Origin of the sequence: Cupriavidus pauculus (assembly GCF_003854935.1) — a bacterium.
GTDB lineage: Bacteria > Pseudomonadota > Gammaproteobacteria > Burkholderiales > Burkholderiaceae > Cupriavidus > Cupriavidus pauculus_C.
Genome location: NZ_CP033969.1, coordinates 3,079,196 through 3,136,866, shown reverse-complemented (window position 1 = coordinate 3,136,866; position 57,671 = coordinate 3,079,196). Strand labels below are relative to the sequence as shown.

Annotated in this window: 46 protein-coding genes, 3 tRNA genes and 1 pseudogene (2 of these 50 running past the window's edge); 27 read left to right on the top strand and 23 right to left on the bottom strand. The window is 66.3% G+C overall.

What is annotated here, in order from left to right:
• The 9 genes from thrS to EHF44_RS15765 all read left to right on the top strand — a co-directional run.
• A protein-coding gene (gene thrS, locus EHF44_RS15805) for a threonine--tRNA ligase (protein ID WP_124685136.1) crosses the window boundary here: on the top strand, positions 1-726 show its 3' end. Its footprint begins 1,182 nt before the window's first position; 726 of the gene's 1,908 nt are visible here — the last part of the coding sequence; the start codon falls outside the window, past its left edge; the stop codon is at positions 724-726.
• 47 nt (positions 727-773) lie between these two features.
• A complete protein-coding gene (gene infC / locus EHF44_RS15800; protein WP_124684525.1) occupies positions 774-1,295 on the top strand; it encodes a translation initiation factor IF-3 in 522 nt (173 codons plus the stop codon).
• Between the two features lie 170 nt (positions 1,296-1,465).
• Positions 1,466-1,663: a 50S ribosomal protein L35 gene (gene rpmI, locus EHF44_RS15795; protein ID WP_006575466.1), complete on the top strand. Its 198-nt coding sequence runs from the start codon at positions 1,466-1,468 to the stop codon at positions 1,661-1,663.
• 28 nt (positions 1,664-1,691) lie between these two features.
• On the top strand, positions 1,692-2,048 hold the full coding sequence (gene rplT, locus EHF44_RS15790) for a 50S ribosomal protein L20 (protein WP_008650487.1): 357 nt from the start codon (positions 1,692-1,694) through the stop codon (positions 2,046-2,048).
• 185 nt (positions 2,049-2,233) lie between these two features.
• Entirely contained in the window at positions 2,234-3,259 is a 1,026-nt protein-coding gene (gene pheS / locus EHF44_RS15785; protein WP_172966122.1) for a phenylalanine--tRNA ligase subunit alpha, read from the top strand.
• A gap of 72 nt (positions 3,260-3,331) precedes the next feature.
• Complete coding sequence (pheT, locus tag EHF44_RS15780; protein WP_124684523.1) at positions 3,332-5,779, top strand: phenylalanine--tRNA ligase subunit beta; 2,448 nt, start codon at positions 3,332-3,334, stop codon at positions 5,777-5,779.
• A 74-nt stretch (positions 5,780-5,853) separates the two neighbouring features.
• On the top strand, positions 5,854-6,270 hold the full coding sequence (locus EHF44_RS15775; RefSeq protein WP_124684522.1) for an integration host factor subunit alpha: 417 nt from the start codon (positions 5,854-5,856) through the stop codon (positions 6,268-6,270).
• 215 nt (positions 6,271-6,485) lie between these two features.
• Positions 6,486-6,920, top strand: a complete 435-nt coding sequence (locus EHF44_RS15770) for a MerR family transcriptional regulator (protein WP_124684521.1) — start codon at positions 6,486-6,488, stop codon at positions 6,918-6,920.
• 56 nt (positions 6,921-6,976) lie between these two features.
• Positions 6,977-7,053 (top strand) — tRNA-Pro (locus EHF44_RS15765).
• Between the two features lie 72 nt (positions 7,054-7,125).
• Here the strand turns inward: EHF44_RS15765 and EHF44_RS15760 are convergent.
• Positions 7,126-7,311, bottom strand: coding sequence for a hypothetical protein (locus tag EHF44_RS15760; protein WP_124684520.1), 186 nt, complete (start codon positions 7,309-7,311; stop codon positions 7,126-7,128).
• A gap of 513 nt (positions 7,312-7,824) precedes the next feature.
• On the opposite strand from EHF44_RS15760, the gene EHF44_RS15755 reads away from it, so the two are divergent.
• Both EHF44_RS15755 and EHF44_RS15750 read left to right on the top strand, forming a co-directional pair.
• Positions 7,825-8,598 carry a hypothetical protein gene (locus EHF44_RS15755; protein WP_124684519.1) on the top strand — a complete coding sequence of 258 codons (774 nt, stop codon included), beginning with the start codon at positions 7,825-7,827 and terminating at the stop codon, positions 8,596-8,598.
• A gap of 39 nt (positions 8,599-8,637) precedes the next feature.
• Positions 8,638-8,898, top strand: coding sequence for a PAAR domain-containing protein (locus EHF44_RS15750; RefSeq protein ID WP_124684518.1), 261 nt, complete (start codon positions 8,638-8,640; stop codon positions 8,896-8,898).
• A 208-nt stretch (positions 8,899-9,106) separates the two neighbouring features.
• On the opposite strand, the gene tssE is transcribed toward EHF44_RS15750, so the two are convergent.
• The 8 genes from tssE to tssB all read right to left on the bottom strand — a co-directional run bounded on the left by tssE (position 9,107) and on the right by tssB (position 18,777).
• The gene (tssE, locus tag EHF44_RS15745) at positions 9,107-9,535 is read right to left on the bottom strand and encodes a type VI secretion system baseplate subunit TssE (RefSeq protein ID WP_172966063.1); all 429 of its coding nucleotides are present in this window, start codon (positions 9,533-9,535) and stop codon (positions 9,107-9,109) included.
• Positions 9,535-12,264 (bottom strand): type VI secretion system ATPase TssH, encoded by a 2,730-nt coding sequence (gene tssH / locus EHF44_RS15740; protein ID WP_124684517.1) that lies wholly within the window; start codon positions 12,262-12,264, stop codon positions 9,535-9,537. The genes tssE and tssH overlap by 1 nt, the downstream gene beginning before the upstream one ends.
• A gap of 102 nt (positions 12,265-12,366) precedes the next feature.
• Positions 12,367-12,852: an Hcp family type VI secretion system effector gene (locus EHF44_RS15735; protein WP_124684516.1), complete on the bottom strand. Its 486-nt coding sequence runs from the start codon at positions 12,850-12,852 to the stop codon at positions 12,367-12,369.
• A 13-nt stretch (positions 12,853-12,865) separates the two neighbouring features.
• Positions 12,866-14,581: an OmpA family protein gene (locus tag EHF44_RS15730; protein ID WP_124684515.1), complete on the bottom strand. Its 1,716-nt coding sequence runs from the start codon at positions 14,579-14,581 to the stop codon at positions 12,866-12,868.
• A gap of 7 nt (positions 14,582-14,588) precedes the next feature.
• The gene (locus EHF44_RS15725) at positions 14,589-15,239 is read right to left on the bottom strand and encodes a DotU/TssL family secretion system protein (protein WP_124684514.1); all 651 of its coding nucleotides are present in this window, start codon (positions 15,237-15,239) and stop codon (positions 14,589-14,591) included.
• Positions 15,236-16,582: a type VI secretion system baseplate subunit TssK gene (tssK, locus tag EHF44_RS15720; protein WP_124685134.1), complete on the bottom strand. Its 1,347-nt coding sequence runs from the start codon at positions 16,580-16,582 to the stop codon at positions 15,236-15,238. The genes EHF44_RS15725 and tssK overlap by 4 nt, the downstream gene beginning before the upstream one ends.
• 104 nt (positions 16,583-16,686) lie before the next feature.
• The gene (gene tssC / locus EHF44_RS15715; RefSeq protein WP_124684513.1) at positions 16,687-18,246 is read right to left on the bottom strand and encodes a type VI secretion system contractile sheath large subunit; all 1,560 of its coding nucleotides are present in this window, start codon (positions 18,244-18,246) and stop codon (positions 16,687-16,689) included.
• Positions 18,247-18,270: 24 nt separating this feature from the next.
• Complete coding sequence (gene tssB / locus EHF44_RS15710) at positions 18,271-18,777, bottom strand: type VI secretion system contractile sheath small subunit (RefSeq protein WP_124684512.1); 507 nt, start codon at positions 18,775-18,777, stop codon at positions 18,271-18,273.
• A 284-nt stretch (positions 18,778-19,061) separates the two neighbouring features.
• Here tssB and EHF44_RS15705 point away from each other — a divergent pair, with 284 nt between their 5' ends.
• From EHF44_RS15705 to tssJ, 9 genes and pseudogenes are all read left to right on the top strand, one after another.
• Positions 19,062-21,410 carry a type VI secretion system Vgr family protein gene (locus EHF44_RS15705; RefSeq protein WP_124684511.1) on the top strand — a complete coding sequence of 783 codons (2,349 nt, stop codon included), beginning with the start codon at positions 19,062-19,064 and terminating at the stop codon, positions 21,408-21,410.
• Between the two features lie 6 nt (positions 21,411-21,416).
• A complete protein-coding gene (locus EHF44_RS15700; protein ID WP_124684510.1) occupies positions 21,417-23,936 on the top strand; it encodes a glycoside hydrolase family 19 protein in 2,520 nt (839 codons plus the stop codon).
• A gap of 68 nt (positions 23,937-24,004) precedes the next feature.
• Positions 24,005-24,763: a hypothetical protein gene (locus EHF44_RS15695; RefSeq protein WP_124684509.1), complete on the top strand. Its 759-nt coding sequence runs from the start codon at positions 24,005-24,007 to the stop codon at positions 24,761-24,763.
• Between the two features lie 327 nt (positions 24,764-25,090).
• Positions 25,091-26,062 carry a hypothetical protein gene (locus EHF44_RS15690; RefSeq protein WP_124684508.1) on the top strand — a complete coding sequence of 324 codons (972 nt, stop codon included), beginning with the start codon at positions 25,091-25,093 and terminating at the stop codon, positions 26,060-26,062.
• Positions 26,059-29,568: an ImcF-related family protein gene (locus EHF44_RS15685; protein WP_253699882.1), complete on the top strand. Its 3,510-nt coding sequence runs from the start codon at positions 26,059-26,061 to the stop codon at positions 29,566-29,568. Before EHF44_RS15690 ends, EHF44_RS15685 begins: the two co-directional genes overlap by 4 nt.
• A gap of 5 nt (positions 29,569-29,573) precedes the next feature.
• Positions 29,574-31,143 (top strand): annotated as a pseudogene (tssA, locus tag EHF44_RS15680) (type VI secretion system protein TssA).
• 21 nt (positions 31,144-31,164) lie between these two features.
• A complete protein-coding gene (tssF, locus tag EHF44_RS15675) occupies positions 31,165-32,985 on the top strand; it encodes a type VI secretion system baseplate subunit TssF (protein ID WP_124684506.1) in 1,821 nt (606 codons plus the stop codon).
• A 68-nt stretch (positions 32,986-33,053) separates the two neighbouring features.
• Positions 33,054-34,049 (top strand): type VI secretion system baseplate subunit TssG, encoded by a 996-nt coding sequence (gene tssG, locus EHF44_RS15670; RefSeq protein WP_124685133.1) that lies wholly within the window; start codon positions 33,054-33,056, stop codon positions 34,047-34,049.
• Positions 34,046-34,615 carry a type VI secretion system lipoprotein TssJ gene (gene tssJ / locus EHF44_RS15665; protein ID WP_124684505.1) on the top strand — a complete coding sequence of 190 codons (570 nt, stop codon included), beginning with the start codon at positions 34,046-34,048 and terminating at the stop codon, positions 34,613-34,615. Before tssG ends, tssJ begins: the two co-directional genes overlap by 4 nt.
• Before the next feature lie 243 nt (positions 34,616-34,858).
• Here tssJ and msrA read toward each other — a convergent pair whose 3' ends face one another.
• The 3 genes from msrA to msrB are packed head-to-tail and all read right to left on the bottom strand — an operon-like array spanning position 34,859 to position 38,043.
• Positions 34,859-35,611, bottom strand: coding sequence for a peptide-methionine (S)-S-oxide reductase MsrA (msrA, locus tag EHF44_RS15660; RefSeq protein WP_124684504.1), 753 nt, complete (start codon positions 35,609-35,611; stop codon positions 34,859-34,861).
• A gap of 44 nt (positions 35,612-35,655) precedes the next feature.
• Complete coding sequence (locus EHF44_RS15655; RefSeq protein WP_124684503.1) at positions 35,656-37,494, bottom strand: cytochrome c biogenesis protein DipZ; 1,839 nt, start codon at positions 37,492-37,494, stop codon at positions 35,656-35,658.
• A gap of 27 nt (positions 37,495-37,521) precedes the next feature.
• Complete coding sequence (msrB, locus tag EHF44_RS15650) at positions 37,522-38,043, bottom strand: peptide-methionine (R)-S-oxide reductase MsrB (protein WP_124684502.1); 522 nt, start codon at positions 38,041-38,043, stop codon at positions 37,522-37,524.
• A gap of 167 nt (positions 38,044-38,210) precedes the next feature.
• On the opposite strand from msrB, the gene EHF44_RS15645 reads away from it, so the two are divergent.
• Together EHF44_RS15645 and EHF44_RS15640 are read left to right on the top strand one after the other, a co-directional pair.
• Positions 38,211-38,951 (top strand): response regulator transcription factor, encoded by a 741-nt coding sequence (locus tag EHF44_RS15645; RefSeq protein ID WP_124684501.1) that lies wholly within the window; start codon positions 38,211-38,213, stop codon positions 38,949-38,951.
• Positions 38,948-40,435, top strand: a complete 1,488-nt coding sequence (locus tag EHF44_RS15640) for a sensor histidine kinase (protein ID WP_124684500.1) — start codon at positions 38,948-38,950, stop codon at positions 40,433-40,435. The genes EHF44_RS15645 and EHF44_RS15640 overlap by 4 nt, the downstream gene beginning before the upstream one ends.
• A gap of 25 nt (positions 40,436-40,460) precedes the next feature.
• On the opposite strand, the gene EHF44_RS15635 is transcribed toward EHF44_RS15640, so the two are convergent.
• Positions 40,461-40,721 carry a hypothetical protein gene (locus EHF44_RS15635; protein WP_124684499.1) on the bottom strand — a complete coding sequence of 87 codons (261 nt, stop codon included), beginning with the start codon at positions 40,719-40,721 and terminating at the stop codon, positions 40,461-40,463.
• Positions 40,722-40,986: 265 nt separating this feature from the next.
• Between EHF44_RS15635 and EHF44_RS15630 the strand changes: the two genes are divergently transcribed.
• On the top strand, positions 40,987-41,397 hold the full coding sequence (locus EHF44_RS15630; RefSeq protein ID WP_124684498.1) for a hypothetical protein: 411 nt from the start codon (positions 40,987-40,989) through the stop codon (positions 41,395-41,397).
• A gap of 456 nt (positions 41,398-41,853) precedes the next feature.
• Entirely contained in the window at positions 41,854-42,243 is a 390-nt protein-coding gene (locus EHF44_RS15620; RefSeq protein ID WP_124684497.1) for a hypothetical protein, read from the top strand.
• A gap of 107 nt (positions 42,244-42,350) precedes the next feature.
• On the opposite strand, the gene EHF44_RS15615 is transcribed toward EHF44_RS15620, so the two are convergent.
• The 5 genes from EHF44_RS15615 to EHF44_RS15595 form a co-directional block, all read right to left on the bottom strand.
• A complete protein-coding gene (locus EHF44_RS15615) occupies positions 42,351-47,222 on the bottom strand; it encodes an NAD-glutamate dehydrogenase (RefSeq protein WP_124684496.1) in 4,872 nt (1,623 codons plus the stop codon).
• 141 nt (positions 47,223-47,363) lie between these two features.
• On the bottom strand, positions 47,364-47,885 hold the full coding sequence (locus tag EHF44_RS15610; protein ID WP_124684495.1) for a MarR family transcriptional regulator: 522 nt from the start codon (positions 47,883-47,885) through the stop codon (positions 47,364-47,366).
• A gap of 297 nt (positions 47,886-48,182) precedes the next feature.
• Entirely contained in the window at positions 48,183-48,554 is a 372-nt protein-coding gene (locus tag EHF44_RS15605) for a hypothetical protein (protein ID WP_124685131.1), read from the bottom strand.
• Positions 48,555-48,720: 166 nt separating this feature from the next.
• Positions 48,721-49,698, bottom strand: coding sequence for a tripartite tricarboxylate transporter substrate binding protein BugE (locus tag EHF44_RS15600; RefSeq protein WP_124684494.1), 978 nt, complete (start codon positions 49,696-49,698; stop codon positions 48,721-48,723).
• A 261-nt stretch (positions 49,699-49,959) separates the two neighbouring features.
• Positions 49,960-50,035, bottom strand: a tRNA-Lys gene (locus tag EHF44_RS15595).
• A 126-nt stretch (positions 50,036-50,161) separates the two neighbouring features.
• Between EHF44_RS15595 and EHF44_RS15590 the strand changes: the two genes are divergently transcribed.
• Together EHF44_RS15590 and EHF44_RS15585 are read left to right on the top strand one after the other, a co-directional pair.
• The gene (locus EHF44_RS15590) at positions 50,162-51,061 is read left to right on the top strand and encodes a LysR family transcriptional regulator (protein WP_124684493.1); all 900 of its coding nucleotides are present in this window, start codon (positions 50,162-50,164) and stop codon (positions 51,059-51,061) included.
• Positions 51,062-51,169: 108 nt separating this feature from the next.
• Positions 51,170-52,555 (top strand): 8-oxoguanine deaminase, encoded by a 1,386-nt coding sequence (locus EHF44_RS15585; RefSeq protein WP_124684492.1) that lies wholly within the window; start codon positions 51,170-51,172, stop codon positions 52,553-52,555.
• Positions 52,556-52,632: 77 nt separating this feature from the next.
• On the opposite strand, the gene EHF44_RS15580 is transcribed toward EHF44_RS15585, so the two are convergent.
• Positions 52,633-52,708 (bottom strand) — tRNA-Lys (locus tag EHF44_RS15580).
• 332 nt (positions 52,709-53,040) lie between these two features.
• On the opposite strand from EHF44_RS15580, the gene EHF44_RS15575 reads away from it, so the two are divergent.
• Positions 53,041-53,304 carry a DUF1488 domain-containing protein gene (locus tag EHF44_RS15575; RefSeq protein ID WP_066738920.1) on the top strand — a complete coding sequence of 88 codons (264 nt, stop codon included), beginning with the start codon at positions 53,041-53,043 and terminating at the stop codon, positions 53,302-53,304.
• Positions 53,305-53,487: 183 nt separating this feature from the next.
• Here EHF44_RS15575 and EHF44_RS15570 read toward each other — a convergent pair whose 3' ends face one another.
• The 4 genes in view from EHF44_RS15570 to EHF44_RS15555 are tightly spaced (at most 27 nt apart) and all read right to left on the bottom strand, a layout consistent with a single transcriptional unit that may run on beyond the window.
• Positions 53,488-55,335, bottom strand: coding sequence for a SulP family inorganic anion transporter (locus EHF44_RS15570; protein WP_216643958.1), 1,848 nt, complete (start codon positions 55,333-55,335; stop codon positions 53,488-53,490).
• A 4-nt stretch (positions 55,336-55,339) separates the two neighbouring features.
• On the bottom strand, positions 55,340-56,137 hold the full coding sequence (xth, locus tag EHF44_RS15565; protein WP_124684491.1) for an exodeoxyribonuclease III: 798 nt from the start codon (positions 56,135-56,137) through the stop codon (positions 55,340-55,342).
• Positions 56,138-56,143: 6 nt separating this feature from the next.
• Positions 56,144-56,569, bottom strand: coding sequence for a hypothetical protein (locus EHF44_RS15560; RefSeq protein WP_124684490.1), 426 nt, complete (start codon positions 56,567-56,569; stop codon positions 56,144-56,146).
• A 27-nt stretch (positions 56,570-56,596) separates the two neighbouring features.
• Positions 56,597-57,671, bottom strand: partial view of a M3 family metallopeptidase gene (locus EHF44_RS15555; RefSeq protein ID WP_124684489.1) — the 3' portion only. 1,031 nt of this gene lie beyond the right edge of the window; the window shows 1,075 of its 2,106 coding nt (coding positions 1,032-2,106); its start codon lies off the right edge, out of view; its stop codon occupies positions 56,597-56,599.

The window sequence follows — 57,671 nt, the reverse complement described above, 5'->3', positions numbered from 1 at the left end:
GAAGCGAAGGCGTTCAACGAACTGGCGTTCTCGGTCTACGACGACTTCGGCTTCAAGGACGTGAAGGTCAAGCTGTCGCTGCGTCCCGAAAAGCGCGCCGGCTCCGATGCCATCTGGGATCATGCCGAGGACGGCCTGCGGCTGGCGCTGCGTGCCTGCGGGGTGGAGTGGGAAGAGCTGCCAGGCGAGGGCGCTTTCTACGGCCCGAAGGTTGAGTACCACATCAAGGATGCGATCGGCCGGTCGTGGCAATGCGGCACGCTGCAGCTTGACCTGGTGCTGCCGGAGCGGCTGGGTGCCGAGTACGTGGCGGACGACAACGGCCGCAAGCGTCCGGTGATGCTGCATCGGGCCATCCTGGGCTCGTTCGAGCGTTTCCTGGGCATCCTGCTGGAAAACCACGCGGGTGCGCTACCCGCCTGGCTGGCGCCGGAGCAGGTCGTGGTCATGAACATTGCCGAATCGCAGTCGGAATATGCCGAAAGCGTCGTGCAACTCTTGCAAAAACAAGGGTTTAGGGCCAAGGCGGATTTGCGTAACGAGAAAATTACGTATAAAATCCGCGAGCACTCGCTCCAGAAGATCCCTTACCTGCTAGTGGTAGGCGACAAGGAGCGGGACGCCAATCAAGTGGCCGTGCGTGCCCGTGGCAATGTGGATCTGGGTGTCATGCCCGTTTCCGCGTTTGTGGAACGTCTTCAGAACGACGTCTCCAGCAAAGCCTGAGGGTGTGAAGCACGGCTTGTTTTTTTGTCTTCTTGAGGTAACGGAACATCGCTACAGACAAAGGTCACCGTATCAACCGGGAGATCAGCGCGCCCGAACTGCGCCTGGTAGGGGTTGATAACGAGCAGCTCGGCATCGTCAAGTTCATGGACGCACTGCGCATGGCCGAGGACAAGGACTTGGATCTCGTGGAGATCGCGCCCAACGCGACTCCGCCCGTGGCCCGCATCATGGACTACGGCAAGTTCAAGTACGAGGAAGCCAAGCGCGCCCACGAGGCCAAGCTCAAGCAAAAGATCATCCAGGTCAAGGAAGTCAAATTCCGTCCTGGCACGGATGATGGCGACTACAACGTCAAGCTGCGCAACCTGAGGCGCTTTCTGGAAGATGGGGACAAGACCAAGATCACGCTGCGGTTCCGCGGCCGTGAGATGGCCCACCAGGAAATCGGCGCGCGCATGCTGGAGCGTCTGAAGTCGGATCTGGAGGAGTTGGGCCAGGTCGAGCAGATGCCCAAGATGGAAGGCCGCCAGATGGTGATGGTCCTGGCCCCCAAGAAGAAGAAGTAATTCCTGTGCGGGCGACGGCCGGGATGCCATGCGTATCCCGGCGCCGTCCTGCGCGGAAGCCGTGCGGGGCGCTCTTCGGGGCGCCGCGTACAAAAACAAGTGGATGCGGGTCTTGCAAGCGATGGCGTGAGCCATCCACCTGCATGCATGTCATAGAGCTGGAGTTTTTCATGCCTAAGATGAAGACCAAGAAAAGCGCCTCGAAGCGCTTTACGGCGCGCCCGAACGGTTCGTTCAAGCGCGGCCAGGCCTTCAAGCGTCACATCCTGACCAAGAAGACCACCAAGAACAAGCGTCAACTGCGCGGCACCCAGGACGTCCATGAGACGAACCTGAAGTCGGTTCGCGCGATGATGCCCTACGCATAACCCCAAACGATAACGAAAGGAGTTTTACATGCCTCGAGTCAAGCGTGGGGTCACTGCACGGGCCCGTCACAAGAAGGTTATCGACGCTGCCAAGGGTTACCGCGGCCGTCGCAATAATGTCTACCGTATCGCCAAGCAGGCGGTCATGCGTGCTGGCCAGTACGCGTACCGCGATCGTCGCAACAAGAAGCGCGTGTTCCGCGCCCTCTGGATTGCACGTATCAATGCCGCGACGCGTGAGCATGGCATGACCTACAGCGTGTTCATGAACGGCCTGAAGAAGGCTTCGATCGAACTGGACCGCAAGGTGCTGTCGGACATGGCCATCCATGACAAGCCTGCCTTTGCCGCCATCGTCAACCAGGTGAAAGCCACCGTTGCCTGATGCCGGCTGCGGGAGCGCGTGAGCGCTTCCGGGCAAGCACCGACCGCAAGGTCTGCTGAAACGGGGCTCCTCACCGAGCCCCGTTTTCATTTCGAATGCCGTGTCGACGCGCCACGTCCGAAACGGCATCCGAAATGTCCGCACCTGGTGCGACTTCCTTCCACGTACCATCCACCGTCATGTCCCTGGATCTGGATCAAATCGTCGCCGACGCACAGGCCGCCTTCGCTGCCGCCAACGACAACGCCACGCTGGAAAACGAAAAGGCCCGCTTCCTGGGCAAGACCGGCGCGTTGACCGAGCTGCTCAAGGGGCTCGGCAAGCTGGACCCCGAGGCGCGCAAGTCCGAAGGTGCCCGCATCAACCAGGTGAAGCAGCAGGTGGAAGCCGCGCTGCAGGCGCGCCGCCAGGCGCTGGCCGATGCGCTGATGAACGCCCGGCTGGCCGCGGAGGCCATCGACGTGACGCTGCCGGGCCGAGCCGTGTCGCGCGGCAGCATGCATCCGGTGATGCGCACGTGGGAGCGCGTGGAGCAGATCTTCGGCTCGATCGGCTTCGACGTGGCCGACGGCCCCGAGATCGAGACCGACTGGATGAACTTCACCGCGCTGAACAACCCGGACAACCATCCGGCACGTTCGATGCAGGACACGTTCTACATCGACGGGCGCGACAGCGACGACAAGCTCCTGCTGCTGCGCACGCATACCAGCCCGATGCAGGTGCGCTACGCACGCATGCACGTGCAGAAGTACGCCGGCAAGGCCATGCCCCCGATCAAGGTGATCTGCCCGGGCCGCACGTACCGCGTGGACAGCGACGCCACCCATTCGCCGATGTTCAACCAGGTGGAAGGGCTGTGGATTGGCGAGGACGTGAGCTTTGCCGACCTGAAGGGCGTCTACACCGACTTCCTGCGCAAGTTCTTCGAGCGCGACGACATTCAGGTGCGCTTCCGCCCGTCGTACTTCCCGTTCACCGAGCCGTCGGCCGAGATCGACATGGCGTTCGGCACCGGCAAGTGGCTGGAGATCTCCGGCTCGGGCCAGGTACACCCCAACGTGCTGCGCAACATGGGCCTGGACCCCGAGCGCTATATCGGCTTCGCGTTCGGCTCCGGCCTGGAGCGCCTGACGATGCTGCGCTACGGCATCAATGACCTGCGGCTGTTCTTCGAAGGCGACGTGCGCTTCCTGCGCCAGTTCGCCTGATCGCCCGGCACGCCCGCATACCGCACCGCATCGTCACAGACAACACCGCATACCTACCGGATCAGAAGCGCCATGCAATTCTCGGAATCCTGGCTTCGTACTTTCGCCAATCCTGAAAAGTTTTCCACCGATGCGCTGTCGCACGCGCTGACCATGGCCGGCCTTGAAGTGGAAGAGGTGGGCCCGGTCGCCCCGCCGTTCGACAAGATCGTGGTGGCCAGCGTGCTGGCCACCGAGCGCCATCCCAACGCCGACCGCCTGAATGTCTGCCAGGTGGACGCCGGCACTGGCGAGACCCTGCAGATCGTCTGCGGCGCGCCGAACGTGAAGCCCGGCATCAAGGTACCGTGCGCGCTGGTGGACGCCGTGCTGCCGCCGGGCGAAGACGGCGGCAAGCCGTTCGAGATCAAGGTGGGCAAGCTGCGTGGCGTGGATAGCTTCGGCATGCTGTGCTCGGCGCGCGAACTGAAGCTGTCGGAAGATCACGGCGGCCTGCTGGTACTGCCCGACGACGCGCCGGTGGGTCAGGACATCCGCCAGTACCTGGACCTGGACGACCAGGTCTTCACGATCAAGCTGACGCCGAACAAGGCCGACTGCCTGTCGATCCACGGCGTGGCCCGCGAGGTGTCGGCGCTGACCGGCGCCGCGCTGACGCTGCCCGACATGGCGCCCGTCGCGGTCACCATCGACGACAAGCTCCCGGTCAAAATCTCGGCGCCCGACCTGTGCGGCCGGTTCTCGGGCCGCGTCATCCGCGGCGTGAACGCCCGCGCCGCCACGCCGGCGTGGATGGTGCAACGCCTGGAGCGCTCGGGCCAGCGCAGCATTTCGGCACTGGTCGACATCTCGAATTTCGTGATGCTGGAGCTGGGCCGCCCGTCGCACGTGTTTGACCTCGACAAGATCCATGGCGGCCTGGACGTGCGCTGGGGCCGCAAGGGCGAGCAACTGAAGCTGCTGAACGGCAACACCGTCGATGTGGACGAGCAGGTCGGCGTGATCGCCGACGACAAGGAAATCGAAAGCCTGGCCGGCATCATGGGCGGCGACAGCACGGCCGTGACGCTGGACACGACGAACATCTATCTGGAGGCCGCGTTCTGGTGGCCGAACGCCATCCAGGGCCGCGCGCGCCGTTACAACTTCTCGACCGATGCCGCGCATCGCTTCGAGCGTGGCGTGGACTACGCGACGACCGTCGAGCATATCGAACGCATTACCTCGCTGATTCTCCAGATTTGCGGCGGCCAGGCCGGCCCGGTTGACGACCAGATCGTCAACCTGCCGCAGCGCGCGCCGGTAAAGCTGCGCGTCGCGCGTGCCGAGCGCGTGCTGGGTATCGAACTGTCGTCGACCGAAATTGCCGATGTGTTCCAGCGCCTGAACCTGCCTTTCACGCGGTCGGCCGGCGCCGACGGCGAGGTGTTCGAGGTGACGCCGCCGAGCTATCGCTTCGATATCGAGATCGAGGAAGACCTGATCGAGGAAGTGGCGCGCATTTATGGCTTCGAGCGCATCGTGGCACGCCCGCCGATCGCCGAGAGCGAGATGCGCCCGACCAACGAGGGCCGCCGCTCGCAGCACGTGGTGCGCCACGCGCTGGCCGCGCGCGACTTCAACGAAGTGATCAATTTCGCGTTCGTCGAGGCGCAGTGGGAGCGCGACTTTGCCGCCAATGACAACCCGATCCGCCTGCTGAATCCGATCGCCAGCCAGCTTGCCGTGATGCGGTCGACGCTGATCGGCGGCCTGGTCGACAAGGTGCGCTACAACCTCAACCGCAAGGCCGCGCGCGTGCGCCTGTTCGAGGTGGGCCGCGTGTTCCACCGTGACCCCGGCGTGACCGACGGCGGGTTGACCGTGGCGGGTTACCGGCAGCCGATGATGGCGGCCGGCATCGCCTACGGCCCGGCGTTCGAGGAGCAATGGGGCGTGGCGACGCGCCAGGTCGACTTCTTCGACATCAAGGGCGACGTCGAGGCGCTGTTCCATCCGCGTACGCCGCGCTTCGAGCCGGTGTCGCACCCGGCGCTGCACCCGGGCCGCGCCGCGCGGGTGATCGTCGATGGCAAGCCGGTTGGCGTGGTGGGCGAGATCCATCCGCGCTGGCTGCAGGAATACGAGCTGACCAACGCGCCGGTGGTGTTCGAGCTGGAACTGGATGCGCTGCGTGACGTGGGCCTGCCGGTGTACACCGAGATCTCGAAGTTCCCGGCGGCCGTGCGGGACCTGGCCGTCGTGGTCAAGCAGCAGGTGCGCGTGCAGGACATGATCGATGCCATGCGCGCGGCGCTGGACCAGGCCGGCTCGGGCCACTTCGTGCAGAGCCTGGTGCTGTTCGACGAGTTCCGCCCGAAGGCGGCATCGGCGTCCATCGGGGCGGATGAGAAAAGTCTTGCCTTCCGGATTACGTTGCAAGATACTGGGTCGACCCTCCAGGACGAGACAGTCGACAGTGCGGTACGTTGCATGATCGACGCGCTGACGGCGGGCTTCGCGGCCCGCCTGCGCGGTTGAGCAACCCCGCGGTAGGAGCGCCCGGGCACAGCTCCCGGGCCGATCGCCAGACGGATTGAAGAGAGCGATCAAGGATGAACGATCGAGACGCGATTTCCATGAATGCTGCAGACCTGGGCGAGGCAAGCGACCGGCATGCTGCCTCCTTCGACGATGCATCGCCGGAAGCCCGCGCCACGGAGGTGCCCACCCTGACAAAGGCAGAACTGGCAGAAATGCTGTTCGACCAGGTCGGGCTGAACAAGCGTGAATCGAAGGATATGGTCGAGGCCTTCTTCGACGTGATTCGCGAAGCCCTGGAGAAGGGCGATAGCGTGAAGCTCTCGGGCTTCGGCAACTTCCAGCTTCGCGACAAGGCGCAGCGCCCCGGTCGCAATCCCAAGACCGGTGAGATCATTCCCATTACCGCCCGCCGCGTGGTGACCTTCCACGCCAGCCAGAAACTCAAGAGCCTGGTCGAGGAACGGGCCGACCTCGCCGTCCCGACCTGACGCCGGATTCGTGGGGGCTGCGCCGGTCCGCCGACCGCCAGCCCGGGTGATTGGGCGCTGACCGCCCACCATCGTCGCAGCCAGTACACACCTGCAACGGTTTGCGCCATCCGTCGGATTGCCCGACGCGATGGCAATCTGTATCCTGCAATGCCGCGCGTGCGTCGCGCCAACCGCGTCTTGCCCTGCCGGGCTGACAACTGCTCCTCCTCTGCATGACGGAAAAATCCAGCGAGCGCGTCGCGCTGCCGCCGATTCCCGCGAAACGCTACTTCACAATTGGTGAGGTCAGCGAGCTTTGCGCCGTCAAGCCGCACGTGCTGCGCTACTGGGAGCAGGAATTCACCCAGCTCAAGCCCGTCAAGCGCCGCGGCAACCGCCGCTACTACCAGCACCACGAAGTCCTGCTGATCCGCCGCATCCGCGAACTGCTCTACGAGCAGGGCTTCACGATCAACGGCGCCCGCAACCGCCTCGACGAGGGCCGCCACCACGGCGCCAACCCGGCTGCGGAAACCGCCGACACAGCGTCCACGCTCAGCACGCCCCCGACCCCCGTGCTGTCCGTCGACCTCAACGCGCTCCGCACGGAACTGGTCGAAGTCCAGCACCTGCTGGCCCAGCTCAAGCAAGTGGCGGAACGCGAATAAATTCCGCTCAAACCACTAGCCATTGCCGATGGCTCTGATATAATTTCGTTCTTCTTCGGGGCGTAGCGCAGCCTGGTAGCGTACCTGCATGGGGTGCAGGTGGTCGGAGGTTCAAATCCTCTCGCCCCGACCAGAATAAAGCCCGCTAGATCAACGTCTAGCGGGCTTTTCATTTGTGCCGCACGGTAGCGCGCATCCTGTCTTATCAGACGATCCCTAATATCAAGCGGCCGGCAACTTTGGATGCATCGCCGCAACCGGCACTTCGCGCCTGCTTGACGTGCTCCACGGTGGTACAGCGATCGGCATGCGCTCTGGCTACCTGGACGGCCTCGATGTCGTGACCCGCGCGCTTCGCATCCGTCAGCGCCTTCTCCCGAACGTCTTTCACCACGTAGTCCTTGTCGCCCAGCTATGCGCGCTCCAGTGCGTCGCGCCAAGCCTCTCGGCAGGCGGCCGCCGTCTTCGGCTGGCCTTGGCGGTTCACCACCACATAGTCGTCGGCCGTCAGGGTGTGCACCTTGGACCCACTAGACCGCCAGGGCGTCACGGACAGCCACGAAGTGCGCGTGCGGGATGTAGACGTCCCCGCCCTCGGAAAGCTTTCCGACAAATTCCGATGACTTTTTCTATCAGAATCAAACGCCACTTATATCGAAATTTCCTGTCCATTTGAAACAGCAGGCACGAAGATCCTCGCGGATTTTTATCAGTGAAAAATCGCCGCGTATATAGGATTTATCCGATTCTTAGTTTTGTTTTATTTGCGTTGTTTGCGCGACGCTTGGACTGTTCTCAGTCGAACGAAAACAGCGTATCGTGCGGCGCGCAGGGATGTGGCCTCGTGTCGTAAGCGATGGCCTATGCGGAGATTTCGGTCACGCTGACAACGGAGCGACGAGCAATGGCTGGTGTGGTAGATGAACTGAAGGCATTGGGAGGCGGTTTGCTTAAGGCCGTAACTGGGCGTCAGGCCTATCGCCTTATAATTCTGCTGCAGATCTCTAATGCATTTGCGGGCGGGAAAATGCAGGAGGTTGGAAATCAGCCTGGGCAATCACAATTTGTAGATGGTCCGGGCGCCGTAATTTTTAATGTAGGGGGCTGTCGATTCTCAATGACGTTAGCCCGCGATGATCACGTGCGGTTCAATGATCCTGAGGCAATCTTCTACCATTCTAAAACTCGATGGAGCAAAAGCCGTCTCCCATACCTGGACCAGGCAAGAATGTCGGCTGGATATGATTGGTCGTTCAAAAAGAACTCAAATTTACGCGATCAATGGTTTGGCGTGATGTGCGACAGCATCGCAAATTTCGCGTGGAACGGCCCTAAGTCAAGTGACGAAGGAGATATTTCTCCTGAACTTTCTCAGATATTCGAGGCAAATTCAAGGAAGTGCCCTGCGAATCTTGTTGACGGAAGGTGGACGCTAACGGCCGATGAGGAGGACATCTTATTCAAAGAGATCAGTGGTCGCGATTGGAATGGCTTTGTTGCTGGATACATCAATATGAAGGATCAGCGGTCTCTGGAGTCGGTTAAATTTTGCGTGATTCACGACGAAAATGTCATTGTCGGGGCATCAGAAGATAGTTCTCCGCTGAATATTGATGCGAAATTTTTCGACAGAATTGTTGACTTGTTGTATACGGTTGATTTTATTGCGAATGATTAAAATCGACTGTTAGTTGTAAGATGGATTGTGACGAAGTCAATGAAATCCCCAATCCGAGTAGGCGATGACCTCGAAAACGGCGGTCGCGTCACGGGCGGCTCCTCAACCATGAACTTCATGGGCCACGCGCTTGCCCGCAAGGGTGATCCTGCGCTGTGCGTTAGACATGGCCCGACCGCGATTGCTGAAGGTGAGGATCGCTTCCCTGATCAGGGCGGGCAGCCAGTAGCGATGCACCATCATCGCTGCGAATGTGGCTGCCGCCTGATCTCGTCGCTACAGAATGTCCACATTGGTTAGCGCATGCCGGTGGATCTGACGCCGGTCGGCTTAGTCCGCCCTCCCAGTAGGCCACGCTTGGTGCCGTGGCTGGGTGTCTGGATCGCCTGAAACGTATTCGATGCCGCCGCAGCGCTGCTGCTGTGCCCGAGAGCGTGCCCGACCAGAATAAAGCCCGCTAGATCAACGTCTAGCGGGCTTTTCATTTTGGGCGACGTCCGTCGCCCGCCTACGGTTCCTGACCCGCCCGTAACAGCGTCAGCCTTGTCTTGCCATCCGGGGTGAAATGCGTGCCGAATCGTACGAGGCCGGCGCGGTGGAGGTGGCAGCTCATCGTGAAGCTGAGCAGCATGCCGGGCTCGGTGTCATCGATGGCGATGTCGATCGCTTTCAGGCGCGGTTCGTAGCGCAGCAGCGTGGTTTCGATCTCGCGTTGCAGCGTGTGCGCCGACGCGGGCAGGTGGCGGTAGATGCGCGACAGGTCGCCGAGTCCGTAGTCTGGCAGGTGGGCGAGGCTGCCGCGGCGGCTGTTGAGGATGCGCTGGATGTTGTCCTGCACGGACAGGAACGTCTGCGTGGCGGGGTCGAACGCGTCGACTGGCACGCCGTTCGCGAAGAAGCCCGTGACGGCTTCGAAGAGACCGGGTCCGCCGCGCATCAGTCTGCCTCCCGGGCGTCGTCGCAGTGGTCTTCGAACTGCACGCCGATGCCGTCTGCTTCCGCATACGACAGCGAGATCGAAGCCGGAAGCTGGCCGCTGCCCACGCGCGACAGCAGCTCGCGCGACAGCACCGGCAGCAGGCGTTGGTCCAGCAGGCTGTCGATATTGCGCGCGCCGGAGTCTGGTTGCAGGCAAGCCTGCACGAGCGCGTCGATCAGTGGGTCGTCGAACTTGAGCGGCACGCCGAAGCGCTGCTGGATTCGTGTCGCGAGCTTTCCAAGCTTCATGCGCATGATGGTTGCCATCGCCGCTGCCGAAAGCGGGCGGTAGACGATAGTCTGGAACCGTGCCAGCAACGCCGGCTGGAAGTGGGCGGCCAGTTTCGGGCGGATGGTGTCCAGCAGCAAGGTGAGGGCGGTTTCGTCGCAGGCGTCCGCGAGGGCATCGCTGGCGGCCATGATGGCGTCGCTGGCCAGATTCGACGTCATGAAGATGACCGTGTTGCGGAAATCGATGACCCGGCCTTCGCCATCGCGCATGAAGCCGCGGTCGAACACCTGGTAGAACAGGTTGAGCACGTCGCGGTGGGCCTTCTCGACCTCGTCGAGCAGGACGACGCTGTACGGCCGCTGCCGCACCGCTTCCGTCAGAATCCCGCCCTGTCCGTATCCGACGTAGCCCGGCGGGGACCCCTTGAGCTGCGATACCGTATGCGCCTCCTGGTACTCGGACAGGTTGATCGTGATCAGGGACCGTTCTCCGCCGAACATCAGGTCGGCCACCGCGCGCGCCGTCTCGGTCTTGCCCACGCCCGACGGTCCGACCAGCAGGAACACGCCCAGCGGCGCCTCGGCTGGCTTCAGTCCCGCCTTGGCGGCGCGCAAGCTGTGGCCCAGCGTCGCCAGCGCGCCATCCTGGCCGACCACGACATCGGCAAGGCGCGCTTCCAGTTCCAGCAACGTTGCGATCTCGTTCGACAGCAGGCTGTCCACCGGCACGCCGGTCCAGTCGGCGATGACCTGCGCGATCGCCATTTCGTCGACCTCGGCATGGATCAGTCCCGGTTGACCGGGCACCGACAACGTGGCGCGCGTGGCGGCGATGGCGGGTTCCAGGTCGCGCCGGATGGAATCGTCGTTGGCCGCCTGCCAGCGTTTGCGCAGGGTCAATAGGGTTTCGGTGGCATCCTTCTGGTCGGCGTAAGCCTGTTCGAGTCGCTGGTGTTCGGCGGCAAGGGCGGCAAGCCGATCCTCGATGCTGGCGAGCCGTTCCTTGTCATGGACGCCAATGGCTCCCTGGTCCTGCTGCAGGGCATGGCGTTCGACTTCCAGCGCCGCCCGTTCTGCCTCGCACATCTCGAAGGCGATGGGCCTGGCCTCCTGGCTCATGCGTACACGGGCTGCCGCCGTGTCGAGCAGGTCGACAGCCTTGTCGGGCAACTGACGGCCGGTCAGGTATCGCCGAGACAACCGGACCGCCGCCGCGACCCCGGCATCGGTAATGTGGACGTTGTGATGCTGGGCGTAGCGATCCTTGATCCCGCGCAGCATCAGGCAGGCGTTCGCGTCGTCGGGCTCGTCGACCTTTACCATCTGGAAGCGCCGTTCCAGCGCCGCGTCGCGCTCGAAGTACTGCTTGTACTCGGACCATGTCGTGGCCGCGATCGTGCGCAGTTCGCCGCGCGCGAGGGCCGGCTTGAGCAGGTTGGCGGCATCGGCACCGCCGGCCTGGTTGCCCGCGCCGATCAGCGTGTGGGCCTCGTCGATGAACAGCAGGATGGGCTTGGACGATTGCTGGACCGCCTCGATCACATGCTTCAGACGCTGCTCGAACTCGCCCTTGACGCCGGCGCCGGCCTGCAGCAGCCCGAGGTCCAGCGTCAGCACGCTGACGTCGCGGATCACGGCCGGGACGTCACCGTTGGCGATCTTCAGCGCCAGGCCCTCGACCAGCGCGGTCTTGCCCACGCCCGGTTCGCCGACCAGGATCGGATTGTTCTTGCGGCGGCGCGCCAGAATATCGATCATCTGCCGGATCTCGACATCGCGGCCGAGAACCGGGTCGATCTGGCCGTCGCGAGCCTTTTGGGTGATGTCGGTCGTAAACCTTTCGAGGGCGGCATTGTCGCCAGCGACCGGAGCCTCTGGCGAAGCTGACGCACGGGCGATGGCGTTCATGGCGTCGCTGGCGGCAGCGCCGGCGGCGTTCCGCCGACTCCGGGATGCGCGCCGGGTCGCGACCGGCGAGTCGTTTGTTTCGGATGAAATCTTGTCCAGCTCCGGCAGCAGCCGCTCGATTTGCGCCGCCGAGATACTGAGCAGTGGCCAGGCGTCGGGCGCGCGGAGCAGGGCGGGTGTATCGGCCAGCGCCGCCAGCAGATGGGCGGACCGGATCACGTCGCCGCCATCGCTCAACGACGCCTTGACCCACGCGGCCTCCAGCCATTGGCCAAGCCGGGCCGACAGCCCGGGCTTGCCCCGCAGCGCGTGCGGCAGCCGGTCGATGCTGCCCAGCAGCGCGTTCCAGATGCCATCGACGTCAAGCTCATAGCGTCGCAGGATGGCCAGGATGTCGCCGTCCCCGAGTTCCAGCAGCTTGATCAGCCAGTGTTCGACTTCGATATCCCGGTGCGCGCGTGTCTCGCATAGCCCGGCCGCGTCAGTCAGCGCGCGGGCGCAATGGTTGTTCAGGCGTCGCAGGTACGGCGAATAGTCTCGGGCGGTCATGGCGATTTGAGTTGGAGCAACCAGGCGTATCAGAAGCGCGCGGCCGGGGTGTCCCGGCCGCGGCGAGTGGGGGGCCGGCGCAGGGCGGCGGCCAGGCAAGGGTTACGAGCGCTCGTTCCAGCTATCGGCGTGGATGATGTTGCCGTCCTTGTACGACCACGTGATCTTCTCGTAGCGCAGCTCGACTTCTTCCAGGTGGTTGTGCTTCTCGTACGCCGGATTCTTGATGTCCAGCATCTTCGGCGTGACGCCGACCACCTTCACGTTGTCCAGCTTGGTGTTGAAGTACTCCTTCTCCTTGCCGGCGTCGTCGATCTTGTACCACTTGATCTCGATCGATTTCAGCGTCTGGCCGCTGGTGACCGCCTTGTACAGATAGGGCGTCGAGGCATCGGTCTCCTTGGTAAAGGTGATCGGCTTGTGCACCCGGGTGCCGGTCAGCTTGCCGGTGTTCGAGTCTGTCGGAATATTGACGGCATGGTCGAACGCCACGACCTCGACGCTGCCTTCGCGGCCCGAAACGGTGACCGAACCCTTGATGTCGGCACCGCCATCGTCCTTGATCCACATGTATGCGGGAATTGCCATGGACTAACTCCTTTCACTGGAATGAACAGGCCGGATGGCCCGAGGTTGCCTGAGCACCGCGACCTGTGTCGCGGCAATCTGGGACAAGCGTGATCTCGACGCGGCGATTGACGGCGCGCCCGGCGTCGGTAGTGTTCGAAGCTTTCGGGCGGGTGTCGCCATAGCCCTGGATCGCGAAGTGCGTGACGGGCAGTCCGGCCGCATCGGCCAGCCAGTCGCGTACCGACGTGGCGCGCGCCTCGGAAAGCTTCAGGTTGGTGGCGGCGTGTCCCGTCGAGTCGGTGTGTCCGGCTACCAGCACGCGCTTGTCCGGGTGGGCCTTGATCATGTCGAGAGCGGCGATCAGCACGCGGTTGGACCCTGGTTCAAGCACCGCACTGCCACTGCGGAACAGCGACAGGCTGTCCAGTTCGACCGTGGGTGGTGGCGGCGCGGGCGGCTGGTAGGAGGCGATCAGGCCATCCACCGGCTCGCGCAGCGCTTTGCCCCGGTAGAAGCCCAGCCCGAGCCGGGGCGGCACGCCGTTGCGTTGATAGCGCTCCAGCTCGTCCCGGTCGCGCTTGAGTGCCAGCAGGGCATCGCGGCGCGCCGCATCGTTGGCGGGGTCCAGAGCTTGAAAACGCGCCATGTCGCCGGTCACACGCGCCACCAAGTCCTGGTTGTGCCACGCGGAAGCTGCGGCGGCGGCGCAGAACGCCAGGGTCAGCCAGACGAAACCGTGGGCCAGCGCGTGGGGCAACACGCGCTGCACCGGTTGCAGGGCGAGACCCCGGAGCAGCGGGTCGGGCAGGGGATAGGGCGGGCGCCGGCCTTCACGGGTAGCCGGTGTCAGGCCGGTGATGCTGGCGATGTACCGCGCATAGTCCGCGTCCGGCGCCGGGGCGCCCGCGATTGCCGTCACCCCGAACGCCGCAAGCGGCAGCGGTCGGCTGGCGTTCGCTCGGTGCGGATCGTCATGCCGCAACGTCGGCGTCAGGACCGTATCGGCCCAACGCACCAGTGCATCGAGTCGCGCCGCGCGGTGCATGCGTCGCGGCCGATCGGCGGGCACGCTGATGCCAGCGTACTGGGATAGCCGGATCGCCAGCGTCTCGGCGATACCGCCGTCGACAGGTACATCGCCCGAGAAGCCGAACCAGGGGGAATCGTCCGGCGGGCCGTTAGCTTCCTCGGCGTAGACGGCTACGCACACCGGCAGGGAGTACCCGAGCGCGCGGCTGGCGGCGCCGACCGACGCCCGCCAGTTACGCAGCGACACCGTCAGCGTGGAGGCATCGCGCGCCGCGTCGGCTGCGACCAGGCAGGCCATGGCATCGGGCCCCTGCCCATTGCGCCAGCGTTTCAAGGCATCGGCGATGTGCGGCAGCCGACTCGGATCGTCCACGCGCACCCAGATCGCGGCGTCGGTGATCTTCACGAGTGCGTTGCCGAAGACAGACGACTGAACATCGCGCGTCATGCCGGCGGTGAGCACAAGCGGCGTGTTGCGGCGGATATCGCCAGGCAGCGTCTCCAGCGAGGCGTCGATCGCGCTCAGCACGGCCTGCGCGGCACGACGGCGCGCGCGCTGGCGCCGAGTGGCGAGGGCGATGGCTGCGATGGCGAGCGTCACCGTCACGCCAGCGATCATCAAGTTCCAGGCGGTGCTCCATGGCGAACTCAGCGCCAGCCAGGCCAGCGCGAGCGTCGCTATCCAGCCAAACTGCGTGCGGTAGGGGTAGCCGGTCACGAATGCCTCAGCCGGCCAGTTGCGCGATCGAAGCTGTCAGCCATCGATCCAGCAGAAAATAGACGGCCCCCGCGCCGGCCACGGCCAAGCCCACCCAAGCGATGGGGGGCATGTGGCGAACGCCGCGCGTCTTGCCGGCGGTGACGATAATGGGCCCTTCGTCCCAGCGAACGCCCGCCCGCACCAGACGTTCGTCGATGGCGCGCATCAGCGCCTCGCGGGCGCCGGCGCCTTCGAGCGCGAACTTGCCCTGGAAGCCAAGTCCCAGGACGGTGTGGAAGACCATCAGCAGCGGCACGACCGATTCAGGCTCGGTGAGCCGTCGCTCCATGCGCGCGATCAACTCCTCGCCGGCGTTATGGCTCTGGAACTCCTTGACCTGCAGCGGCTCGCGTTCCCACGCGCTACGGTGGGGCTCGTCCAGATTGCGCAGCGCCACTTCGTCGAACAACGCGCATTGTGCATAGATTGCGTCCTGGACGACTGGCGGTGGGTGGCCGGCTGCGGTCAACTCCTCGCGCAGCCGGTTGACGTGCGTCAGGCAGGTCGCGCGAAACGATTCGAAGGTGTCAGCCGGTCTGGCGGCATCGTTCAATTCGGTGACGGTCAGCGCGGTATCGCGTAGCGCCAGCGGGCAGGTCGGGGCAAGGGTGGTCATGCGGGCAACACGGCGAAGAGTTCGAGCGAGACGTCCGGGATCGATGCCGGCACATAGAACTGGCAGGCCCGCGCGTCGAGCATCCGTCGGAAGGCAGGATGGGAGCCGTCCAGCGCGAAGTACTGGTTCTCCAGGCGAACCGGGATGGCGGCGGGCAAGCGGGACAAGGTGCGCAGCGGGATGCCCGGCAGCGCCGAATTGACAATCTGTTCCACCTCGTCAGGTGCACCGGCCTTGCACAGCCGTGGCAATTGCTCCAGCAACGCGTGCGCGGGCAAGCCGGACTGGACGGAGAGGTAATACTCGGCGCCTTCGACAAGCCGTTCGTCCTGGATCGTGCCGACCCAGATGGTCGGCCGCGCCTGCTCCAGCGCAACAGGCACCACGCGGGACGGGATCACCGTGTCGAGCAGTGTCCGGACCAGCGACTCAAGTTCGGCAAAGACGGGTTCCGGAGTGTGGTGAGCGTAGGCCGGGATGGCTTGCAGCGTTTCTGTCGTAGAAAATGTAAGCAGCGCACCGGCCAGGCGGGCCAGCACGTGATAAAGGCGCTCCGGAGGCTGCTGGGGCGCTGCGCACAGCCGCGCCAGTTCGGGCCAGTGGCTGTTGACGCTGTGCAGGAGCCAGAACAGGGCGACGTCGGCCACGGCGAAGTCTGCGATCTGATCCGAGCGTTCGCGCCGGCGTACCGCCAGGCCGCGGCTTTTCGCGGATAGGATTTCGGCCAGGCGCTGCATGCGCTCGGTAAGGCGATCGCTGGCTGACAGGAAGAGACAGGGCGGCACGAACGTCGCGTCGAGCTCAAAGCGATGCTGCGGTGTGCGGACCAGTCGAAGAATCGGGCAGGTAACATAATCGCTGTGTGCCTCGAAATCAAAAAGCAGCGACAGCGCGTGGCGCTCGACGCTGATTTCCTCGTTGCCCTCGCCATGCAGATCGGCCACGGCAAGGTACTCGCGTACGAATCGGCGGGGCCGCGCGGGGCGTTCGCCGGCCTCGATGCAGTTGCCGCCCTGCGCGTCCATCAGCGGCAGCCCGATCAGCACCGTCACGCTGTCCAGGTGGGCCGGCACATCGCCAAGATCGCGCGCCGCCGGCGTCCAGTCGGCCGTTTCCGTATCGACCAGGGTGCCGTCGGGCAGCCGCGCCGTCACCGCGGCAAGGACGAGACGATGGATCGACAGCGCCTGCGTATCGGGCACCACACGCACCACGCCCCAGGGATCGGGGCAAGCAATGCGGGCGCCAAGCTCGTCGGCGTGGCGTTCCCAAAGGGCCTGTTGCTGGAAGTGCTGCGGGGTCATGAAAATGCCCTGTGCCCACAGCGGTCTCGATATCTTCATGGTGATCCAAAGCCGCGCCGAAACGCGCGAAGTCATGGCGAACGCAAGGAGGGGGCACCGCGCGGGGCATTCTCACCCGCGCGGTGCCGATGAACCGGCGCCGCCTAGTTCTTGGCCTTGGGCATCTGGGATACCAGCGACAGGTTGATGTCCATCCCTTCGATCTGGAAGTGCGGCACGATGAAGAGCTTGACGCGGAAGAAGCCCGGGTTGTCGTCGATGTCCTCGACGATCACCTTCGCCTCGCGCAGTGGGTGCGAAGCCTGGAGTTCGTCGCCGGGATCGGTCATCTCGGTCACCAGCGTCTTGATCCAGGTGTTCAGCTCCAGCTCCAGCACGCGGCGGTCCTTCGTCGTACCGATGTTCTCGCGCTGGATCAACTTCAGGTAATGCGCGATGCGCGACAGCAGGAAGATGTACGGCAGACGCGCATTCACGCGGCTGTTGGCCGTGGCTTCGCTGGTGTCGTACAGCGCCGGCTTCTGGGCCGAGTGAGCCGAGAAGAAGCACGCAAAATCGTGATTCTTGTAGTACGACAGCGGGATGAAGCCGAGATTGGCGAACTCGAACTCGCGCGTTTCCGGTATCAGCACCTCGGTCGGAATCTTGGCCTGGTTACCCGTCCCCAGGTCGTAGAGGTGAATCGGCAGGTCCTCGACCAGGCCGCCGGCTTGCGGGCCGCGAATTTGGACGCACCAGCCGTTCTTGATGAAACTACGCACCATGTTCGCGGCAAAGGCGAACGATGCGTTGGCCCACAGATAGCGCGTGTGGTCCGGCCCCTTCACCGCCTCGGTGTAGTTGAACGCTCGCACCGGCACGGTCTCGGGGCCATACGGCAGCCGCGCCAGGAAGCGGGGCAGCGTCAGTCCGATATAGCGGGCATCGTCCGAGTCACGGAAGCTCTTCCACTTCAGGTATTCGGCCCGGTCGAAGTAGTTGCCGATATCCCGGATGCTGGCCACTTCCTCCATCGAATCCTTGCCGAAGAACTTCGGCGATACGGAGCCGACGAACGGCATGTGGGCGGCGGCCGAGACCTTCGAGATATTGCGCAGCAGGGCGATGTCCTGCGGGCTGCGGTCGAACGCGTAGTTCGAGATGATGGAGCCGATCGGCTCCCCGCCGGGGGTGTCGTACTCCTGGATATAGGTGTGGAGGTACAGCCCGCTCTGAATGACCTCGGGCGTGTCGTCGAAGTCCTGGCGCAGGGCTTCCTTCGAAACATCGAGCACCTCGATCTTCACGTTCTTGCGGAAGTCCGTGCGGTCCACCAGGAACTTCAGGCCGCGCCACGCCGACTCGATTTCCTGGAACGTCTCATGGTGCATGATCGCATCGAGCTGGCGGCTGATCTGGTCGTCCAGGTGCGCGATGTGGAAGTCCAGCAGGCTCTTGTCGAGGCGGTCCACCTGTTGCGACGAATCCTGGATCATTTTCAGGAACACGCTCATCGCCTGGGTTACGCGCTCGTCGAGCGACGATTCCGCCAGGGCATCGGCACTCTGGAAGGACTCGACCGGCCGGGTGCTGGTGACCGGCGTCAGGTTGATCTTGGCGCAGAGCGACTCATAGACGCTCTGGGCCGGTGCATCCAGCACCACGGCGTCGGCTTGACCCTGGGCGGCACTCTGGGAGGACGAAGACATTTCGCGATTGGCCATTGCAGTTCACTCTTCCTGGACGAATTACTGGACGGACGGGGCGGATTCGCCAATCTGTTGCAGATCGGCGCGCAGGCGCTCGGACAGCGCCGGATCCTTGAGGATCTTTTCCAGCTCCCGGCGGAACATGGCGTTATCAAGAAGATTCGATTTGAGGTCGCGCAGCAGATTGCGCGCGGCCATCAGCGCGCGGAGTTCTGGCACGCGGCTGGCCACCATTTCGGGCTTGAAGTCGTTCATTGACTTGATGTCGAGGTCGACGGCGAGTTCCGTGCCATCGCCGGCCAGGGTGTTCTCGACGGCGATGCGCGCCTTCGGGTTGTAGTCGGAAAGCACAGCATTGAAGTTGTTCTTGTTCACGGAAACCTTCTCGCGTTCAGCCAGCGCCCGCGTGTCCTGCCCGTTGCTGTAGTCGCCCATGACCAGAAGCTTGAGCGGCAGCTCCACCTTCTTCTGCGCGCCGCCCGTATGCAGATCCAGCTTGATGTTGACGCGCGCCTTGGGCACTTCGTTCTGAAAGCTTTCCGACATATGCCTATTCCCATTTAAATAGTAATTCGACGATATTCACGTCGGATCTTGTCTCTGCAAGACGTCGACGCGGCGAAGCGTTTGGCTATTTATCAGCTTCTGTCGGCGGCCGTACATAGCCCTCGTCAGAATCTTTGCGTTCTTTTGATTTAAGTCGTTTATCCGAAATCTCAAAGTTTCCAGATGGGCGAAATCCGCGTAACGTGCGGCGCGCAGGCAATTGAGCGCAACACGTGCGATGGGTGTCGCGGTGGCTGTGGCCCACTGGAAACGGAGCAAGGACGATGGCTGGTGTGGTCGATGGACTGAAGGCGTTGGGCGAAGGGCTGCGGCGGGCGACTGCCCATCAGTCATACTTTCTTGAAGTGCTCGGCGCACCGAGCGCCGTGGCGCTGTCGGTGGTCTCCTTCGACGCCGTCGAGCGACTGGGCGAGCCCTACACGGTGACCGTCCGCGTCACCCACCCCCTGCCGCTGGACCGCCACGAGTACCTGCGCAAGGACGCCACCTTCTCGATCGATCCCGGCGATGGCTCGCCGCCGCGCCAGTTTTCCGGCTGCATCTTCCGCTTCTCCAGAACCCGCCAGACCCGCGACTTCCACGCCTACGAGCTGGAAGTCCGCCCGAAGGTGGCGCTGCTGACGCTGACCAAGGCGAGCCGCGTCTACCAGCACCAGACCGCGCCGCAAATCATCGAGTCGATCCTGCGCCGGCACGGGCTCGAAGGCAGCCAGTTCGCGTTCCGCACCCGGCGCGCCTATCCGGAGCACAAATTCCGACTCCAGTATCAGATGTCCGACTGGGACTACATCCGGCTGCTGATGGAGCAGGAGGGGCTGTACAGCTACTTCGTGCCCGGCAAGTTCGGATCCCACTTCGGCGACGTGTTCCAGGTCTGCGACGACATCGACCACTACCTCTACCAGCCCGCCCTGCGGGTGCCGTACCGGGAGACGGCCGGCCTTGAGGCCGGGGTCGAGACCGTCTTTGACATCCAGACGCATGTGCGGACCGTACCCGAATCGATCCGGGTGGCCGACTACAACCCGGAAAGCGCCTACGAACGCCTTGCTGCCGAGGCCAATGTCGCCCGCAAGGAGAAGGCCAACTACGGCCAGTCCTACCTCTACGGCACCCACCACCTGGATGCGGCCAGCGCCACCTGGGAGGCGCAGCTTCGGCACGAGGCGGCGCTGGCCGGGCAGATCGTCTACACGGGGCAGAGCAACGTCATCGGACTGTGTCCGGCACGGATCCTGCGGCTGGACACGGCGCTCGACGACGCGCCGAACGGGCAGGTCATCACCGAGGTCGTCCATTCCGGGGCGCGCGACGAGGCCTATCGCAATACCTTCAAGGCGATCCCGTCGGACCGCCGCTTCCGCCTGCCGATCGACGAAGGCCAATGGCCGCGAATCGCCGGCACGCTGAGCGGACGGGTGACGTCGCCCGGCGACTACCAGTACGCCTACCTGACGCAGCAGGGCCTGTACGTGGTGCGCCTGGACCTGGACTTCGACGACTGGCCCAAGGGCAGCGAAAGCGTGCCGCTGCGGCTGGCCAAGCCGTTCGCGGGCGCGCGGCAGACCGGCTTCCACTTCCCGCTGATTGACGGCACCGAGGTCGCGGTGGCGTTCCGGGACGGCGATCCGAACAAGCCCTACATCGCGCACGCCCACCACCACAGCGAGCACGAGGACCTGATCACGAACCAGGACCGCTGGCTGTCGCGCAACGTCATCCGGACGCAAAGCAACAACAAGCTGCGATTCGAGGACTGGGAGGGCGAGGAAGGCGTCAAGCTGTCGACCGATTACGGCGGCAAGAGCCAGTTGAATTTGGGCTATCTGGTCGACGGACAGAGGAAGAAGCGCGGGGAAGGGTTCGAGCTGCGGACGTCGGGGTGGGGGGCGATTCGGGGTGGGAGGGGGGTGTTTATTTCTGCGGAGGACCGGCAGAGTGCGCGCGGCCAGCAGCTCGACATGCAGGAAGCCGAAGACAGCTTCAGGCAGGCGATGGACTTGCTCCGCTCGCTGAACGACTCGGCTGACGCGGCGAAGGCCTGGCTAGCAGAGGTCGACCAGCAACGCACGCTCATCGAACAGCGCTTGTTGGGATTGAAGAAGCCGGTACTGGTCGCCAGCGCACCGGAAGGCATTGGAATCGCCAGCGGAAAGGACGTGCAGATTGCCGCCCGCCAGCAGATCTTTGCGACGGCCGGCGGAGGGCTCGATGTCGGCGTGGCCAAGCGCATCACGGCGGCGGCGGGAGAGGCCATATCACTGTTTGCTGCCAAGCTTGGCATTCGCATCTTCGCTGCAAAGGGCAAGGTACAGGTACAGGCCCAGAGCGATGATCTCGAGCTGATGGCATACAACAACGTCGTGATCAGTTCATCGGCCGGGCAGGTCACGATCACCGCGGCCGATGGCATCACGCTCGGCGATGGGTCGGGCGCCTATCTGAGGATCGCGAAGGGGTCGGTCGAGTTGGCCAGTCCTAACGGGAGGATCCAGGCCAAGGGGCATTTCAATGTAGAAGGCCCGGCTGGTGGAAGTTTCGCCTTTCCGAGCTGGACCAATGTGGCGGTCAAAGAGGGGCGCGGCGCGATGGGTTTCAGCTTCTCCGAATAGCGCATCATGACCCAGACTCCACCGAACCCAGACGCGACCCGCGTCCGGCAACTCGCCTTTGCTTTCCCTTTCTGCCGCAAAGGCGATGGGCAGGCCGCGGGCCGGAACTTCACCAGCGAGCACGACTTCCACACCCTGCTCAAAAAGGAGCCGTCGGGCTGCTTTGCCGTCGGCCCGAAAGGCATGTGGCATGGCGGCATCCACGTGTCCGAGTCGGGTGCAGGGGCGTCACTGGATCTCCTCCACGGGGTGCGCTGCATGGCCGATGGCGAGGTGGTGGCCTTCCGGATCAATCGCGCCTATCTCGTCAGTCAGGTGGCAGCGCAGGACGGCAAGCCCGAGCGCGAGGCGCGCTACAGCACAGGCTTCGTCCTTGTGCGCCATGCCATGGAGTTTCCGAAGGGCAATCGGCTGACGTTCTTCAGCCTGTACATGCATCTGCAGGACCTGGCGGGGTACGACAGCGATCCGAAGCTGCCCAGGCCGGGCTACTGGCGGCCCGACTTCAAGGTCACGCCGTTTGCCAGCGACAGGCCAACCGGCCGGCCGCGGGCCGGCGCTCCGGATCAGGTGGGCCTGCGGGTGCGGGCTACCCAGTTGCGCGGTACGCCCCTGTGCCTGCTGCCGCATGGCGCGCGGATCCGCATCGGCAAGCGGCAAGGCCACTGGGGCCAGATCGAGGATACGCACGGCGCCCAACTGATTCCTGCCTCTGTCGGAGGCCGTATCGCGCCGGCCGGGGCGGTTGGCGGGTGGGTATTCCTGGGCGAAGAGCGCGGTCATCGGGTGATCGAGGAAGTGATGCCCGAGGCGCAGCTTGACCGCGTGGTGACGCCTGCCACGCCGATCCCGATCCGGGCCGGCGAGCTGGTCGGCCACCTGGGGCGCTACGACCCGCTGCGCCAGCCGGCAGAGCACCGCATGGTCCATCTCGAGGTGTTCTGCGATGACAGGGTCCAGTCGTTCCTCGAGAAAAGCCGTGCCTGGGTGGAGAGCCACGGGCACAAGGCCGGGGAATGGAAGAAGCTGGGACTGTCGAGCGAGCCCACGCTGCTGCGGGTGGACCAGAACACCCGGCTATACCGGCAGCCGTTCAGGGCGGGCGCCGAGTCGCCCCGGACAGACGTCATCCAGACCCATTCGTTTGCGGAGCTCGAGCGCATCCCCGACAACAAGCGGATGGAGACCGAGCCGGTCGAAGGCGGCAAGCAGCCGTGGTGGCGGATCCGCAGCGTCGACTTCATGGGCCGCGGCATCGAAGGCTGGGTAAGGCAGCGGGACTTCGCCGGTGGGCGTGTCACGCCGGAATTCGCCCAGACCTGGCCGGATTTCGATGCCACGCTGAAAGCGCCGCATGACGCGGCGCACACGATATTCGCAAGCGCGACGGCCTACGTCGACTACGCCATGGGCGCTGACGTCGTGTCCCCTGGGGCGGTGGACAAGCTCAGTCCGCTGATGGTGAAAGTGCACCGCGCCATCTACCCCAAAGGCGACGGCAGCCGGGCGGCGGACGAACTATGCGCAACCATGGACGACCCGTCGCGGGCGTTCCGGTCGTCCCGGCTGATCATCCGGCATGAAAGCGAATGGGCCAATCCCGGCAAATGGCAGGCGCTGCTGAAAGCGATCGAGCAGCGCACCGGTCCGCAACCGGAACACGACGAGGAACAGCGGCGGATCGGGAAACTGGCATGGTGGGATGAGGTAAAGGCTGGCGTGAGCGACCTGCCCGGGCCAAACGTGTTCCATATCCATCCGATTGGGTTGGTGGGGAATTTTCACAAGACGCTGATCTGTAAGGCCTGCGGTGCCGATATCGCGCTAACGAATGAGTTTCTCAGCAAGATCGCGCCAGGTGCCCACGATGGTGTCATACAAGAGTTGATCATCGCTTCGCGGGGTATTTTTGCGAACTATGGGTTGAATAGTTGTCGACAGGTGACGCATTTTCTTGGGCAGGCAAAACATGAAACCCAAGGATTTAGACTCTTTAGAGAGTCACTGCTTTATCGGAATCGCACAGCTGAAGCTTTGTATCAACTGGCGCGCAGCGCGATTGAGGCAGGGTTCAAAAGAAAAGGACTTAGCTTCTCAAGTCAAGAGGAAAAGATATCTTGGGTGCAAGAAAATCTCGTTGCTAACGAGGAAGGCTACGCCGATCACTGTTTCGGATCGGATGAGCAACCTGGAAAAGATTTCAGAGGGCGTGGCCTCTTGCATTTGACGCACTACGAGAATTACAAGCGCTGCGGTCGGGATATTGGCTATCCGATAGATGAGAGCCCAGAGTTGGTCGAGAAAGATGGCGCGGTAATCGTGGAGTCAGGCTTGTGGTTCTGGAAATATCGGCGAATTGGGCGAGTTGCGGATAATCCGATGATTTCGGGTGACGTGGCCGTAAAGGACGTAACTCGGAGAATCAATCCGGGGTATGCTGGATTGGCGGAGCGTCAGCGCTTCAAGCGGGAAATCTCGTTGGTTTTTCGTGAGCAGTATTCCTCCTCGAGGTGTGAGGATGACTAATCTACCCCTAAGGTTCACCCTTGCCCTGCCTTTGAAATTCGGATCTTTGCGAGATAGGAGTGAAGTTTATGTTGCGGCAGATGCTTGCAGTTCTTATCGGAATGTTAGTGGCGTATGGCGCCAGCGCTCAGGGCGTCTGCGAGGCTTTGCCGGGAAAGCAAGTTTATCCGCTGCTAAAAATGCAGGGCGGGACTGTTTGTTTTGTTGTCGAATCGGTCGAATTGGGAGAGCTCGAGCACATCACCTTATATTTTCGGGCTAGCGGCAGGAAAGATTTCATGAAGGGGCCGGGACTGATGCACGACTCGACACCTGGGAAGATAGAGAGCGCATTTGCGGCGAGGCTTGGCGGTCGAGAGAGTTTATTCGTCGTCTACTCCTTGGAGGTACGGGCTTCGCTGGTCGAGCCGAACTCTTCTGGTCATTTTTATATGGTAGATGTTTTCAGTCATTCAGAAGGTGATTTGTCTCGTGATAATCGCGCTTCGCACTGGTTTGGATCGGGATACTCGTTTATCGACGATGGGGGGAAGCATGCGTATAGGTTTCCATATGTCACTAAGGCGCGCGTGCTCGCAGCTTTGAGGTCGCCTTTCGCCCGGCTGATGCTTGAGCCGGCCAGGATTTCAGTGGCAGTGAAGAGAAAGAATTATCTATTCGATAGTCCGTATATCAACAGCAGGACTGATGGCTATCTCAATAAAGGCGATCGGGCGGAAGTTGTCGATGTAACGGGTGGCTGGTGCAAGATCCAGTACGCCGGGCAAGCGGTGGGCACTGAAAGGTGGCTGCCTTGCAAGGAATTGCTCTCATTAGAGAAGAAGTGATTTATTAGGTCTTACTTGGCCTAGTTGAACGATTTGGTCATTTTTAGCTTCTTCTCCCATTGCACACGTTAGATGCCTGTCAACTTTGAACGCATTCCTCCGCGAGTCGCGGTGCCGCCCCCGCCACGAGCTTCCGTTGCGCTCTGGGCGGGGTTGTTCTTCATCATCACGTGCTCGGGCGCCGGGCTAGCAACGGTGCTGTGGGCAGATAGCGGGCGGGATAGCACGCTTTGGTTTTGGTACTGCGCTGTAATTTTCCCCATGTTGGTTTGGGGCCTTGTGCTTTGCATATACCGCGGTCTCATCCATGCAAGACGCGCGGAAGCCATGGCAATCAATCGTGTTAGCGAAAAGCTTGAGCAGGCCCAACACCAGCAAGCCAGTTTGCCGTTACACGTGATGGGGTATGCCTGGTGCCTTCCTTTAGCAGGCGACGTTAGCGCCGAGCGTGTGCTCAGTGGCAACATCAAGATGTCTGCGCGAACCAGCGCTGCATATCCCGACATTGAAGTCAGGGCGCACTGGTTCGATGTTCCGGGGCGCCGCTTTTACTCGGGCAATGTACTGCTGGAGCACGAGCGTCATCAGGCCCTATGCAGATGGCTGGTTCCCCAACTAGTGGGTCGAGTACGCAGCGGTCTCGCCGAGTTGCCCGCACGCACGACTTTGAACGTGGATGTCTACGTGCATCCGTTGGTGGATCCGACCGAGGTTGCGGCACAGGTTGAAGATTTGATCCTGGCTGAGGCGCCGCACCTTCAGGTCGGCGTACGCACAAGCGCCCAAAACGCGTCGCTGTTTCTGGTGGATGCGTGGCATGACCAGTCCAAGCCGCAACATGCACGCTTGCTCGTATCCCTTCAGATGCAGAGGGCGATCAGCCATGTCTTACCGGATGGCGCCGTAGAGGCCGCTGTCGCAATACTGGTTGCTCATCCCGACAATTTAACCAAGCGCGCCGCGCCATTGCACCTCCACCGCCCCAGCAAAGGCGGTGTCGATCATCATCAGGAAGTGCTCGATCTAGCCTTGCGATGGAGCGGCGTCACGGCCGCGCAGGTGCAAACAATCTGGGGTGACAACGTGCCGACCGAAATTATCCGCCCGATTCCACCCGTGGCTGAGGCGACGCCGCGCACGGATTGGGTAGACGTAAAGACAACCGTGGGCGACTGCGGTATGGCCGGGTCCTGGCTCGCAGTGGCACTGGCGCTGGATCATGCGCGCCAGAGTGGCAATCCGCAGCTCGTCGTTTCTCGGTCGGCCACTGAACTCATTGCTATTGGATGCGGAGTATGAAGGAAATGCAGACCAAAACCCCGGTCGCGTTCTGGTTCGGTGCTGCGATCGTTATCATCTTTGCGGGCTTGATCGGTGCCGCGGTCTTGAAGGGGCCGCAGATTGGCTGGACCGGCGACAAGCTACTGGCCATAGCGCTCGGCCTGCTGGCTCTCGGGTTGTTACTGTTGATATTTGTCCGGTTCTTCGAAGCAATTCTGCTCAAGATTGCCGCGATGAGAGCCGTGCAATGGGTGTTCAATTACGACAGGCGTCATGCGACGGTTGGGGTTGCAGGTTCATCCAGCGAATCGGCGCCGCAAGCGGACGAGCGAGCCCGGGCGCTTCGCGATGCACTATTGCAATCCGGTGGCATTGGTGGAAAGGACCGACCATGGTTGCTTCTGACTGGCGATAACGACCTCATCCGCCGCCTTGAGCCGGAGGCCGTGGAAGCAGGGTGGAGCATTACCGCGGATACCGTCCTGCTTTATAGCAACGCAGCAAACCTTCACTTCAACAAAGATTGGCTTCGGAGAATCTACAGGCTGCGACGCGGCCGCCCGGTTGACGCGGTCGTTCTGGTGATGGATTCGGCTGCGGACCTGAGGGAGCGGCATCGTTCTGAGAATCACGGGGTTCAGCTCTCGCATATTTGCGATTCCCTGCGATGGGCGGCCCCCGTCTATGTGCTAGACGTCGCGCGCGGGATGCAACAGGACGCTGGCAATACGCCTGTCATCGCGTGCGAGCTGCAGCCGAGAGCGGATGCGGAATCTATCCGGATGCAGCTCTTGAAGTTGCGGGATGAAGCCGCGATTCGGAGTGTTTCCTGCTTGCCGCAGGACGTCTTTGCGCAGTACCTCGGACGACTCTCAAAGCAACTGGATGTTCGCAGCCAGCCGCTCACAGACTGGCTGGGGCGAACCCTTGCTGTGCCACGCCGCTCGGTGGAGGCGGTGCTGTTTGCTCCCGCCGGGGCGGCAGACGCGAGCACGGGCGCTGACCGGCCGATCTGGCGGTATGTGGGCGAAAGTGCGAAACGCGCGCGCGGAGTCCTCACTCTGCGGCATCCCTATGTGGTGCTCGGCATTGTCATTTCGACGTGCGCCACCGTCTGGACCACCGCCATGCTCCTCGCCGCCGTCCAGAACCACCACGACCTCCGCACCGCCCGCCAGGCGGTGCAAGCCCTCCACACCGCGAAAGCCAACCCCGAAACCCGCCTCCAGGCCCTCGACACTCTCCAGCAACACATCCAGCGCTACGAACACCGCCTGCAGCACTCGGCCCCTCTGTTCACCCGTTTCGGCATGAACCGCGACGCCGAGGCGCTGACCGCGCTCTGGAAACCCTACGCGGCCGCCAGCCATGCCGTGCTGGTCACGCCCGTGGTGCAGGACATGGAGGCGACGCTGGTCGATCTGTCGCAGTTGCAGGTCCGGGGCCTGACCGATGAAACCAGCCGCTGGGCGCTCGATGGCCGGGATACCCTGAAGGCCTACCTGATGCTGGCCCATCCCGAGCGGGTCGAGCCCGACTTCCTCGCCCAGCAGCTTGCCCGGCACTGGTCCACCGAAGCCCGGATCACGCCGGGCCGGAAGCAGGATCTGGCCGAGCGCTTGGCCCGGTTCTATGCCGATCATCTGCGGGCCCATCCCGACTGGCGGGTCACGCCGCGCGCGGAACTGGTGGCCGGGGCGCGCCAAACGTTGCTGGCGGTAATCGGTGAGCGCAACGCGGTGGATACGATCTATCAGACGATTCTCGAAGGCGCCGGGCGCAAGTATCCCAACCTGACCCTGGCCGCGCTCGCCGCGGGCACCGATACCCGGGGCCTCGTGCGCGCCACCGGCGCCGTGCCGGGTGTGTTCACGCGGCAGGGCTACGAGGGCTACGTCGAGGCGGCGATCGAGAAAGCCACCCGCAGCCAGGACGTCGCCCATGACTGGGTGCTGACCGACGGTCAGGCGGAGGCCGCGCCATCGTCGACGCAACCGGCCCGATCTGACACTTCGGCCGATGCCTTGCGCGACGCCCTCGCGCAGCGCTACTTCGCCGACTATGCCGAGCATTGGCAGCAGTTCATGAACGGGTTGCAGTGGGAGCCGGCCACCACGCTGCCGGGCGTGGTCGACCAGCTCAAGCTGCTGGCCGACGCGCGCCAGTCGCCGGTGATCGCGCTGATGAAGTCGCTCGCGTACCAGGGCGGCGCCGGGGCGCGCAAGGATTCGCTATCGGACACGCTGGTCGCCAAGGCCCAGGGCATCCTGGGCCGCAAGGACGAGGCGCCGGAAGCCGTCCGCCCTGACCCCGCCGGCCCGCTCGGCGCGGCCTTCGGGCCGGTGCTGCGGCTGGCCGGGCAGCCGTCTACCGGCAACACCGGCGGCAGCGAACTGAGCCTGCAGCGCTATCTGGATCGCGTCACGGCCGTGCGACTGCGCCTGCAGCAGATGACCCAGAGCGCCGACGCCAACGCCTTGGCGCGCCAGATGGCGCAGTCGCTGTTCCAGGGCAAGGGGTCCGATCTGGCCGACACGCAGGCGTACGCGCGGCTCATGGCGGCCAGTCTCGGCGCTGAATGGGCCGGCATGGGTGAGGCGCTGTTCGTGCGCCCGGTCGTGCAGGCCGAGCAGTCAGTGCTGCAGCCCGCGCAGGCCAGCCTGAACGAGGCGTGGCGCCGATCGATCGCGCTGCCGTGGCAACGCGCGTTTGCCGGCCGCTATCCGTTCGCGGCGACCGCCAACGACGCCTCGCTGCCCGAGCTGGCCCGCTACATCCGGCCGCAAAGTGGCCTGATCAACACGTTCCTGCTGGCCGAACTGGCCGGCGTGCTGGCGTTGCAGGGTGACCAGTGGGTGCCGGTGGGCAGCGGCACGGGGCTGACGTTCGACCCGGCGTTCCTGAAGTCGATCAATACGCTGCAGCGCATCGGCGCCCATCTGCTGGTACAGGGCGAACCGAGGTACCAGTTCGAACTGCGCCCGATCCCGACGCCGGGCCTGACCGACACCCGGCTGACCCTGGATCGCCAGACGCTGCATTACTACAACCAGCGCGAGACGTGGCAGGCGATGTCGTGGCCGGTGGCCAACCTGCAGGAGCCGCGCACGCTGCTGCAATGGCAGACCGAGCGTGCTGGCACGAACAAGACGCTGGAGATCGAGGGCGTCTGGGCGTGGGTGCGGATGCTGGAACACGCACGGGTGACGCCGATCGACAGCGCCACGGTGCAGCTGACCTTCCATGCGCGACCCGACACCGGCGACTCCAGCCCGGGCATGGCAAAGCCCAAGCCCGAAACCGCGGAGCCCCCCGACAGCGCCGCCAGCCTGCTCCCGCGCGCCGAGCGCGTCGCCGCACCGGCCACGCTTGTCCATCCGATCCACTACCAGATGCGCACGGCCGTCGGCCGGGGCCCGCTGGAAGCGCTGGAACTGCGCGATTTGCGTCTGCCGGAGCGGATCTTTGTGGATCGGGCGGCGCCGACCAGCCCGGCCCGGGCCTTCTATCCCATCTCGATGTAGCCGCCATGTTCAAACATCTTCTGGACGCCCTGTTCGGCACCCGCGCGCCGTCCGACCTCGCCCGTGCCACGCAGGCGAGCCTGGAACCCTGGCTGCAGCCGATCCGGCCCGATTGCCCGGTGGGCGACGACCCCGGGTACGACGACGACTTCCTCGCCATCAAGGAGGAAGTGGCCAAGCTGTCCGATATCGATGACAACCTCATCGTCGAACTGGCCGAGCGGCTGCTCAAGTCGGCGGCCAAGGACGTGCGACTGGCGGTGTACTACGCATATGGCCGGATGCGTCGCGATGGGGCCGAAGGCGTGGCCGCGGCGTTCGAGCTGCTGTCGGCGCTGATCGATCGCTTTGGCGACCAGTTGCTGCCCGCGCGCGCCGAGAGCCGGCGGGCGGCGCTGGAATGGCTGGCCGGGACGACGTTCACCGACCGGCTCGACCGCGTGCCGGGCCTGGTCGATGCCCGCCTGGAGCGCACGCTGTCGGCGCTGGCACTGATTCAGGAACACACCGCGCAATGGCCCGAGGCCGGCCGCCCCGCGCTGGAGCCGCTGTTCCGGCGCTTCGAGGGCAGGGTGGAATCGCCGGCCGCGAGCGATGCCGACCGGCCGAGCGAACCAGCACGCACCACCGCCGTGGCGCCGCCGCTGGCGGCGGGCGACGTGGCGTCCACGCGCGACCTGCTCGACCGCGCGCGCCAGATGGCCGGCTTTCTGCGCGAGCAGCCCGACGGCTACCTCGCCGCCTGTCGGCTGATGCGCTGCGTTCGATGGGACACGCTGACCGAGCCGCCGCCGCACGAGGCGGGCGGCAAGACCCGCCTGATCGGACCGCGCGCCGAGCTGCGCGCGCACATGAAGCGCCTGGTCCTGCAGAAGCAATGGCCGGAACTGCTCGACCGCGTGGAGCAGGCGTTCGCGGAGGGCGCCAACCATTTCTGGCTCGACCTCCAGTACTACGCCTTCACCGCGCAGGATGCGTCGGCCGGCGCCAGCGCCCGCAGCCGCGACCTGCTGGCCACCGACTGCGCGCTGATGCTGGCGCGCCTGCCGGGCGTCGAACAGTTGCTGTTTGCCGATGGCACGCCGTTCGCCGACGACACCACGCTCGAATGGATCGCCCGCCATGCCACGGTGCGCGACATCGAGCGGGGCGATCCGGTGGCGCCGGTCGCGCTCGATTCGGCCAGCATGGACTGGGCCGAAACCGAGGCGCAGGCGGCGGACCTGGCCGCCCAGCAGAGCCTCGATGCCGCACTGGCGTGGTTGCAGGACCTGCCCGCCCGCGATGGCGAGCGTGACCGCTTCATGCGGCAACTCGTGATGGCCCGCGTGGCCGAGCGCGCCGAACGGGCCGATACCGCGCTGCACCTGCTGACCGCGCTGGACCAGCGCGGCGGCCAGTTCCGGCTGGCTGCGTGGGAGCCGGCGCTGGCCTTCGAAGTCAAGCAGCAACTGCTTCGCCTGCTGAAGTCCCGCATGACCCGCAAGGACGCCGACAAGCCCGCGCTGGCGCAGCGGATCGACACGCGGGGAACTGACCGCGATCGACCCGGCCCGCGCCGTGGCGCTCGCCTGACCGCCGCACCGCCCATCTGCCATGAGCCAATTCACCCAAGACAACGACATCCTTCGCTACTACGAAGCCGAAATGCGCTACCTGCGCGAGGCGGGCAAGGAGTTTGCCCAGGCCTTCCCGGACCGCGCGCGCATGCTCAACATCGACCGGATCGGCGAGCGCGATCCCCACGTGGAGCGATTGTTCGAGGGCTTCGCGTTCCTGATGGGCCGGCTGCGGCACAAGCTGGACGACGAACTGCCGGAGCTGACCGAGGGGCTGGTCAGCATGCTGTGGCCGCACTACCTGCGCATGATCCCGTCGCTGTCGATCCTGGAGATGATCCCGGCGGCCGGCACGCTGCAGCGGCACGAGACGCTGCCGGCCGGGCTGGAAGTCGTGTCCGATCCCGTGCCGCTGGACGCCCACGGCGGCCCGGCCGACACCGTGTCGTGCACGTACCGCACGACCCAGCCCGTCGATCTCTACCCGCTGCGCATGGCCGAGGCCGGCACCTATGCGCGCGAGGATGGCCGCTCGGTGATCCGCCTGCGGCTGGCCCTGCAGGTCCAGTCGCGGCGGGAGCAGCGCGACGTGCCGCGCCTGCGGATGTACCTGCATGCCGACCGGCCCGTGGCGCTGGCGCTTCATGCCGCGCTGACCGCGCCGCCGCTGGCCGTGCAGGTGCGCATGCCGGGGCATCCGTCCGACCGGCCGGGCGCGCCCCAGCCGATGCCGGGGCTGCGGCTGGAGCCGGTGGGCTTTGGCCCCGCCGAGCGGCTCTGGCCCAAGGCCGACAACGCGTTCGGCGGCTACCAGTTGCTGCTCGAATACTTCACGTTCCCCGAGAAGTTCATGTTCATCGACCTCGTCGGCCTCGACCTGGACGCCGTGCCCGACGACAGCGCCTTCGTCGACATCGAGATCGTGCTGGCGAAGCCGTTTCCGGACGACATGCGGTTCACGGCCGACAATATCCGGCTCTACTGCACGCCGATCATCAACCTGTTCGACCTGGAAGCCGACCCGATCACGGTCAACCAGTTCGACACCGAGTACCGCGTGCGGGCCATGGAGCACCACGGCAAGCACGTGGAGCCGTACTCGGTGGATACCGTGCGCGGCTTCGAGGCCGAGACAGGCGCGCGCTTCGAGTACGCGCCGTTCGCGGCGTTCCGGCACCGGGGCGGCATGCTGCGCCACGAGATGCCCGAGCGCTACTTCCACACGCGGATGCGGCGCGGGCCGTCGGGCCGCTTCGACACGTGGCTGGTGCTGGGCGGCCATGCCTGGGAGCACAAGGACGCGCTGCCCCGCGAGACGCTGTCGCTGTCGGTGACCGGCACCAACGGCATGCTGCCGCGCAAGGGGCTGCGCGAGGCCGGCATCACGCGGATGCGCGGCGGCTTTACCCATATCGCGGCGGTGCGCAACCTGACCGCGCCCACGCTGCCCGTCTACCCGCCGACGCGGGACCGCTTCCATTGGCGCGTGCTGTCGCATCTGGCGCCCAACTACCTGTCGCTGCTCGACGCCGAGGTGCTGCGCGGCAGCCTGGCGCTCTACGACTGGACCGACGGCGAGCTGAACCGTCGCCGGATCGACGGCATCCGGCACGTGCGCCACCGGCCGTTGCAGAAGCTGGTGCGCGGCGGCCTGCTGCGTGGCGTGGAGATCGAGGTGACGCTGGACAGCACGCGGTTTGCGGGAGAGGGCGACATCGGCCTGTTCGGCGAACTGCTGAACCGCTTCCTGTCGCTGTATGCCACCGTGAACCTGTACACGCGGCTGGTCATCGTGTCGCAGCCCAGCGGCAAGCGGCAGCAATGGCCCGACAGCAAGGGCGAGGGGGCACCGTTTTGAGCGAAGCCGATCTGCGCACAGACGACGCCGCGCCGTTGCTGGGCGCGCTGCTGGCCCACGCGCCCCGCATGCATTTCTTCCGGCTGTGCGAACTGCTGGAACTGGCCGACCCGGCGCGCGCCCCGCTGGGCACCACCGATTCGCCGGCCCACGAGCCGGTGCGGTTCCGCGCGAGCGGGCGGCTCGGGTTCCCGGGGCGCGAGATCGACACGGTGGAGATCGACGCCGACGCGCCCGCCCGGCCGCCGACGGTCCGCACCACGTTCCTGGGCCTGCATGGCGTGGACGCGCGCATGCCATCGTATTTCGTCGACGAGGTCGCGCAGCGCCGCGATGGCGCCGAGCCGCTGGCGGCGTTCCTGGACCTGTTCCACCACCGCATCGTCACGCAGTTCTATCGCGCGGGGCGCAAGTATCGCTATCCGGTGGGCTTTCGCAAGGACGGCGGCGACGAGGTGTCGCGCTACCTGCTCAGTTTCCTGGGCCTGGGCCTGGCGCCCCGGCCGGGCGGGCGCGACGTGCCCACGCAGACGCTGCTGTCGATGCTCGGGCTGGCCAGCCAGCGCACGCGCACGGCGGAGGGGCTGGCCGGCGTGCTGCAGCACGCGGTGCCGGACGCGGCGATCCGGGTGGAGGAATTCCATCCGGTCTGGATCCGCATCGACACGCCGGAGCCGATGCCGCTGGGCGAGAACTGTGTGCTGGGGCGCGGCTTCCGCGACCGGGCCAATACCGTGCGGGTGGTGATCACGCCGTCGGCGCGCGAGACGGTGCTGGACCTCGTGCCCGGCCGGCCGATGCACCGCGCGGTCATGGCGCTGCTGCGCTTCTACCTGGGCCACGAAGCCGATGCCCAGCTCGAAATGCACGTGCGCCGGCCGCTGATGCCGGCGCCGAAGCTCAACGCGCCGGACGTCCGCCTTGGCTACACGTCGCAACTGCCGGCACCGACGCCTGATGCCGACGGCCCGCCCGGGCGACTGACCCGCGTAAGGCTGGGCACATGGCGGGGCAGCATGCCGCCGGCCAGCCATCCGCATGAACCGATAGGAACCACAAGATGACGATGACAATCAGGTACGTGGCCGCCGCCGTGGGCGCGGCCCTGCTGGCCGGCTGCGGGGTAGGGCAGGCCGTCAAGGACAGCACGGTCGATGCCGCCAAATGGGCGTTCACGACGCAGGTCAAGGCCATGAATGTCGACCTGGTCAGCCGGTCTGCGCTGAACACGGACGGGCAGGGCAAGTCGCTGTCGACCGTGGTGCGGCTGTACCAGTTGAAGTCGCCGCAGGCGTTCGAGCAGATGGACTATGCCGATTTCCAGAACGACGATCTCGACCGCCTGCAGGCCGACCTGCTGGCGACGAAGGATGTCGTGCTGCGGCCGGACACGGCGGCAAGCATCAGCGAGCCGATGGACGAGGATGCCGACTACGTGGGCGTCGTCGCCTTCTTCCGGCGCGCGGACGCCCCGGCCGTCTGGAAGGTCGTGCTGCCCCGCAAGCAGTGGAAGGACACCGACCCGGTGAAGATCGTGGTGAGCGACAACGTGCTGGAGGTGATCGGCACCAAGCCTGCGCGTGTCACGTCGCCGGCACCACAACGGGGCGGCCCGCCGGCGGCCGGTTGAAGCCCGCGCACGGCAACCTTTCCTTACATCTCCGACATTGTTCTGCGTCATAGATCGTCTAGCCTTGACCCCATTGCTTCCAACAGAAAAGCCGCACGACGGTGTTGCATCGTGCGGCTGCATTTTTTACCGATGACCTGGCGAGACGTACTGCTGATCGGATTTGGCTGGATTGGGGCCTGCGTGGCCGCGGGATGGGTAGTGACGGCGGCCGTCCGGCTGCTGGAGTGAACGGCCCGCGCCTCACCTGGCCGTCTTGGCGCCCGATACCAGCACCGGATCGTTCCGATAGACGTCCGGGAACATCTTCTTCAGGTTGCCGATCTTCGGCAGGTCGTTGAAGACGATGTACATGTCGTTGGGGTTCCGCGTCAGATAGTCCTGGTGATAGCTTTCGGCCGCATAGAACGGCTTGCCGGGCTCCACGCGCGTGACGATTGGCGACGTATACGCCTTGGCCGCGCCAAGCTGGGCGATGTAGGCGTCGGCGATGCGCTTCTGCTCGGCCGTCAGCGGAAAGATTGCCGAACGATACTGCGTGCCGTGGTCCGGGCCCTGGTAGTTGAGCTGGGTCGGATTGTGCGCCACCGAGAAGAAAATCTGCAGCAGCTTGCCGTAGCTGATCTGCGTGGGGTCATAGCGCACCTCGACGGACTCCGCGTGCCCCGTGCGGCCCGTGCCCACCTTTTCGTACTGCGCGGTATTGGCCGCGCCGCCGGCGTAACCGGATGTGACGAGTGTTACGCCGCGTACATGCTGGAACACCCCCTGCACCCCCCAGAAACAGCCGCCGGCAAAGATGGCCGTGGCGCTATGGCTCGCGTCGGCCTTCTCGTCGACGGTTGGCGCGGGAATGCGCACGGCGTCCTCAGCGGACAGGGCGGGCACGCGCCAGGTGGTGGCCACGGCCGCCAGCATGGCCAGGCCCATCATCTTGAGCGTGGTGGGGCGGGTCCAGCGTTGCAGCAGGGTCAAGGTGTTCGGGGTCGCTTTCATGGTTGTTTTCCTAATGTAGTCGGCGTCAAGGTGGGGCGCGGGCCTCAGCCGAACGTAAAGGCGTAGGCCTGCACGCCGGGGTCGAGGAATTCGATTGCGAAGGTGCGGTCGCGGATGTCGCCACCCTGGCGCACCAACTGGTAAAGGCGCTGGTCCGTGACGGTGCCGGTTCCGTCGGCGGCCACGTCGGTGCCGTGCGCGTCGCCCGGGGCCTGGCCGTCGATCGTCACGCGGAAGCGCACCGGCTTGCCGTCGCTGCCCGGGCCCAGCACCAGGTGCAGGTCGCGGGCGTGGAAGCGATAGACGATGCGGCCGTCCGGCTGCACCAGCGTCGCGTTCTCCTCGCCCACCTTCCACTGGCCCGCCAGGCCCCACTGGTTCAGCGCGGGCTGCGCCGGCGCCGTATAGGCGCGGCTGGCGTCCTGCCGCAGCCCGCCCGGCGAGGCAAAGTTCTCGGCCCGGCCGTAGCCGACGTAGGTCTCCGGGGACCGCACCGCGCCCGCATCGGCCGCCATCTCCACGCCCTGCATGGCGCCGGGTGCGGCCATGGCGGTCTTTTCCATCGCCGCGCCGTGGCCGGCCTCGGCCAGCAGCGCGCGGATGACGGCCTCGGACTTGTCGTACTCGCCCTCGCCGAAATGGTGGAAGCGCACGCGCCCCTGCGCATCGATGAAGTAGTGCGCCGGCCAGTAGTTGTTGCGGAACGCGCGCCAGATCGCAAAGTTGTTGTCGACTGCCACCGGATAGGTGACGCCCAGGTCCTTCGTCGCCTTGCGCACGTTGTCGAGGTTGCGCTCGAACGCGAACTCGGGCGCGTGCACGCCGATTACCACAAGGCCCTGGTCGCGGTACTTGTCGGCCCACGCCTTGACGTAGGGCAACGACCGCAGGCAGTTGATACACGAGTACGTCCAGAAATCGACCAGCACGACCTTGCCGCGCAGGCCCTCGGCGGTCAGCGGCGGCGAGTTGAGCCACGCCACGGCGCCATCGAGGCCCGGGAACGTGCCCTCGACCGGCAGCGTCGACGCCCCGGCGTTGCCGGCCGCGCGCATCATCATCGACCCGCCTGCCTCGGGCTTGGGCGCCATCGCATTGGTGGCGGCGGCCTGCATCATCATCGCGCTGCCGGGGTTGCCGGGGCCCGCGTCAGGCTTGCGTGCCGCGAACGTGTCGACCAGTCGCTGTTCCAGGCCGCCCGTGGCCACTGTCGAGATCCGCGTCAGGATGCCGGTGTCGAGCCCCAGCGCAATGGCGCCGACGCCCACCAGCATGGCCGCGCCGATGCCGCGCCGGATCCATTCCCCGGCACCGAGCGACCGCTTCATCGCCGCGAACACGCGCCCGCCGATCAGCAGCGCCACCGCCAGCGACGTGGCCGCGCCGGCCGCATAGGCCAGCAGCAACAGCGTGGTGCCGATGCTGGCGCCCTGCAGCGCCGCGCCGGTCAGCACCAGCCCCAGGATCGGCCCGGCGCATGGCGCCCAGAGCAGGCCCGTGGCGATGCCCAGCAGGAACGACGACGCCGGGCCGGCCGGGCGGCCGTCGGCCTGCGCGGCGTTGGTCAGGCGGCTGCCCGCACGGACCAGCGGCTGGGTCAGCCGCTCGGCCAGGCTGGGCAGCAGCAGCGTCAGGCCAAACACCGCCAGCAGCGCGATGGCCAGCCAGCGTCCGAACTCGTTGGCCTGCGCCACCCAGCCGCCGCCCACGGCGGCCAGCGTCGCCACGCCGGCGAACGTGACGCCCATGCCCGCCAGCAGCGGCAGGCCGCTGCGCACGAAAGGCTGGTCGGCCCGCGCGAAGACGAAGGGCAGCACGGGCAGGATGCAGGGACTCAGGATCGTCAGGACCCCGCCCAGGTAGGCAAGTATCAGCAGCAACATGGCGATGGACTCCGTGGCAGCGGGGGATCAGGCCGGCACGGGCCGGAAGGTCATGGCGACGCCGTTCATGCAGTAGCGCTGCCCGGTGGGCTTGGGGCCGTCGTCGAACACGTGGCCCAGGTGGCCGCCGCAGCGGCTGCAATGCACGGCCGTGCGGATCATGCCGAACGACACGTCCTGCGTGGTGCCCACCGCGCCGGCCAGCGGCGCCCAGAAGCTGGGCCAGCCGGTGCCGCTGTCGAACTTGGTGTTCGACGAGAACAGGTCGCGCTGGCAGCCCGCGCAGGCAAAGACGCCCTTGCGGTGCTCGTCGTTGAGCGGGCTGCTGTACGGCCGTTCGGTGCCTTCCTGGCGCAGCACGTTGTACTGGGCCGGCGTCAGCTTGCGCCGCCATTCGGCGTCGCTCAGCGTGACGTCGAACCGGGCGGGGGCCTGCCCGGGGGTGGCCGCCACGGCGGCGGGGCCGGCCAGCAGGCGCCAGCCGCCCACGGTGGCCACGGCCGCGGCCAGCGTGCCGCCGGACAGCAGGAAGCGTCGGGTGATGCGCATGATGGACTCCGTGATCGAGAAGGATTGAGGGATTGATCGGATGGTAGGCAACGGGGCGTCTCGGAGTCCTCGCCAAACCTTAAACAATTCGTGATAACTGGCCGGCCGGAATTCTGCACAATAGCGACACCTATCCCATTCCCGAGACCCCTGCCACGGGGTGCAACATGGAACAACCGAAACGGATCCTGCTGGTCGAGGACGATGCCGGCATTGCCAACGTGCTGGCCATGCACCTGCGCGACGAGCGCTACGAGGTGGTGCACAGCGCCGACGGCGCCGAGGGCCTGCGGCTGCTGGAGCAGGGCGGCTGGGATGCGCTGGTGCTGGACCTGATGCTGCCCGGCGTCGACGGCCTGGAGATCTGCCGCCGCGCCCGCGCCATGACGCGCTATACGCCGATCATCATCACCAGCGCGCGCTCCAGCGAGGTCCACCGCATCCTGGGCCTGGAACTGGGCGCCGACGACTACCTGGCCAAGCCGTTCTCGGTGCTGGAGCTGGTGGCGCGCGTCAAGGCGCTGCTGCGCCGCGTGGAGGCGATGGCGCGCGACGTGCGCGCCGACGCGGGCAGCCTGGACCTGGCCGGGCTGGCGATCGACCCGCTGGCGCGCCAGGCATCGGTCGATGGCCGGCGCCTGGACCTGACGCCGCGCGAGTTCGACCTGCTGTACTACTTCGCGCGGCACCCGGACCAAGTGTTCTCGCGCATGGACCTGCTCAACGCGGTCTGGGGCTACCAGCACGAGGGCTACGAGCACACGGTCAACACCCATATCAACCGGCTGCGCACCAAGATCGAGGCAGACCCGGCCCAGCCCCGGCGCATCCTGACGGTCTGGCGGCGTGGCTACCGCTTCGTGGCGGACCCGGCGGCCGGGCCGGAAGGCGGGGAGGGCGGATCGTGAACCTGTCCCTGACCCAGCGCCTGTCGGCCGTCTTCGCCGCGCTGCTGCTGGCGTGCTGCGGGGCGTCGGCCTGGCTGCAGGTGCGCGCCAACACGATGCACGAGAAGGAAGTCGTGCAGAGCCTGTCGCGCGGGCTGGCCGCCTACATCGCCCGCAATGCGCTGCTGGAGGACCAGAGCGCCATCGCGCCGCAGGCCCTGCGGCAACTGTTCGGCCAGCTGATGGTCGTCAATCCGAGCGTCGAGGTGTACCTGCTCGACGACACGGGCCGCATCCGCGGCCACGACGCGCCAAGCGGCCACCTGCTGCGCGACCACGTCGACCTGGCCCCGGTCAGGAAGCTGATCGACGGCGGGGCGCTGCCGATCCTGGGCGACGACCCGCGCAGCGCGTCCGGCCGCAAGGTGTTCAGCGCCGCGCCGCTGCGGCAGGGCGGCTACATCTACGTCGTGCTGATGGGCGAGGCGCACGACAAGCTGGCCGCCCGCGCGTCGCAGGACGCGGTCATGCGCACCACGTTGTGGTCGATGGCGCTGGTGGCCGGGCTGGGCCTGATCGCCGGCCTGGTCGCCTTTGCGCTGATCACGCGCCCGCTGCGGCGGCTGACCCACGAGATCCGGCAGTTCGAGTCGGCCGGTGGCGCGGGCAGCGCCGACGCCCCGCCGGCCGTGCCGCCGCCGACGCCCCGGGACGATGCCCACGACGGGACACGCGACGGGACACGCGATGAAATGGCCGCGCTGGAATCGGCGTTTCGCCAGATGTCGGCGCGCATCGACAGCCAGTGGCGGGCCCTGAAGCAGCAGGATCAGGAGCGCCGCGAGATGGTGGCCAATATCTCGCACGACCTGCGCACGCCGCTGACATCCCTGCACGGCTATCTGGAAACGCTCTCGGTCAAGGCCGACAGCCTCAGCGCCGACGAACGCCAGCGGTATCTGGCGATTGCGCTGGCGCAGAGCGCCAAGGTCGGCGGGCTGGCCCAGTCGCTGTTCGAGCTGGCGCGGTTGGAGCACGGCATGGTCCAGGCGGTGCCGGAGACCTTCTCGATGGTCGACCTCACGCAGGACGTGCTCGAAAAATTCGCGCTGCCGGCCGAGGCCAAGCACCTGCAACTGCGCGCGGGCGTGCCGCCGGCGCTGCCAGCCGTCTCGGCCGACCTCGGCATGATCGAGCGGGTGCTGACCAATCTGCTCGACAACGCCATCCGCCACACGCCGGCCGGCGGCACGGTCGAGATCGACCTCGCGGCCCAGGACGGCAACGTCGCCGTCACGGTCAGCGACACGGGGCCGGGCATCCCGCCCGCGCTGCGCGAGTCGATCTTCCAGCGGCCGTTCCCGTCGGGCGGCGCGCATCGCGGCGGCGGCCTGGGCCTGCTGATCGTCCAGCGCATGTTGCAGCTCAACGGCAGCCAGGTACGGCTCGTGGACCGGCCCGCCGGCACCACGCTGACGTTCGCGCTGCGCGCGGCCGGGCGCTAGGGTTTCCACTCCCCACCCCGACAGCCTAGAGCAGCGCGAAGCGGGCGGCCTGCGGCCCGACCACGGCAGGGCGGCTTACCGGGTAGCGATGGCGGTCGCCGCCGGCCTCGAACGACAGGTAGTCGGGCGTCCAGCGCAGATTGCGCAGATATCGGGTCTCCAGGCCGTCGACGACAATGGCGCCCGCCTGCACGGTGACGCGGTCACAGGGCAGGCGCAGCAGCTCGGCGTCGTCGCCGAAGTAATGGGCTTCCAGCAGGATCGAGGCGGCTTGATAGGCGGGCATGGGGTGGACAGGGGTCGAAATGGGTCGGAAGGCGTAGTCAGGCGGATACTGTATAAACGTACAGTAGTATAGCCACGCCGCTGCCGCCTTGCACGTGCCCGATTCTCAAAATGCTCGCCGCGCCGGGCGCGCAAAGTCGGGTCTGGTCGACATGGCGGCGCCTGCCGCCTGTCCGGGTGCCGGATTGGTATAACCTGACCTGTAGGAACCGCCGATCTCCGGCGCATCTCGACATCGCAGAGACGACCCGAAGCGGAGGCGACGCATGGTGGAACGCGAGAGCAGGGCGTGCTGGTTTGCGGCGGGTTTGCTGACCGGCGCCATCACGGCCGGGTTATGCGCGCTGCTGGGCAGCCAGCATGCGCGTCGCGCGGGCGCGCAGGGCGGCGCGGAGGCCGAGGCCGGGTCCACCGACCCGCGCGCTGGCACTTCGCGGCCGGCGGCGGCATCGCGCGAGACCGATGGCGGGGCCGACATGTTCGAGTACCGTGGCTTCGTCGTCCATCTGTTCTGGCAGGCGCTGGGTCCGGAGCGCTATCGCGCGTGGTGCGATATCTGGGAGGCCGGCGCCGTCGTGCAGGAAGCGGGCGGCCCGCCGTCCACGTTTCTGACGGCCGGCGAAGCGCGGCTCGCTGCCGGCGCGTGGGCGCGCCACTGGATCCAGAACAACGGCTAGGCGCGCCGGCGTGGCATCGATGCCGCCACGCCATCCCGCCGACGTGGGGCGTGTTTCAGACACGCGCGCGGTGTGATGCGGGAGACCCGCGTGGTACGATGACTCGCTTCATCCGGAGTCCATGATGTTTGTTTGCCAGAACCAGCCTTGCGGTGCGCAGTGGTCGCCCGACGAGGTGGAAATCAGGAACGAGGGCCAGGGCCCGCTGTTCCGTTGTCCGCTGTGCGGCGCGCGTAACCCGCTGGAGGCCCGCCCCGGGCCCGATGGTGCGCCACGGTATCGGCAGGTGTCGCACGCACCTGCCCCCAGCGCCCCGGCGCGCCGGCCCGGCCCGCCGCCGCCGCGCGGCCGAAAACGGCACTGACGTCCCCGCGCAAGAGGGGCAACGTCAACCGCGAAACGTGTTGTCGCGATTGTCGCCTCAAGGCTGCGCGGTCTCGTACCGTTAAGACAATCATGGACATTAGCGACATCTCCCACGATTCCGCCTCCAATGCCGAAGTCATTGGCTGGGCGGGCGCATCCTCCCAGGTCATCGCCCGTGTGCTGAACACCGCGCTGGCCGCGGAGGATCTCTCGGGCTTTGCCGCGCTGCTGTCTGACATCGCACGTGACCGCGGGCTCAAGGGCGCGCGGGGCACGCACCAGTCGATCTACGACATGCCGTATGCCAGCCTGCTGCCGCGTCAGAAACACCTGCTGGCCGATGCGTTCGAGCTCTTCCTGCGCCTGGGGCTGGAATTCCGCGCGCGCGGCGATGGCGCCGACGACGACCTGATGGACGACGGCGACGACGCGCCGCCGCTGCGCGACATCGACGACGACGACGTCATCGACGACGACTGAGGCCCGGGCCGCCGCCGCGCGGCCTGCCCGGCCGTCCTGCTTGCCTCCCAAGCCTTATCAAGCCCTCCCAAGCCCCATCAAGCCCCATCAAGCCCCATCAAGCCCCATCAAGCCCGGTCCAGCAGCCCGATCTCCCTGACCGCCACAGACAGCATCGACAGCCCGGCCGCGCCCGACACGCCCGATGCGCGCTGGTCGGCCAGCATCTGCGCGTAGCGGTCCAGCGCGGTCTGGCGGCTGCCGCGCCAGTGGTCGATCAGCGCCGAGGCGTCCTCGCCGTCGTGCGCCTGCGCCAGCACGCTCGTGGTCAGCGCGCGCTTGAGCCGGCCCAGGTCTTCCAGCGTCGTGGTACGCGCCAGCAAGTCCCAGTGCGTGTCCGACGGCAGCGACAGCGCGCGTTCGCGCAGCCAGCCGAAGTTCAGGTCCGTATCGAGCGCGAAGTAGACGGCCGCCACAGCGGCCAGGCTGCGCTGGCACGACGCCGCCACCTCGGCGATGTCCAGCGCGGCGGCCGCGTTGTCGCTGGCCGCCACGCGCAGGGCCAGGTCGTCGTCCACGCCGGCCTCGGTCAGCGACAGCGCGGCATCGGCCATCGCCTGTGACGTCTCCGGCGGCAGCAGCGCCGCGAGCTGCGGGAACAGCCACTGCGCGGCCTCGGTGAAGCGGGTGGCGCCGGCATCCACGGTGCCGCCGCCGCGCAGGTAGCGCACGAACCATAGCGTCGCCCGTTCCAGCAGCCGGCCCAGCGCGCCGAACATGCGCGCCTGGATGGCGTCGTCCACGTGGTTGTCCAGCGCGTCGATGCGCTGCCAGAGCGCGGTCAGCCCGAACACGTCGCGCGCCAGCAGGCAGGCGCGCACGATGTCGGCCGGACGCGCGTCGGTTTCCTCCATCAGCCGGTGCACGAACGTGGCGCCGATGCGGTTCACGAGCATGTTGGTCAGGTGCGTGGCCAGGATCTCGCGGCGCAGCGGGTGGCGCGTCATGGCCGCCGCGTGGCGCGCCTGCAGCGGCTTGGGAAAGTAGTCGACCAGCAGGTTGGCCACGAGCGCGTCTTCGGGCAGGTCGGAGGCCAGCAACTCGTCGTACAGCCACATCTTGCTGTAGGCCAGCAGCACGGCGCGCTCGGGCGACGTCAGCCCCTGGTTCAGCGCCTTGCGCTGGGCGATCTCGTCGTCGGCGGGCAGGAATTCGAGCGGCCGGTTCAGGCGGCCGGCGCGTTCCAGCCAGCGGATCAGCCGCGCCTCGGCGTCGAGCAGCGTGGGCGCCTCGCGGTTGGCCACGGACAGCGCCTGGGTCTGGAAGTAGTTGTCTTCCAGCACCAGCAGGCCCACTTCGTCGGTCATCTCGGCCAGCAGCGCGTTGCGCTGCTTCTCGGTCATCTCGCCGTCGGCCACCACCAGGCCCAGCAGGATCTTGATGTTGACCTCGTGGTCGGAGCAGTCCACGCCGGCCGAGTTGTCGATGGCATCGGTGTTGATCCGGCCGCCATTGCGCGCGAACTCGATGCGGCCAAGCTGCGTGAAGCCCAGGTTGCCGCCTTCGCCCACCACCTTGCAGCGCAGGTCGCTGCCGTTGACGCGGATGGCGTCGTTGGAGCGGTCGCCGGCCTGCAGGTGCGTCTCGGTGCTGGCCTTGACGTAGGTGCCGATGCCGCCGTTGTAGAGCAGGTCCACCGGCGCGGCCAGGATGGCGTGCATCAGCTCGTTGGGCGACAGCGTGGCGGCCTGGATGCCCAGCGCCGCCTGCACCTGCGGCGACAGCGGGATGGTCTTGGCCGTGCGCGGGAATACGCCGCCGCCGGCCGAGATCAGCGCGGTGTCGTAGTCGGCCCAGCTGGAGCGGGGCAGGTCGAACAGCCGCTGGCGCTCGGCCAGACTCGTGGCCGGATCGGGATCGGGGTCCAGGAAGATGTGGCGATGGTCGAACGCGGCCAGCAGCTTGATGTGGGGCGACAGCAGCATGCCGTTGCCGAACACGTCACCGGACATGTCGCCCACGCCTACCACCGTGAACGGCGTGCTCTGGATATCGACGCCCATCTCGCGGAAGTGGCGCTTGACGCTTTCCCACGCGCCGCGCGCGGTGATGCCCATCTTCTTGTGGTCGTAGCCGACCGATCCGCCCGACGCGAAGGCGTCGTCCAGCCAGAAGCCGTATTCGGCCGAGATGGCGTTGGCGTAGTCCGAGAACGTGGCCGTGCCCTTGTCGGCCGCCACCACCAGGTACGGGTCGTTCTCGTCGTGGCGCACCACGTCGGGCGGCGGCACCAGTTCGCCGGACACGAGGTTGTCGGTCAGGTCCAGCAGGCCGCGCAGGAAGGTCTGGTAGCAGGCCACGCCCTCGGCCAGGAAGGCGTCGCGGTCGGTGGGCGGGGGCGGGCGCTTGACGACGAAGCCGCCCTTGGAGCCCACCGGCACGATCACCGTGTTCTTGACCATCTGCGCCTTCATCAGGCCCAGCACCTCGGTGCGGAAGTCCTCGCGGCGGTCGGACCAGCGCAGCCCGCCACGCGCCACGCGGCCGCCGCGCAGGTGCACGCCTTCCACGCGCGGCGAGTAGACCCAGATCTCGAACATCGGGCGCGGCTCGGGCAGGCCCTGCACCAGCGCCGGGTTGAACTTGAACGACACGTACGGGCGCGGCTGGCCGTCGGCGCCGCGATGGAAGTAGTTGGTCCGCACCGTGGCGCCAATCACGTTCAGGAACAGCCGCAGGATGCGGTCCTCGTCCAGGTTCGGCACCTTGTCGAGCGCGGCCTCGATCTCGGCCAGCCATTTCTGGCCGCGCTGGTCCGCCGGCCCGTCCGGCCGGGCCGTGGCCGGGTCGAAGCGCGCGTGGAACAGCGACACCAGCATGGCCGCGATGCCGGGGTTGGCCGTCAGCGCGCGCTCGATATAGGCGTTGCTGAACGTGGAGCCCACCTGGCGCAGGTATTTGGCGTAGGCGCGCAGGATCGTCACGTCGCGCGCGGACAGGCCCGCGCGCAGCACCAGCCGGTTGAAGTCGTCGCTCTCGATCTCGCCGTTCCAGGCCCGCGCGAAGGCATCTTCGAACAGCGGCTTGATCTTCTCGATCTCGACGTCCAGCGGCCGGCCGTCTGGGTCCGCCGCAATCTCCAGCCCGAAATCGTGAATCCAGACCGGCTCGCCGCCCTCGGGCTCGATCAGGTACGGCCGCTCCTCGTCCACGCGCACGCCCAGGTGCTCCAGCATCGGCAGGCTGGCGGACAGCGCAATGGGCTCGCCGGCGCGGAACACCTTGAAGCGGAACGCGCCCGGCGCGGCCTCGATGGGCCGGTACAAGTTCATCGCCAGCCCGCTGGGGTGCTGCCGCGCGTGTTCCATCAGCGCGATGTCGCGCACGGCGGTGCGGGCCGGGTAGTCCTCGCGGAAGCCGGCCGGGAACGAGTCGCCGTAGCGGCGCAGCAGGCGGTTGCCCTGTTCCTCGCCCCGGCTGTCGTGCAGCGCCTGCGCCAGGTCGTCCTGCCAGCGGCGCGTGGCCTGCACGATCTTCTGTTCCAGCTCGCGCGTGTCGACCTCGGGCATGGTGCCGGGCTCGCCGCGTACGGTCAGCTGGATGCGGGCCAGCGGCGATTCGGATAGCTGCGGCGTGAATTCGCAACTCGTGCCGTTGAACGACTCCACCAGCAGCTTCTGAATGCGCTGGCGCAGGTCGGTGTTGTACTTGTCGCGCGGCACGAAGACCAGGCACGAGATAAAGCGGTCGAAGCGGTCGCGCCGCACGAACAGCCTTGTGCGCTGATGTTCCTGCAGGCGCAGGATGCCCAGCGTGATCTCGGCCAGCTCGTCCTCGTCGGCCTGGAACAGTTCGTCGCGCGGATACTGCTCCAGGATGGTCACGAGCGACTTGTACAGGTGGCCCTTGGTCAGAAAGCCGGCGCGGGCCAGGATGTTGGCGCACTTGCGTCGGATCAGCGGGATCTCGCTGGTGCTGACCATGTAGGCCGTGGACGTGTACAGCCCCACGAAGCGCCGTTCGCCGAACAGCTTGCCGTCGGCATCGAGCAGCTTGACGCCCACGTAGTCCAGGTAGCCGGGGCGATGGACCGTGGCGCGCGAGTTGGCCTTGGTGATGAAGATCGGCGACGCGCCCTCGATGATCGCGCGCGCGGCCGGCGGCAGCGGCGTCAGGTCGTCCGATCCGGGATCGCGCAGCGCCTCGCGCAGGATGCCCGTGCCCGACCCCGGCTCGCCGCGCAGGAAATACTGGCCGTCGCGCGCCACCAGTTCGTAGTCGCGCTGGCCCAGGAACGTGAAATGGTCGTCGAGCATCCATTCCAGGAACGCACGCGCCTCGGTGGCTTCGGGCGAGCTGGCGTCGGCCGCGCGGGCCATGCCGGCAACGGTTTCCTGCGCGATCTGCCGCATGCGCGGCCAGTCTTCCACGGCCGCGCGCACGTCGCCCAGCGCCGCGGCGATGCCCAGCCGCAGCGCGTCGAGCCGCGTGGCGTCGCCGGTGCGGTCCACCTCGAAGTGGATGAACGAGGCCAGCCGGCAGCTGTCGGTGCTGGCCTCGGTGCCGCCCAGGCCGATGCTCTCGATGGCGCCGCGCGCGTCGCGGCAGATGCGGAACACCGGGTGGATGGCCGAATGCAGCGTCAGGCCGTGGCGGTTGATTTCCATCGTCACCGAATCGACCAGGAACGGCATGTCGTCGTTGACGATCTCGATGATCGTGTGGTCCGAGTGCCAGCCGTGCTCTTCGAGGTTCGGGTTGTAGACGCGCAGCCGCGCGGCGCCGGGCACGAACTTCTGGGCCGTCTGCCAGTGCGCCATCACGGCGCCGTACAGGTCGGCCACGTCGCGCGCCAGCAGGTCCTCGGCATCGGCCAGGTCGTAGTAATGGCGAAACAGCGGCTCGACGATGGCGAAGGTGGCGGCGGGCAGACGCTCGCGCGCGAATGCGACCAGATCCTCCAGCAGTTGCGCGACCTTTTCTTCGTTTTCCGGGGGCATGGCGTCTCCTCGGTCATTCTCGGTGGTGTGCCGGTGCATCCTCACACTGTAGGAAAGATTTGAGGCGCCGGTGCGACAAAACGGCGACGCCCCGCTGGGCGGGGCGTCTCGGTGCGGCGGGAAGAAGCGGGCGGGCGCGTGTCAGGCGGCCAGGGCCTGCCGCGCGCTGCGGCTGGCCTGGTCGGAGACGATCAGCGAGAGTTCGTGGGCGTCGCGCGCGGCGCGGCGGGTGTGGCGCGCCGCGTGGTCTTCGAGCGTGGTGGTCATGCGATGCAGCAGGCTGGTCAGCGCGGCGCGCTCGGCCGGGGCCAACTGGCCCACGGACACCGAATGCAGCGCGCGCACGGCCTGGGCGGCGCGCTCCAGGCGCGGGCAGGCATCGGCGGCGATATGCGGCGTGCCGTCGGCCGGGAAGTCGATCCAGCCATCGGCATGCAGCTCGCGCAGCAGCCGCTCGGTCTGCGGCACGTCCAGGAAGATGGCGCCCTGGCAGGGCTCGCCGCGCGTGAAATCGCCAAGCCGGATGGCACGCAGCAACAGCCATTTGGGGTAGGTCAGCCCCGAATCGCTCAGGGTCTGGTCGAGGGCGCCCTGCCATGCGGTGACCGCATCGACGAGCGAGAGCACGACGGGCTCGTGAATTTCGAGTGCTTTGGGCTGCATTTGCTCAGGTCTCCCTATTAGGGTGCTGCCGCCTGGGACACTTCTTGGGCCGGTGCTTTGGCCGGCCCGGACGGCGGTGGCGCCTGCCTCGTATCGGGCCGGTCGCTTCTATGAAAAATCGGTATGGCGAACACTAGCAGTAATGTTGGGACATTTGCGTGACAGGTCGGGTATGTCCTAGTCAATCTTATGGCCGAGGCGCCGCAGGGGGCGCCTGCGCAAAGAAAAACCCCCGCCGTGGGGCGGGGGTTTGCGCGGGCATTGCCATGCGGGCGAGGGCCCGCGGCGTGGCGTCGATTACTTCTTGGCGCCGTCCGTGTACGGGTCGGCCTTGCCCGACTTGGCACCGTCCAGGTACGGGTCCGGCTTGCCGGTCTTGGCGCCGTCCAGGTACGGATCGGGCTTGCCCGACTTGGCGCCGTCGGTGTACGGGTCCGGCTTGCGGTTGGGGGCCAGGTCGGTGCGGGTCGACTTCTTGGCGCCGTCGGTGTACGGGTCGAACTTGCCGGACTTGGCCGGGTTCTGGTTCGGATTGGCCTGGTTCTTGGTCCGGCTGCCGCTATAGAGATCGCCGCCGTCCGTGTAGTTCTTCTGTGCATGCGCCAGTTGCACGGCGCCCAGGGCGGTCAGGGCGGCAACGATCAGCGCCGGTACGGTCTTCTTCAGCATCATCATCCTCACAAGTGATGGCCGGGCAGGGTGCCAGCCAGATAGGGAATCTGTCGAAAATGTCTGCATCGACTGACACTGTACCGGGATTCGCGACGGTCTGCCGCAGCACTGTGGTAACCACGCACGTGCGGCAGATACGTCACCTATGAGGCGCTCGCCGCCGTTATTCCAGCGTGATGTTCTGGTCGGTGGCGATCTTCTTGCGCAGGTCCAGCTCGCGCTTGATCTGGGCCGCGTACTGCTGCGGCGTGTTGCCGTCGGGGTAGGCGCCGGCGTCGTGCAGGCGCTTCTTGACGTTCGGGTCCTGCAGCGCCTTGACCGCGGCATCGTGCACCTTGGTGACGATGGCCGCAGGCGTGCCGGCCGGTGCCACCAGGCCGTACCAGGCCATGTTGTTCATGTCTTTCATGCCTTCCTCGGCAAAGGTCGGCACGTTGGGCAGGCCCTCCACGCGCTTGGGCGCAGCCACGGCCAGCGCGCGCAGCTTGTCGGCCTGGATGTGGGGCATCGAAGACGGCAGGTTGTCGAACTGGGCATTCACCTGGCCAGCCAGCGTGTCGTTGAGCGCCGGGCCCGATCCGCGGTACGGGATGTGGACCATGTCGGTCTTGGTGATGAACTTGAACAGCTCGCCGTCCAGATGCGAGATGCTGCCCTTGCCGGCCGATGCGTAGCTGTACTTGCCCGGGTTGGCCTTGAGCAGCGCGACGAATTCCTTGAGGTTCTTGGCCGGCACCTTCGGATTCACCGTCAGCACGTTCGGCACGTTGACCAGGTTCGTGATCGGCGCGAAGTCCTTGATCGGGTCGTACGGGTTCTTCGCGTTCGTGGCCGGGTTGGTGGCCATGGTGCTGACCGTGGCGATGCCCAGCGTGTAGCCGTCCGGCGCGGACTTGGCCAGCGCGTCGGCCCCGATGGCGCCGCCGCCACCGCCGCGGTTTTCCACTACGACCGGCTGGCCCAGTTCGCGGCCCAGCGCGTCGGACACGGCGCGGCCGACGATGTCGGTGGTGCCGCCCGCCGCGAACGGCACGATCAGCCGGATCGGCTTGTTCGGATACGACTGCGCGTGTGCCGCCGTTGCCACCAGACCCAGAGCGGCCAGGGCGCCCACAGCGCCCGCTTTCAGAACTGCTTTCAAGAGATGCCTCCCAACGTATTGCGCGTGTTGCTGCTTGTCTTGCCCGTCCGTCGCGGGACAGGCTATCGGTTCCGCATCACGGAACTACGTTCCATGATATGCGCCGAGATGCATTCAACCCGGAAAGGCGGGGACGGGGTATAGGGAGGAACCCGTGGACATATGACCACTCGGTACGGCGGCACGGCCGTGGAGAGGAAAGGAGATGGCGGAAATGCAAAAGGCCCGAAGCTGGTGGCTTCGGGCCTTTCGGGAATTCGCTGGTGGGGCGTGAGTGACTCGAACACTCGACCTACGGATTAAGAGTCCGCTGCTCTACCAACTGAGCTAACGCCCCAACGAAGAACGAGATTCTAGCAACGCGAATAGTATCGCGCAAGCCCCTTCGCACTATTTTTTTGAGGATTTTGCGACCCGTACAATGCGCGGATGCCCGAACACGCCTCTTCCCCGCTGACAGCCCATGCACGCGCGCGTCCTCCGCTATTTCGATGAAGTCGTCCGGCGCGGGTCCATCCGCCGCGCCGCCGAGCACCTGCACGTGGCGCCGACGGCCATCAACCGCCAGATCCTGGAACTGGAGGCCGAACTGGGCGCGCCGTTGTTCGACCGCATCCAGCAGCGCCTGCACCTGACGCCGCTGGGCGAGGCCGTGCTGGCCCATGTGCGGCAGACCCTGCGCGAGCACCAGGGGCTGCTGGCGAGAGTGGCCGAGATCAAGGGCGCCCGGCGCGGCATGGTGACCATTGCCACCACGTCGGGGCTGGCCGGCGCGCTGATGCCGTCGCTGGTGCACGATTTCCGCCAGCATCAGCCGGGAATCGTCGTACGCGTGGCCGATTTGCCGGTGGATGGCATCGTCAAGGCGGTGGAGCAGGGCGACGCGGACCTGGGGCTGGGCTACGACCTGCCCGAGGTGGCGGCCTTCCGCGTGGTGGCCAGCCGCGAGTGGTCGATTGGCGCGGTGGTGGCGCCGGGGCATCCGCTGGCGGCGCAGGCGTCGGCCACGCTGGCCGAATGCGCGGGGTATCCGCTGATCCTGCCGGCGCCGTCGCTGTCGATCCGCGCGCTGGTGGACGATGGTTTCGCGCGCCAGTCGACCGCCGTGGTGCCGATTGTCGAGTCGACGTCGGTGGTGCTGATCCAGCGGCTGGTGGCCACCGGCGCCGGCGTGGCGCTGCTCAATCCGCTCGACGTCATGGAGGAACGCGCGCGCGGCGCCGTGGTGTTCGTGCCGCTGCGCGACGACGACCTGCAGCGCCAGACGCTGCGGCTCGTGGCCCGCGCGCACAGCCCGCTGACGCCGGCCGCCAGCCTGATGGCCGACGCCATGGCCGACACGCTGCAGGCACTGTCCCGCTAGGGCGCTGTCCACAATTTGTGGACAGGCCGCGCGAAATTCTGCGCTTGGGCGCAGCCGGCCGGGCTGCGTAGACTCCGGGGCGTTGACCACCACCGACCCCGACATCCCATGACCCTGATCCTGAAGCACGCCGACGTACTGGTCACCATGGACGCCCAGCGCCGCGAGATCGCCGACGGCGCGCTCGTCGCCAACGGCCCGGCCATCGAATGGGTCGGCGCCACGGCGGACCTGCCCGAGACCTATCGCCGCATGATCGACGAGGGTCGCGCCGAGGTGGCCGACATGCACGGCCACGTGGTGATGCCCGGCCTGGTCAATACGCACCACCACATGTACCAGAGCCTGACGCGCGCCGTGCCGGCGGCGCAGGACGCCGAGCTGTTCGGCTGGCTGACCAACCTGTACATGATCTGGTCGCACCTGACGCCGGAGATGATCCGCGTGTCCACCCAGACCGCGATGGCCGAGCTGATGCTGTCCGGCTGCACGACCACGAGCGACCACCTGTACCTGTATCCGAACGGGTCGCGGCTCGACGATTCGATCGGCGCCGCGCACGAGATCGGCATGCGCTTTCACGCGGCGCGCGGGTCGATGAGCGTGGGCCGCAGCCAGGGTGGCCTGCCGCCCGACGTCGTGGTCGAGCGCGAGGCCGACATCCTGCGCGACAGCCAGCGGCTGGTGGAGCAGTACCACGACGCGTCGCGGCACGCCATGCTGCGCGTGGTGCTGGCGCCGTGCTCGCCGTTCTCGGTGTCGCGCGACCTCATGCGCGAATCGGCGACGATGGCGCGGCACTACGGCGTGTCGCTGCACACCCATCTGGCCGAGAACGACAACGACATCGCCTACTCGCGCGAGAAGTTCGGCATGACGCCGGCGCAGTATGCCGAGGACCTGGGCTGGGTGGGGCACGACGTCTGGCACGCGCACTGCGTGAAGCTGGACGACGAAGGGCTGGCGCTGTTCGCGCGCACCGGTACGGGCGTGGCGCACTGCCCGTGCTCGAACATGCGGCTGGCGTCCGGCATCGCGCCGGTCCGCCGCATGCGCGACGCCGGGGTGCCGGTGGGGTTGGGCGTGGATGGCAGCGCATCGAACGATGGCGCGCACATGCTGGGCGAGGCGCGGCAGGCCATGCTGCTGCAGCGCGTGGGCTTTGGCCCGGCCGCGATGAGCGCGCGCGAGGCCCTGGAGATCGCCACGCTGGGCGGGGCCCGGGTGCTGAACCGCGACGATATCGGCGCGCTGGCGCCGGGCATGTCGGCCGACATCGTCTCGTTCGACATGTCCGCGGTGGGCTACGCGGGCGCCGGCCACGACCCGGTGGCGGCGCTGGTGTTCTGCACGCCGGCCAATGTGTCGACCAGCATCATCAACGGCCGCGTGGTGGTGCGCGACGGGCGCCTGCTGACGGTGGACCTGCCGAACGTGCTGGCCGATCATCGCCGCCTGGCCCGCACGCTGTTCGAGACGTCGCTGGCGGGCTGAGCGGGGCACCGACAATCGCGGCAATCGTGGAAAAGCAAAAGGCCGGAAGCATTGCTGCTTCCGGCCTTTCTGGTGTCTGGTGGGGCGTGAGTGACTCGAACACTCGACCTACGGATTAAGAGTCCGCTGCTCTACCAACTGAGCTAACGCCCCGACGAAGACCGAGATTCTAGCAGCATTTCTGGCTTTGTCAAACGTTTCATGCGGCGCCCGCATGAATGGTGCCGGACGCGCGCACCGGCCGCGTCGCGCGCGTCCGGCACCATGGCACATCGCGCTGACACACGCGCATGCGATGCTCGGCGATCGACCGACAGGCGACGGTGTGAACCGACCCATCGCGACGCACGTCGATGGAACTTGCCGTACCCGCCACCGGTCATTGAGACGAATCGCATTCTGCCTGCGCAGTGCAGGGGATCGAAGACGATTTCCGCAAAGCCATGTTAGGATTCTTTTCCACTTGCATATGGAGGGCTGTGATGATGGAAATCAAATTCCAGGAGCAAGACCGCTACGACATCAACAACGAGGGTTTGCTGTTCCACGCGCTTGTCGATGGCGAGCAAGTGACATGCGTGGTAACACGCGAAGCGCTTTGGGAAGGCTTCAGTGCCGACCAGGTGTTGTCGCTGGAAGAGGCGTTCCGCGCCGGTCGTGACACGATCGAACGCGCGGCCGTGGTGCTGATCGAGCAGGGCGTGCCCCAGCCGGTCGTGGTCAAGCGCGCGCACGTGGCGCCGGTCTGAAGACCGACCGACGGTAACAACCCTCCGCCGCCGGCTTCGGTTCCGCTTCACCGCGGGCCGGCCGGCGCGCCAGGTGCCCGGATTCCCCGGCGCATCCTTTCAAGCTGTCTCTTGCTGTTTTTCTTGCAGTTTTTTCAAGGTCCGACCGCGTCGACGACGCCGGCCATCGGCAGGCTTTGCCATTCAGGCACGCTGCACGGGTGCCGGCTGGCTGGCCTTGTCCGGGGCCGGCGCGTAGTGCGGGCCGCCCGGCTGCTGCGCGCATTCCTCGAAGATGCGCACCTGGCACTGGGCGCAGATCTCGGGCGACAGCCGCGCGATGATCGTGTGCAGTGCCTGCCGCTTGGTCGGAAAGACATGGTCGCGGCCGAGCTTGTCGGTAAAGCCGGTCTGCTCCCAGGTCTCCAGCACCTGCGTGCGCGGCCGGTGGAAGTAGAGGTCGCCGCCCGCCGCGCGGCGTTCGGTCAGTTCCGCCTCCCACATTTCCGCGCCCGCCAGGTCGATGAAGTTCATGCTCTTGGTCATCGCCAGCAGGTGTTTCTGCCCGGCATCGCCGGTGCGCAGCCCGTGCAGGCGATCGGTCACGTACTGCACGGCGCCAAAGTAGATCGCGCCTTCCATGCGCAGCAGCTTGAGCTGCGGGCATTCGGGCTGCGGACGTCGTAGTTCGTCCAGTGGCGTAAAGCGCCGGCCCGGGTCGTCGGCGTCCGGCACCAGGCTGCGCACGGCCGGGCGCGACGTGCGGTACAGGTAGGCCACCAGAGACAGGATCGTGCCGAGCAGCACCGCCATTTCCAGCCGGATGACCAGCGTGGCGACGAACGTGCCAACCGCGATGGCGAACTCGGTGCGCGACAGCCGCGCTATCCGCCGCAGCCGCTGGAAGTCGAACAGGCCCCACGCCACGAGCAGCAGCATGGCGGCGATGGCGGCCAGCGGAATCTGGGCCAGCAGCGGCGCGCTGACGGTGACCAGCGCCACCAGCAGCAGCGCCGAGAACACGCTGGCCAGCGGCGTCCGCGCGCCGGCCTCGAAGTTCGGCATCGACCGGTTCAGCGACCCGCACGAGATGTAGCTCGAAAACAGCCCGCCGGCGATGTTCGACAGCCCCTGGCCGATGAACTCGCGGTTGGCGTCCACGTGCTGGCCGGACCGCAGCGCCACGGCTTTGGCGATCGAAATCGACTGGCCCAGCGCGACGATGGTCAGCGCGGCGGCAATGCCCAGCAGGTCCGGCACGGTGCGCCAGTTGATGTCCGGCAGGTGGAACGGCGGGATGGCCGACGGGATCGGCCCCACCACGTCGACGTGCCCGGCGTTGCCGCCCAGCCAGCCGCCATGGTTCAGCAGCATCGCCACGCCATAGCCGGCCAGCAGGCCCAGCAGCATGAACGGCAGCTTGCGTGACATCCGCTTGACCGCGACGGTCGCGGCCAGCGTCACGGCGCCGACGATCACCGCGCCGACGTTGATTGTGTCGACGTTCTCCGCCAGATAGCGCACCACGCCGAACGCGCTGGTGCCGGTGGGCACGGCCAGCCCGAACAGGTCCTTGAGCGCGTAGAGCCCGATCAGCGTGGCCGCCCCGCACGTGAAGCCCAGCAGCACCGACGGCGAGATGAAGTTTGCCAGCGACCCCAGCCGCAGCGCGCCCACCGCCAGTTGCAGGATGCCCACCAGCATCGTCACGGCCAGCGCCAGCGCGATATAGGCCGGACTGCCCGCGAACGCCACCGGGCTGAGCATCGCGAACAGCGCCAGCGAATTGGCGTTGGTCGGCCCCGACATCACGTGCCAGCTCGATCCGAACAGCGCGGCGACGATGCACGGCACCACGGCCGTGTAGATGCCGTACTGCGGTGGCAGGCCGGCCAGCGTGGCGAACGCCACGCCCTGCGGCAGCACCAGCACCGCGCCCAGCAGCCCGGCGATCAGGTCCGCGCGCAGCGTCAGCGGCGTCACGCGCGCCAGCCACGGGAACCAGCGGTGCAGGGCAGGGGTGGCGGCGGCGTTGGCGCGGACGGCGCTCATCGGCTCAGGCGAGCTGGAGCGTGGCGACGACCGGGGTGTGGTCGGACGGCTGCTCCCAGCGGCGCGGTTCCTTGTCGATCAGGCAGGTCGTGCAGTGCTCGGCCAGCGCCGGCGACAGCAGGATGTGGTCGATGCGCAGGCCCGCGTTGCGGCGGAAGCCCATCATCCGGTAGTCCCACCACGAGAACGTCTTCTCGGGCTGTTCGAACATGCGGAACGAATCGACCAGCCCCATCGCGATCAGCGCCTTGAACGCGTCGCGCTCGGGCGGCGAGACCAGGTTCTGGCCCTCCCACTTGGCCGGGTCGTGCACGTCGCGGTCTTCGGGCGCGATGTTGAAGTCGCCCAGCAGCGCCAGCCTGGGGTATTTGATCATCTCGGCGCGCAGCCAGTCGGTCATGGCCTTGAGCCAGTCGAGCTTGTAGACGAACTTGTCCGAATCGAGCGCCTGGCCGTTCGGAAAATACGCGCTGATCAGCCGCACGTCGCCGTAGGTGCCGGCCACCACGCGCTGCTGGGTGTCCTCGTAGCCGGGGATGTTGCGCACCACGTCGGTCGGCGCCGGCATGGTGCTGTCGCGCGCGACGATGGCCACGCCGTTGTACGTCTTCTGGCCCGTGTAGATGCTGTGGAAGCCGGCCGCTTCCAGCTCGGCCAGCGGGTACTTGTCGTCGGGCAGCTTCAGTTCCTGCAGGCACAGCGCGTCGACGGGCGTGCCCGCGGCGTCCTGCGCGGCCAGCCATTGCAGCACCTGCGGCAGGCGCACCTTCAGGGAGTTGACGTTCCAGCTCGCGATTCTCATCGGTCGTTATTCTTGTGAGGGTGGTTGGCCGAACAGGCCACCAAGCAGGTCGCGCTCGTTCAGCAGGTCGAAGGCGATCTGCGGTTGGGTTTTCATGCAGCGCCGGATGGCGGCCGGGATGGCCGCGCGCGTCTTGCGGCACAGGCCCGGCTGGTCGGCCACGTCGATGTCGAAGCCCTTGACCGTGCGCACCTCGTTGTCGCTCGGCGTGATCGTCACGACGATGCCAAGCTGCACGCGCATCCGGTCCTGCATCCGGCGCAGGTCGGCCAGGGTCTCGATGGCCTCCAGCCGCGCGACGAGCCGCTTTTCCTCGTGCTGGGTCAGCATCAGGATGCGGCGGTCGGCGGCCGGGTCGTCCAGCAGCAGTTCGCGCCGGCAGTCGCAGGCGCCCGGCGGACACTCCGTGCGGATCGGGATCGCGGAGTCCATGGGCCGGGCGCGCGCGGGGCAGGGCGGTCAGGCCGCGGCGGCTGCCGTTTCCGCCATGCCGCCGTGCCGCAGCAGCGCGTCGATCTGCGGCGCGCGGCCGCGGAACGCCACGAACGATTCCATGGCCGGCCGGCTGCCGCCCACCGACAGGATTTCGCGGCGGTAGCGCTCGCCCACCTCGCCATCGAGCACGCTGCCCGAGAGCTGGCCCGCTTCCTCGAACGCGGCATAGACGTCGGCGGACAGCACCTCGGCCCACTTGTAGCTGTAGTAGCCGGCCGCGTAGCCGCCCGCAAAGATGTGGCTGAACGTGTTCGGCCAGCGCGACAGCGGCGACTGCGGCACCACGTGCTTGCTGTCGTTGATCTGGCGCGACAGCTCCAGCACCGACACGTCGCCCTGCGGGTCGTAGTCGGTGTGCAGGTGCATGTCGAACGACGAGAACACGATCTGGCGCAGCGTCATCATGCCGTTCTGGAAGTTCTTGGCTGCCAGCATGCGGTCGAACAGCACGCGCGGCAGCGGCTCGCCGGTGTCGACGTGGGCCGTCATCGTGGCCAGCACCTCGTACTCCCAGCAGAAGTTCTCCATGAACTGCGAGGGCAGCTCCACGGCATCCCATTCCACGCCGTTGATGCCGGAGACGCCAAGGTCGCCCACCTGCGTCAGCATGTGGTGCAGCCCGTGGCCGAACTCGTGGAACAACGTGATGACTTCGTCATGCGTGAACAGCGCCGGCTTGCCGCCCACGGGCGCCGTGAAGTTGCAGGTCAGGTAGGCCACCGGCGTCTGCACCGTGCCGTTGTCGCGCTCCTTGCGGCCGCGGGCGTCGTCCATCCAGGCGCCGCCGCGCTTGCCTTCGCGGGCGTACAGGTCGATGTAGAACTGGGCCAGCAGCGCGCCCTGCGGCGACACCACGCGGAAGAACCGCACGTCCTTGTGCCAGGTCTGGGCCTGGTCCGGCTGGATGCTGACCGAGAACAGCTTCTCGACCACACCGAACAACCCCTCCAGCACCTTGGGCTCCTGAAAGTACTGCTTCACCTCGTCGTCGGAGAACGCGTAGCGCTTCTGGCGCAGCTTCTCGGACGCATAGGCCACG

Excerpts from the sequence above, each read along its gene's own strand:
- rpmI (WP_006575466.1), top strand. The coding sequence starts at position 1,466 with ATGCCTAAGATGAAGACCAAGAAAAGCGCCTCGAAGCGCTTTACGGCG.
- rplT (WP_008650487.1), top strand. The coding sequence starts at position 1,692 with ATGCCTCGAGTCAAGCGTGGGGTCACTGCACGGGCCCGTCACAAGAAG.
- pheT (WP_124684523.1), top strand. The coding sequence starts at position 3,332 with ATGCAATTCTCGGAATCCTGGCTTCGTACTTTCGCCAATCCTGAAAAG.
- EHF44_RS15775 (WP_124684522.1), top strand. The coding sequence starts at position 5,854 with ATGAACGATCGAGACGCGATTTCCATGAATGCTGCAGACCTGGGCGAG.
- EHF44_RS15770 (WP_124684521.1), top strand. The coding sequence starts at position 6,486 with ATGACGGAAAAATCCAGCGAGCGCGTCGCGCTGCCGCCGATTCCCGCG.
- EHF44_RS15755 (WP_124684519.1), top strand. The coding sequence starts at position 7,825 with ATGGCTGGTGTGGTAGATGAACTGAAGGCATTGGGAGGCGGTTTGCTT.
- EHF44_RS15750 (WP_124684518.1), top strand. The coding sequence starts at position 8,638 with ATGAAATCCCCAATCCGAGTAGGCGATGACCTCGAAAACGGCGGTCGC.
- tssE (WP_172966063.1), bottom strand. The coding sequence starts at position 9,535 with ATGCGCGGCGGACCCGGTCTCTTCGAAGCCGTCACGGGCTTCTTCGCG.
- tssH (WP_124684517.1), bottom strand. The coding sequence starts at position 12,264 with ATGACCGCCCGAGACTATTCGCCGTACCTGCGACGCCTGAACAACCAT.
- EHF44_RS15735 (WP_124684516.1), bottom strand. The coding sequence starts at position 12,852 with ATGGCAATTCCCGCATACATGTGGATCAAGGACGATGGCGGTGCCGAC.
- EHF44_RS15725 (WP_124684514.1), bottom strand. The coding sequence starts at position 15,239 with ATGACCACCCTTGCCCCGACCTGCCCGCTGGCGCTACGCGATACCGCG.
- tssK (WP_124685134.1), bottom strand. The coding sequence starts at position 16,582 with ATGAAGATATCGAGACCGCTGTGGGCACAGGGCATTTTCATGACCCCG.
- tssC (WP_124684513.1), bottom strand. The coding sequence starts at position 18,246 with ATGGCCAATCGCGAAATGTCTTCGTCCTCCCAGAGTGCCGCCCAGGGT.
- tssB (WP_124684512.1), bottom strand. The coding sequence starts at position 18,777 with ATGTCGGAAAGCTTTCAGAACGAAGTGCCCAAGGCGCGCGTCAACATC.
- EHF44_RS15705 (WP_124684511.1), top strand. The coding sequence starts at position 19,062 with ATGGCTGGTGTGGTCGATGGACTGAAGGCGTTGGGCGAAGGGCTGCGG.
- EHF44_RS15700 (WP_124684510.1), top strand. The coding sequence starts at position 21,417 with ATGACCCAGACTCCACCGAACCCAGACGCGACCCGCGTCCGGCAACTC.
- EHF44_RS15695 (WP_124684509.1), top strand. The coding sequence starts at position 24,005 with ATGTTGCGGCAGATGCTTGCAGTTCTTATCGGAATGTTAGTGGCGTAT.
- EHF44_RS15690 (WP_124684508.1), top strand. The coding sequence starts at position 25,091 with ATGGCAATCAATCGTGTTAGCGAAAAGCTTGAGCAGGCCCAACACCAG.
- EHF44_RS15685 (WP_253699882.1), top strand. The coding sequence starts at position 26,059 with ATGAAGGAAATGCAGACCAAAACCCCGGTCGCGTTCTGGTTCGGTGCT.
- tssF (WP_124684506.1), top strand. The coding sequence starts at position 31,165 with ATGAGCCAATTCACCCAAGACAACGACATCCTTCGCTACTACGAAGCC.
- tssG (WP_124685133.1), top strand. The coding sequence starts at position 33,054 with ATGCATTTCTTCCGGCTGTGCGAACTGCTGGAACTGGCCGACCCGGCG.
- tssJ (WP_124684505.1), top strand. The coding sequence starts at position 34,046 with ATGACGATGACAATCAGGTACGTGGCCGCCGCCGTGGGCGCGGCCCTG.
- msrA (WP_124684504.1), bottom strand. The coding sequence starts at position 35,611 with ATGAAAGCGACCCCGAACACCTTGACCCTGCTGCAACGCTGGACCCGC.
- EHF44_RS15655 (WP_124684503.1), bottom strand. The coding sequence starts at position 37,494 with ATGTTGCTGCTGATACTTGCCTACCTGGGCGGGGTCCTGACGATCCTG.
- msrB (WP_124684502.1), bottom strand. The coding sequence starts at position 38,043 with ATGCGCATCACCCGACGCTTCCTGCTGTCCGGCGGCACGCTGGCCGCG.
- EHF44_RS15645 (WP_124684501.1), top strand. The coding sequence starts at position 38,211 with ATGGAACAACCGAAACGGATCCTGCTGGTCGAGGACGATGCCGGCATT.
- EHF44_RS15635 (WP_124684499.1), bottom strand. The coding sequence starts at position 40,721 with ATGCCCGCCTATCAAGCCGCCTCGATCCTGCTGGAAGCCCATTACTTC.
- EHF44_RS15630 (WP_124684498.1), top strand. The coding sequence starts at position 40,987 with ATGGTGGAACGCGAGAGCAGGGCGTGCTGGTTTGCGGCGGGTTTGCTG.
- EHF44_RS15620 (WP_124684497.1), top strand. The coding sequence starts at position 41,854 with ATGGACATTAGCGACATCTCCCACGATTCCGCCTCCAATGCCGAAGTC.
- EHF44_RS15615 (WP_124684496.1), bottom strand. The coding sequence starts at position 47,222 with ATGCCCCCGGAAAACGAAGAAAAGGTCGCGCAACTGCTGGAGGATCTG.
- EHF44_RS15610 (WP_124684495.1), bottom strand. The coding sequence starts at position 47,885 with ATGCAGCCCAAAGCACTCGAAATTCACGAGCCCGTCGTGCTCTCGCTC.
- EHF44_RS15605 (WP_124685131.1), bottom strand. The coding sequence starts at position 48,554 with ATGCTGAAGAAGACCGTACCGGCGCTGATCGTTGCCGCCCTGACCGCC.
- EHF44_RS15590 (WP_124684493.1), top strand. The coding sequence starts at position 50,162 with ATGCACGCGCGCGTCCTCCGCTATTTCGATGAAGTCGTCCGGCGCGGG.
- EHF44_RS15585 (WP_124684492.1), top strand. The coding sequence starts at position 51,170 with ATGACCCTGATCCTGAAGCACGCCGACGTACTGGTCACCATGGACGCC.
- EHF44_RS15575 (WP_066738920.1), top strand. The coding sequence starts at position 53,041 with ATGGAAATCAAATTCCAGGAGCAAGACCGCTACGACATCAACAACGAG.
- EHF44_RS15570 (WP_216643958.1), bottom strand. The coding sequence starts at position 55,335 with ATGAGCGCCGTCCGCGCCAACGCCGCCGCCACCCCTGCCCTGCACCGC.
- xth (WP_124684491.1), bottom strand. The coding sequence starts at position 56,137 with ATGAGAATCGCGAGCTGGAACGTCAACTCCCTGAAGGTGCGCCTGCCG.
- EHF44_RS15560 (WP_124684490.1), bottom strand. The coding sequence starts at position 56,569 with ATGGACTCCGCGATCCCGATCCGCACGGAGTGTCCGCCGGGCGCCTGC.